Genomic DNA, 57,551 nt, shown 5'->3' with positions numbered 1-57,551 from the left:
CACCGATTGCGACGGTCAGTTCGGGACGCGGTCCGGCGACCACGGGTGCACGCAGTTCGGACGACATCAGCTCGGCGACCAGTGGTATGGCCGAGCTGCCACCGACGAGGACCACCTGGTCGATGTCGGTGACGTCGAGGCCGGCGGCCGTGACGGCGTCGCGTACCACCCCGATCGACCCGAGCAGCGATGCGCGCACCAGTTCTTCGAGCTCGGAGCGCACCAGGCGAACCTCGGTGTGCAGGCCCGGCAGGTCGACCGTCAGGGACGTCGAGGTGTCGTAGGAGAGTTGTTCCTTCGCTTCACCGCAGCGTGCCCGCAGTTCCACCAGCGCGCCGACGGTATCGGGATCGAAGGGATCGAATTCGAAGGACTGGCTGCCCGAGACGGTGTCGAGCACGTACTGCATGATCGCGTGATCGAACTGCGCGCCGCCGTACTCCTGCGAGTGAACCCCGGTGCCGACGGTGCCTGCCTCGGAGCCGGTGCGCATCAGAGTGACGTCGAGTGCGGTCGCGCCGAGGTCGTAGACCACGGCCAGGCCATCGGACTGCGTTCCTCGGGTGACTTCGAGCCAGCGCATCGTTGCGACGGACTCCGGGACCAGCGTGACGTCGGTGAGCCCCGCGCGGTCCAGCGCGTCACCGAGAACCTCCGCGGTGTACGCGGTCCAGCGAGTGGGGTGGGTGACGACGACGGTAGGAGCGGACTCGGTTCCGGCGGAGGCCTCGGCAACGAGCGCGCGAGCAGCGGTGGCGTACAGGTCCTCGGCGTGATGGCTGCGGCCGTCGTCGTCGATCAGTTCCACCGGATCGCCGACCCGGTCGGCGAAGCCGCTGATCAGATTCCGAGTGGACCGGTCCCACAGCTCTGCCAGACGCGGGGCTTCGCCCGGGCGGAGGTCGAGTGCCGAACGCTTGACCACCGAGGTGACGGGATCGGTGTCCAGTGCGGCCGCCGCCGTCACCGAACCGATACGTATGCCGAGCCCTGCGTTCATCGTCGTGTCGCCGCCTTCGTCTCGCCCTGCCGTCGGTGCTACTGCCGTTACTCGCACTGTCGGCAGAAGCTACCTATTCGTTACGTCTCACAGCAGGTTAGAGCGTGAAACGAGTGAAATCCCCTAAAGCGCCGAGATCCCCTAATCGAAGTCCCCTGGCAACCCCCGGGGGAGTAGGGGGATCGGCCCCGTTGGGCGGGGGCTCTGCGGTGCATAGCTTTGTGATCAACCACGAAGCACCCCTCGTCAAGGAGACCCACGATGGCTACCAACGCCGTACTCGATTTCATCCTCAGCCTGCTGCGCGACGACCAGGCCGCAGCCGCCTACTGCGCCAATCCCGAGACGACGCTGGCCGCCGCGGGACTCGGCGACGTCACTCACGCCGACATCGTCGCGGTCGCACCTCTGGTCGCGGAGTCGGGACTGTTCGCCGGTGCGGGCAGCCAGCTCTCGGCCATCCTGGGTGCAGGCGGGTCGGCGGGACTCGACGGCGCACTCGCCGGAGGCGCGAGCCTCGGTGGCGGACTGTCGGCCGGACTCGGATTGGCAGCGGGCGCAGTCGCAGGCGGCGGACTCGCAGCGGGCGGCAGCCTGACCGGCGGAATCGACGTCACCGGTGAGATCGCTGCTTCCCTGCAGGCAGCACTCGCTGCAGCGTTGGCCGTCGGAGGCCAGATCGGTCTCGAGCTCGGCACTGCCTTCGGCGGCGCACTCGACGCTCTGATCGGTGCAGGCGCAGGTATCGGCGGCGGGCTCGGCGGCGGCGTGGATCTGGACCTCGACGGTCTGCTCGGCGGAACCGTCGGACTCGGCGCGGCACTGACCGGACTGATCGGAGCAGGCGCAGGCATCGGCGGCGAGATCGGCGGAGACATCGCCGCACAGCTGCAGGCAGCACTCGATGCCGCCATCGGCGCGACCGGTGCCGTCGATCTCGGCGCACTGGCCGACATCCAGGGCGGCCTGGCCGGCGCACTCGGTGCGGTCTTCGGAGTCGGCGGAACCATCGGCGCAGAGCTCGGCGCTGCCCTCGGAGGAGTCTTCGACGCCGCACTCGGTGCCGGAGCCGGACTGGACATCGCCGGCGACCTCGGTGCCGCTCTGACCGCGGGAATCGGCGGCGCACTCGGTGGGCTGGGAACCATCGGAGCAGATCTGACCACCGACATCGGTGCCGCATTGGACGGAGCGCTCGGCGCAGGCGGCGCACTGGTCGGCGACCTCGCAGGCGGAGTCGGCGCGAGCCTGGGCGGTCTCTTCGCCGCAGACGGTGCCATCGCAGGATCCATCGGATCCGCGCTCGGAGCAGTCCTCGACGCAGGTGCCCTCGCAGACCTCGATGTCGACGCCCTGCTGGCCGCGGGCGGCAACCTCGGCGCAGTGGTCGGCGGCGCACTGGGAACCGCACTCGATCTCGACACCAGCGCAGTCGGCAGCCTCACCGCCGCACTCGACGCTGCACTCGACGGCACGATCGGAGCGGGCGCAAACATCGGCGGCGGACTTGTCGGCGGCCTCGAAGGCGGAGTTGCCGGCGGCCTCGAAGGCATCCTCGGAACGGCATTCGGCGTCGGCGGAGCAGCCGGAGCCCAGCTCGGCACCGCCCTCGAATCGGTACTCGACACCAGCGCAGCACTCGACCTCGGAGCCGCACTCGGAGCCGGAGCCGACGTCAGCGCAGGACTCGTCGGAGCGATCGACGCAGCGGTTGCCGCCGGAGCAGACCTCTCGGGAACCGTCGAAGGAGCACTCGCCGGAGTCGGCGGACTCGGCGCAGACCTGTCGGGCGGCCTGGCCGGACTCGGCGGACTGGGCGCGGGCCTCACGGGAGGACTCGCAGGCCTCGGAAACGTCGGTGCAGATCTGGCCGGTGGCTTGGCCGGCGTCGGGAACGTCGGTGGCGATCTGGCCGGTGGTCTGGCCGGCGTCGGGAACGTGGGTGCTGATCTGGCCGGTGGTCTGGCCGGCGTCGGGAACGTGGGTGGCGATCTGGCCGGTGGCCTGGCCGGCGTCGGAAACGTCGGTGCAGATCTGGCCGGTGGCTTGGCCGGCGTCGGGAACGTCGGTGGCGATCTGGCCGGTGGCCTGGCCGGCGTCGGGAACGTCGGTGCAGGTGTGGCCGGTGGTCTGGCCGGAGTGGGTGATGCAGGTGCGGGTCTGACCGGCGGCCTGGCCGGACTCGGCAGCCTCGGCGGCGGTATCGCGGGCGGAGTGGCAGGCGGAGTCGCAGGCGGCGTGGATGCTGCGGCCTCGGCCGGTGCCGGACTCGAAGGAGCCGTCACCGGTGCGGTGAGCGGTGGAATCGATGCAGCGGCGTCGGCAGGTGCGGGCCTCGAAGGTGCCGCGGGAGCTGCAGGCTCGGTTGCCGGTGGCCTCGAAGGTGCCGCGGGCGGAGTCGTCGACGCCGGAACCTCGGTGGGCGGCGAGATCGCGTCCAACGTCGGCGCAGGACTGGACACCGGTGCCTCGATCGGAGGCGACTTCGCGTCCACCGTGGGTGCGGGTTTGGATGCTGGTGCGGACGCTGCGGCTTCCGCGGGCGGCGGGTTTGATTCCGCTGCCGACCTCGGTGGCCAGGCCGCGGGCGGCCTCACCGGTGGCCTGCAGTCGGGTGTCGAGGGACTGGCGGACGCCGGCGGCAGCCTTTCCTCCGCGGCATCGGGATCGTTCGATCACTCCAGCTCGTTCGATTCCTCGGCTTCTGCGAACGGCTCCGGCTGGTCGAGCGTCGACTCGGACGTCTTCGGTCAGGGCGAGACCGATTCGAGCCTGTTCAGCGACTCGAGCCTGCACGGTTCGGTGGACTCGGCAGCGGACTCCCTGGGACATGTGACCGTCGATCACGACTTCGACCCGACGCAGCCCTGATCCCCTCGCCTGCGGGTAGGCAATGACATGACTCGGCCCCGAGTGTTCCCCGGCACTCGGGGCCGAGTCGTAGCTAGAGTTCGTTCCTGGGCGTCAGTGGAGCCCGGGTACCGCGGAAGTCGACGAGAACGGTTGTGAGCACGAGCGTATGGACGGGCAATCTACGGAGCTGGCAGAGCTGCTGAGCCGAACCGCGGCGGTGGCGACATCGGCGGGAAGATCCGACCTGGTGGATCGAGTCGAGGCGGCGCGCTCGCGAGTGCTGGATCCACGTCGACGCATCATCGTGGTCGGACCGCTCAAGCAGGGCAAGAGTCAGTTCGTGAACTCGCTGCTCAATCTGACGGTGTGCTCGGTGGGAGACGACGAGACCACCGCCATCCCGACCGTGGTGTCCAATGCCGAGAGCCTGTCCGCGCAGCTCGTACTCGCCGATCCGGGCAACGAACCGATTCGAGTCGACGTTCCGCCCGAGCAGATCACGACGGTCACCCCGTCGAGTCCGCTGGCCCAGGGCCGTGAGGTGTTGCGCCTGGACATCGGGGTGGCGAGCCCGTTGCTCGCCGACGGGTTGGTACTGGTCGACACTCCCGGAGTCGGTGGGCACACGAATCCGCACGCGGCAGGCACATTGGGTCTCATTCCGTCGGCCGACGCGGTGCTCGTCGTGTCCGATGCCTCGCGCGAATTCACCGAGCCGGAACTGTCCTTTCTCCGGCAGGTGCAGGGACTGTGCCCGGCCGTGGCGGTGCTGATCACCAAGATCGACCTGTATCCGCACTGGCGGCAGATCGTCGAGGCCAATCGTGGACACCTGGATCGCGCAGGCATCGACGTGCAGATGTTGCCGGTCTCGTCTCTGTTGCGTTCGCACGCACTGCGTTTGAACGACGAGGAACTCAACGCCGAGTCCGGTTTCCAGCAGCTCTACGCGTTTCTGCGGGACGACGTGGTGGCCCGGGCGGATGTGCTGGCGCGCTCCTCGGTCTCGCTCGATGTCCGTTCCGTCACCGAACATCTGACGCTCTCGTTCGGTAGTGAGCTTGCGGCACTGAAGGATCCGGAGCGGGCCGCCGCGGCCGTCGCCGGGCTGCAGCGCGCCAAGGCCGCCGCCGAGGAGCTGCACAAGCGGTCGTCGCAATGGCAGCAGACCCTCGGTGACGGTATCGCCGATCTCGCCTCCGACATCGATCACGATCTGCGCGACCGGTTGCGGCGCGTCACCCGGGAAGCGGAAGAGACCGTCGACGAGGGAGATCCGGGCAAGGATTGGCCGCAGCTCGGCGAGTGGCTCGAGGAGCAGATCGCCGCGTCGGTGGGCGACAACTTCGTCTGGGCTCACGAACGGGCACTGTGGCTTTCGGAGTTGGTGGCCGAACACTTCGCCTCGTCCGGAGCGGCAGCGTTGCCCGATCTGGATCTCGGTGATCTCGACAACGTCCTCGATCCCGTCTCGTCCCTGGCCGATCTGGAATCCGGTCGTATCGGAATCACCCAGAAGGTCCTGGTGGGAATGCGCGGGTCTTACGGCGGTGTGCTGATGTTCGGCCTGATCACCACGTTCGTCGGATTGAGTCTGCTCAACCCTATTTCGATCGGTGCGGGCGTACTGCTGGGCACCAAGGCGTACAAGGAGGACAAGGAGAACCGCGTCAAAGCGCGGCGGTCCGAGGCCAAGATCGCGATCAGGCGATTCACCGATGACGTCAGCTTCCAGGTGGGCAAGGAGTCCAAGGACCGGCTGCGGCAGATTCAGCGAGTCCTGCGTGATCACTTCACCTCGATCGCCGAGCAGACGCTGCGCTCGCTCAACGAGTCGTTGCGCTCGGCGCAGGAGGCCGCCGCTGCCGACAACACCGACCGTGCCGCTCGCATCGCCGCGCTGGAGAAGGACATGCGGGTGGTGGCCGAACTGAATTCTCGGGCAGTATCTCTGGTCGAGGACGCTGCCGTATGAGCGTGGCGGCTCTCGCCCGGGCCCGCGACCTCATCTCTGCGGCACGATCGACGTACTCCGGTGATGCCGAAGCGTCCTGGATGCTCGACGAATGCCTGTACCGCCTGGACGAGCCGCTGCGGGTGGCCCTCGCGGGATCACTCAAGGCAGGTAAGTCGACGCTGCTGAATTCTCTCGTCGGGCAGGATATCGCCCCGACCGACGCCACCGAGTGCACGAAGGTCGTCACGTGGTACCGCAACGGCGTCACTCCCGCCGTCACGGCCTGGTACGACGGTGACCGAGCCGCGAACGTGCCGGTGCAACGGCGCGACGGGCGATTGACCTTCGACCTCGGGTCGTTGACGGCCGCGCAGGTCGACCGACTCGACGTCGAATGGCCTGCAAGCGCTTTGGCACAGACGACGATCATCGACACCCCCGGTACCTCGTCTCTGTCGCGAGACGTGTCGGCACGCACGTTGGCGATGCTCACGCCCGAGAACTCGTCGTCGGGTGCGGACGCCGTCGTGTATCTGCTGCGCACTCTCAATGCGACCGACGTGTCGTTTCTCGGTCAGATCGGCGCGCACGTGGGCGGCGATTCGGGACCGCTCGGTGTGATCGGCGTCGTCTCGCGAGCCGACGAGGTGGGTTCGGGGCGGATGGACGCGATGATGTCGGCCAAGGAGGTCGCTGCACGATTCGCGTCCGAACTCGAGGCCACCGGCCTGTGTCAGGCGGTGGTTCCGGTTGCAGGACTGCTCGCGCTCGGCGCGGAAACCCTGCGGCAGAACGAGTTCGCTGCCTTCGAGATGCTGGCGACGGTGCCCACCGAGGATCTGCAGTTGGCGATGCTCTCGGCCGACCGTTTCGTGCGCGCGGAGAGCACGCTCCCGGTCGATGCAGCGCTGCGGGCCAGCATCGTCGACCGGTTCGGGCTGTTCGGTATTCGGATGGCTGTGACGTTGATTCGGCTCGGGGTGCGCGATTCGCCGACGCTGGCTGCCGATCTGGTCGAGCGCAGTGGGCTCACCGAACTTCGGTCGGTGATCGACGTGCAGTTCGGTCAACGTGCCGACCAGCTGAAGTTGCATTCGGCTCTGGTTGCGCTGCAACGGATCCTGGAGTTCAGGCCGGAGTCTCACGCGCTTCGCACCGAGGCCGGCCGAATGCTCGCCGACGTGCACGGATTCGCCGAACTGCGTCTGCTCGGTCGATTGCGTTCCACCACACCGAAACTGCCCGACGGCGGACTGCTCGAGCTGCAGCGCATCATCGGTGGCTTCGGTATCGCTGCCACCGAGCGTCTCGATCTGCCTCCCGATGCCGGACGAGCTCAGCAGCGCGACACCGCGCTGGCGGCCGTGCACAAGTGGCGCGCATTGTCCGAGCATCCACTGCTGGACCGGTTCACCTCGACCTCGTGCGCCACGGCGGCCCGCAGCGCCGAAGGAATACTCGCGTCTCTGGCCTGATCTATCGGGCCGAATCGGCCGCGTCGATCCAGTCGATCGCCTGGCGTAGCGGCATCGGTCGGGCAATGTGATATCCCTGCGCCATGTCCACGCCCAGTGTGCACACGTAGTCCCACATCTGTTGGCTCTCCACGCCTTCGACGACGGTTCGTGCATCGAGCGCTTTCGCCAGTCGCACAGCGGCATCGAGAATGGCTCGGCCGCGCGGGTGGCTCGATGCTCGCTGAAGCAGAGATCGGTCGATCTTGATGACGTCCGGTTCGAGTCTGTCGAGCAGCTCGAGGTTCGAGTATCCGGTGCCGAAGTCGTCGATGCTGATCTTTGCGCCGAATCGTTTCAGTATGCCCAGGGTGTCTCGGGCTCGACCGTGCTCGTCGAGCAATGCGGATTCGGTGACCTCGATGACGAGCTTGTCGAACCCTCCTGGTGGTGCCCAGGTGATGAGACGGTCGATCACGTCGCGTTCGTCGAGTTCGATTCCGGAGAAATTCGCGGCCACCTGTGGGCGGGTCTCACCGAGCTCGCCTTCGAGTAGGTTCAGATCCGCATCGAGCAACGTGAGAACGATCTTTCCCAACGCCCGGAGATGGCCTGTCTGAGTGGCGTGGTCGATGAACTCCTGAGCGGGAACGACGGCCCCGTTCCGCCGCCATCGGACCAGTGCCTCCAGCATCGTCACCCGGCCGGTGCTCACATCGACGATCGGCTGGTAGTGCAACTCGAAATCCTTGTTGCGGAACGCTTCTCCCAGCTCGTGGCGGATCGATGCCCGGTCGTCTGCGATCGCGTTCATGCTTGGAGCGAAGTACATGTGACGGTCACGGCCGCACTTCTTCGCTTCGTACATGGCCGTGTCGGCGTTGTGCAGCAGTGCGTCCGCAGTTGTGCCGTCGTCCGGACTCAGGGCGATACCGATCGATGCCGAGACGTACACCGTCGCGTCGACGAGGGTGATCGGGTTCCGTAAGTCCAGAAGAATTCTGTGCGTCAGGATCTCGAGGCTGTCCAGGTCCTCGCTTCGGGTCACGAGAACGGCGAATTCGTCGCCGCCGAGACGACCGACGATGTCGTGTCGGCGTGCGGCCTGCTGCAGTCGTGCAGCAACCGTGCGCAGTACGACATCACCTGCACGATGCCCGAAGCGATCGTTGATCTCCTTGAAGTCGTCCAGGTCGATCCACAGTGCAGCGACTCTCGTGGTCCCGGAATCCAGGAGTTCGGCGAGGCGTGATCGAAAGAACTGTCTGGTGAGCAGACCGGTGTGTCGGTCGAACTGTTCCCGAGCGGCCAGGTCGGCGCTGATTTCGCGTATCCGTGAGGTGTCGTGAACGATTGCAACCGAATGCGGTCCGGCGGGCGAGTCGGATTTCACCGGTACGGCACGGAATTCGATACTGATCGGATGCGACGATCCATGTGCGTCGACGACCGTCCAGCTGTCGAACGCACCGTTGTTCGCCGGACCCGGTTCGATCTCGGGTGAAGGGGCCACGGCTCCGGCCCTTCGATCGATGAGCATCGACAGGCTCGTTCCGATCAATTCGTGTGGCTCGAATCGGGTGATGGCCGTGAAACCGGTGCTGATGGACAGTATCCGGTTCTCGCGATCGAGCACGACGATTCCGGCGGTGACCGTGCCGAAGAGTGCGTCGAGTACGGCGCTCCGCTCCGCTGCCTGGTCCTCGAAGACGCGGCGGTCGGTGACATCGACGGCGCTGCCGATGACCAGTCGGTCGGCGGGGTCGGTCGTACGGACCGTGTGGGCAACTTCTTCGATCCAACGAATCGATCCGTCCGGACGGACGATGCGATACTCGCATGTCCAATCTTGTTCGGCAGCAGCAGAAACAGTGGCGACTCGGTCTCGGTCCTCCGGGTGCACGGTCGACAGAAGTAGCCGCGGCTCTGCCATGACCCTGTCGCGGTCGAGACCGTAGATGTCCTCGACGCGTGAGTTGACGAACGTCAGCGTGCCGGTGGCGTCGCGCTGCCAGACTATCTCGCGGATGGAGTCGGCAACGAGGTGAAAATTGCTCAGTGCGGCATCGCGAGCCCGCCTCGTGGCGCTGATCTCTCCGACATCGGTCACCACCACGATGACACCCCGCACGTCGCCGTCGGAACCCAGATAAGGCTGGGTCTGCAGCAGGTAATCGGCGTTGGCGCTGCTGATTTCGCGTATGCGCGACTGGCGATGTTCGAGTGTCGCGTTGAGGTCCTCTTCGAGGCCGGGGATCTCGACCGTGGAGGGAATGGCTGTGAGCGGTCGGCCTCGGTCCGCGTCGATCAACGAGAACAAGCGAACGGCGAGGGGAGTGAAGCGGGTGACGCGCAGTTCGCGGTCGATGATGATCAGTCCGCTGGTGAGCGACGACTGAATGTTGGTGAGATCGGAGTTGGCCTGTTGCGCCTCGTTGGTGCGCGCTTGGAGTTCTTGGTTGAGGGTCGTCAGCTCCTCGTTGGTCGCTTCGAGTTCCTCGTTGGCGGCCTGGGCTTCTTCGGTGGTGGCCTGTAATTCCTCCGAGGATGCCTGCAGTTCTTCGTTCATCGCCTGCAGTTCTTCGTTCGAAGATCCGAGGTCGGCGACGATGGCCTCCAGCGCCCGCTGCGTGGAGTCGAGTTGTGCATTCATGTCCAGGACGGGTGTGGACGAATCCACCGTTCCGTGCGTGGGCGCAGACTCCTCGGCGCGGAACGACACGACCGTCCGGGTCGTGAACTCCGTCGATACCCGAGCGCCCGTGATGCGCACGCGATGTGCCTCGCCGGCCACCAATTCCACTGTTGTGGAATCGGTTTGACGCAGTCGACTGAGTAGCGTCCGCACCTTGAGGCGATAGGGTTCCCGGATGATCTCGGCCACCGCCCCGGTCTGTCTACCCTCGCCGACCGTGCACCATCGTGAGACGTCGCCGATCACCTCGATCAGTACATCGCGGTCGTCGACGATCAGCATCGGAGCCGAGGTGATCTGGAGTATGCGGCGGTATGGGAGTTCGGTGTCGGCGCGAGTCGGGCCTGTGCCGCTCGGGAAATTGGCCCCGCCGGCCGGTGGAGCTTGAAGGCGTCGAGTCATGGCGATGGACGGCAGGCGGCTCGAGTCGCCCCGCCGGTAGATTCGGTGTGTGTAGTCGACCGCGGTGAAGACGGCATCGACATTGGAGATTCGCTCCGACAAGCCGAGGACGACGAGCCCGTCCGGCACCAGGGCGTAGTGGCACAGATCCATCACCCGTGCCTGGAGGCGCGGCTCGAAATAGATGAGTGTGTTGCGGAGCGAGATCAGGTGCACCCGAGGAAACGGCGGGTCGTACGCCACATTGTGGCGAGCGATGATCATGCACTCGCGCAGTTCCGGGACGACGGCCCATCCGGCGGTGGACTGATACATCCATCGGTCACGAAGCCGTTGTGGAACGGCCTCGACCTCGGTGGCGCGGTACTGGCCTCGCCGCGCGACGGTCAGCGCAGAGTCGTCGAGGTCGGTGGCGAACACCTTCAATCTGCTGCTCAGCCCACTCCTGTTCTCGGCACCATCGAGAGCATCGGCAGCCAACATCGCAATCGTGTAAGCCTCTTCTCCCGTTGCACATCCGGGTATCCACAGGCGGAGGGGTTCGTGAGCCGCCAGCGAACGGACCACGGTCTTCAACCGCAGTCCCACGGTCTCCCACACTGCTCCGTCGCGGAAGAACGAGGTGACACTGACGAGAACCGCTCGTGCGAGTGCACCGGCTTCGGCGGTGTCGTCCGCCAGCGAGGCGGCATACTCGGCCACCGAGATCCCTTTATAGTGTCGACGACGCTCGATCTGTCGACTCAACGTGGAACGCTTGTAGCCCGAGTAGTCGATACCGGTGGCCAGGCGCAGGCACTCGACGATCGTCGCCAGATATGCCGCGTCCGGATCCGGGGTGTCGGTCGAGACCTCCGACCGGGGTCGGTCCTCCGCCGCTGCCCCGTCCGTTGTGGGACCGGTCTGCTCGTCCGCAGGGCGCGCCGATCGTCCGAACAACAGGTCGTGCAGTTCGGTGCCGATGGACTCGGCAGGAGCGGTCAGATTCACCGACCCGGTGTCGAGGGTGGAGGTGGGCATCTGCTCGAATGCCGCGGTCGTCGGGTCCTGGACTGCAACGACCCCGCCGCCGTCGCGGATCGCGGTCGCCCCGGCGGCACCGTCACCGCCGCTGCCGGACAGGACCACGCCCACGGCGTCGGGGCCGAATTCCGAGGCCAACGACTGCAGCAACCGATCGATGTTCGGCCATGGTCGCTTGTGTGGACTGGGTTGCGGAAGTCGTATCGAGTCCTTCGCGACCACGATGTCCGAGCCGGGAGGCCCCACGTAGACGACCCCAGGTTCGAGTTTCGCTCCCTCCACGGCGGCCACCACTGCCATCGTCGTGTGGTGCGAGAGAAGTTCCACCAGGGCACTGTCCTGATTCGGAGCTCGGTGCTGAGCTACGACGAAACACCAGGGAGCGGCGGCCGGAGCTCCGGAGAGGAACCTGGCGACCGCGTCCAGTCCACCGGCCGAACTGCCGACTCCGACCACCCGCAATCTGGGATGGCCATCGTTTCCGTCAACCATCGGCAGGCACCTTCCTGGACGTCGGCACTCACTCAACCACACGATGACCGGTACCGTATGTTCTTCGGACGCGCGGACGCGACTCGTCAGCGCCGGGGTGCGAGCGCGACGAGGGTCGTGGCCGCGGAGGTACCCGCGACGACGAACGGCCCCCAGTGCAGGACGCCACCGAGCAACGCGGGAGCGTCGGAGACGAAGGTCGAGAACGTGATCGATGCACCGACGGTCAGGATTCCGACCGCGCCCATCAGGACCTTCGACGACGTCGCTGCATTGCGCAGTAGATTCAGTGCGACGAAACCGAGCAGCACGAGCACAGCCGCGGCGGCCCCGCTGGACAGCAGCGTGGCCGAGGCAGTGTTGCGGACGTCGGCCGCACTTGCTGTCGAATCTTGTTGCGCTACTGTATTTTCGACGCCGGAGAGCACAGGCTCCCAGTTCAGGGCGGCCGCGGCGGCCAATGCGAGAATCAGTGCCGCTGTCAGTGCCCACAGCGCATTCGCGACCTTCGGCAGTACCGAGGAAGTGGGCTCCTGCCGTGGCCGCAGCGGTTCGACGGCGACATCGGGCCGCGGTGGTTGCGGACGGGGAGGGCGGGGCCTCCGCGATGTCGGGTCGTTCTGTTCATCGGCCACGCGCAGGAGTCTATCCGTCGGCGGTGACGGGCCGCTGTCTCAGCGCAGCACCACCGGCACACCCTCGTACGGACGCAGGGTCATCGGGAAGCTGTTCAGCTCGTCAACGGTGGCGATCTCGTTGTCGTCGAAGACATCGACGGCGCATGTACCGGGAACCAGGTGCTTGGACTGGATGGTGGCACTGATCTCCTCGGACGAGAAGTTGAGTACCGTCGCCTGGATTGTTCCCTGGCTGAGCTCGTGCACCATGACCAGCAGGCCCTTGTGCGAGACCGTCGGAATATCGATCTGCTGAGCGGTTGCAATTCCGAACCGCTTGCGCAACTCGATGATTCGCGCCAACTGGCGGGCGAACGACTGTGGGTCGGCCAGCTGCTCGGGGAGCGAGCCGTACAGGCTGCGCCCGCGGGGAATCCCCGACTCCGAGCGCACGGCTTCGGGGAAGTACCCCATCAGATCGTGTGCACCACGGTTGAGCCACCGAGTGTCACCTTCGCGGATGAGGTCGTCGACCTCCTCGGCGTCGATGGGCAGAATGCCGAGCAGATCCCAGCCCGACAGGGCGAACACGCCCGGCTGCAAGGCGTTGTACATCGCCAACAGCAGGTGGGCCCGCTTGACGGTGTCGATGTCTCGCTCGTCCATGCGGTCCAGATCGCGGATGCCCAGCGATGCGGTGATCACGCTCGCTGTGGTGCAGGCGATTCCGTTGGTGGTGAACGTTCGGTTGTACGGTGCCCACCGTCCGGTGAGTCGGTCGGTCAGCTCACCGCGAATACGGTCGCCCAGATCGCTGCCCTTGACCGCCTCGCCGCCGTAGGTGAACTCGTCCTCGGCGTGCAGGGTGGCGAAATGGATGAGCTCGAACGTCATCTCGTCGTGGTTCTGCAACGCGTGCACCAGAGACGCCGTGTCGACGCCGTGATCGCGGGCCAAAGTCATGGTGAGCCTGAGGAATTCGGTGTTCCCCATCACGAGGGCATGCTGATACGCCGGGCGGTTGATGAAGTCGTAGGACAGATCGGCTCCGTTGGCACCCATGGCCTTGATGTCGTCGATGGTCAGGTTCAGCTCCTGGAAGGTGAACCCGCCCATCTTGCGCACCACGCTGGCGATCAGGTGGTTCGCCGCCTCGGACAGTGGATGGCCCTCGGACCAGCCCGGTCCCTCGGCTCGACGCTCCACACCGAGAAAACCGTTGGCGTCCAACCGCAATGCGCCTGCACCCAGATCGGCGATGGAATGGCATGCGTCGCCGATCACCAGTCGCATTCCGGCGAAGGAGGGATCGAGCCAGTTGATCGACGGCTGACCGGCCTTGAAGTAGTGCAGGTACACCCAGCGACGTTCGACGCCGTCGATACCGACGACGGGAGGTGTTGCGCTCCAGTTGGTTTCCTTCACGCCGAGCTCGTAGAAGATGACGCGCTGCAGCTGACCGATGATGTATCCGGCGCGGGCGAGATTGGCCTCGGCCTCGGCGTCGATGTTCTGAGAATCGGCACCGGCCCGCACTCGCGGCAGCAGATGCCAGTCCTGCGGTTCGATCTCGACCATGTGGTAGATGCCGGGGTAGTCGGCTACGGCCATCTCGGCAAGTCTGAAGTCCGCGCCCTTGCCGGTATGGCCGGGAACGATGTCGTCGATCACGATGCCGTCGTACGCCGAGGCCACCACGCACAGGCGTCGGAACTCTTCTTCCGATCCGAATGCGGGGTCGATCTGCATGCCGATCCGGTCGAAGTGACCGTCGACCGAGGGGGTCGGACGCCAACCGTGGATACCGCCTGCCACCTTCACCGGGCCGGTATGCACTGCGGTGACACCGATTTCGGAGAACGCCTGCCACAGCTTCTCGTCGCCGAGAGTGCTCAGGAAACTCGTCTGTGGGGCGTTGATCACCGAGATGGGATACGCGGTGAACCACACCGGTGCGCGCTCGACGGCGGCGCGCGGATCGGGGTCGGCATACGGGTTCTGCCACATGCTGCCCTTGCCCGAGAGTTGCTCGGCGATCAACTTGGCATCGCGCAGCATCGACTGTTCGGTGAGCCAGTCCACGTACTCGGGGTTCGACGCCACCGGTTCGCTGTCGGGAGTGGGGCTGTTGCTTCGGTTGGCGCGACGCACCGAGGGTCGAAGTGGTTTCGGCCGAGCCGGATAGAACTTCTCGTCGTAGGTGATCTCGCTCGGTTCGTGCTGCACTTCGGGATCCATGTGCCTCCGTAGCCTCGCTTTTCCTCAACCCTACGTAGGGCGCGGCCGATCCGCAGGGTTGTGGTTCCCCTGATCGGTGAGCGGTGAAACCTGGCTCGCCGACCGGTGAAACCTACGCCGAACTACACGGATGTGATTCGCCAGGGGCCCTTTCCTTCGATATGCGAACGTCATCGAATCGAGACCGCCTGGTGTGGAATGTCTGATTCGGATAGGCCATAGTGAGTCAGGTACCAACTGACCCATCTGTCACATCAGACTCATGAGTCACATCCCCCTCAGCTACAGGAGTTGTTCATGCGACGTCTTGCCCGCACATCGATCCTGGCCTCGACGGCCGCTCTGGCCGCCGCCATCGGTGCGGTCGCCCTCGCACCGGCAGCATCGGCCGAACCGGCACCCGAACCCGTCGGCCCGCTCGGCTCGGTGGTGCTCGAAAGCCCGGACCTGGTGGTGACCATGGCCGCCGTCTGCGACACCACGGTCGAGGACGCACCCGAGGGCGGTGTCGTCGCACTGCAGGTCAAGGTCGACAACGTCGGCGCGGACGACGCCTCGAACGTCAACGTCAACTACGGCGCACTGCCGGGCGTGCAGGGTCAGAACACCGAGGCGACCATCGAGGCAGGCGAAGCGGCCACGTACACGGTGCCCTCGGTCGATCGTGAATGGATCGCTCGTCCCGCCGGTGCCGCGGCATTCGCCAGTGCACTCGATGCGAACTTCCTCGACAACATCACCGGTGGCCTGCTCAGCCACAGCTGCATTCCCGCACCGGCCGAGGAGCCTGCCGAGTAATTCCTTCCGCAACAGCTTTCTCCCCGCTGCGCCGCGACGATCCTTGCTGATCGTCGCGGCGTACTGCTGTGGAGGGGCTTCGCCCCATGTGAGTAGAAGTTCGTAGCAGGCACCGAATTTCCGTGCACGTGCGGCGCAGCCGCTCCCTCGGGAACAAATTCGCCACACCCTCCGTTGTGCAGGTCAGCAGCCTTGAGTGGATGAGGCTCAAGTTGGAAGTTGACGCGACAGATCGCGTTATGCAAACTTGAGTGGAGTTCGCTCACCCAGGGACTGAATCCACGCAACAACAGGAGGAAACATTATGGCTCGTGCGGTCGGTATCGACCTCGGGACCACCAACTCGGTCGTGTCCGTCCTCGAGGGCGGCGAACCGGTTGTCGTCGCCAACTCCGAGGGATCACGCACCACCCCGTCGATCGTCGCTTTCGCCAAGAACGGTGAAGTGCTGGTCGGCCAGCCCGCGAAGAACCAGGCGGTCACCAACGTCGACCGCACGATTCGTTCCGTGAAGCGCCACGTCGGCACGGACTGGACCGTGGAGATCGACGGCAAGAAGTACACCCCTCAGGAGATCTCCGCGCGCACGCTGCAGAAGCTCAAGCGCGACGCCGAGGCCTACCTGGGTGAGGAAATCACCGACGCGGTCATCACCGTTCCCGCCTACTTCGAGGACGCACAGCGTCAGGCCACCAAGGAAGCCGGCCAGATCGCCGGCCTCAACGTCCTGCGCATCGTCAACGAGCCCACCGCGGCAGCTCTCGCATACGGCCTGGACAAGGGCGACAGCGAGCAGACCATCCTCGTGTTCGACCTCGGTGGCGGCACGTTCGACGTCTCGCTCCTGGAAATCGGCGACGGCGTCGTCGAGGTCCGTGCGACGTCCGGCGACAACCACCTCGGTGGCGACGACTGGGACGAGCGCATCGTGACCTGGCTCGTCGACAAGTTCAAGGCTCAGAACGGCATCGATCTGACCAAGGACAAGATGGCTCTGCAGCGTCTGCGTGAGGCCGCCGAGAAGGCGAAGATCGAACTGTCCTCCGGGCAGAGCACCTCGATCAACCTCCCGTACATCACGGTCGACGGCGACAAGAACCCGCTCTTCCTCGACGAGCAGCTCAGCCGCTCGGAGTTCCAGAAGATCACCTCCGACCTGCTCGACCGCACCCGTGCGCCGTTCCAGGCAGTGGTCAAGGACTCCGGCATCGCCGTCAAGGACATCGACCACGTCGTGCTCGTCGGTGGTTCGACGCGTATGCCCGCAGTCTCCGAGCTGGTCAAGGAACTCTCCGGCGGACGCGAGCCCAACAAGGGCGTCAACCCGGACGAGGTCGTGGCCGTCGGTGCTGCACTGCAGGCCGGTGTGCTCAAGGGTGAGGTCAAGGACGTTCTGCTCCTCGACGTCACGCCGCTGTCCCTCGGCATCGAAACCAAGGGTGGCGTGATGACCAAGCTCATCGAGCGCAACACCACCATCCCGACGAAGCGTTCCGAGACCTTCACCACCGCTGACGACAATCAGCCCTCGGTGCAGATCCAGGTCTTCCAGGGTGAGCGCGAGATCGCCTCGCACAACAAGCTCCTCGGCTCCTTCGAGCTGACCGAGCTGCCCCCGGCTCCTCGCGGCGTCCCGCAGATCGAGGTCACCTTCGACATCGACGCCAACGGCATCGTGCACGTCACGGCCAAGGACAAGGGCACCGGCAAGGAGAACACGATCAAGATCCAGGACGGCTCCGGCCTGTCCAAGGAAGAGATCGACCGCATGGTCGCCGACGCGGAAGCTCACGCAGACGAGGACAAGGCTCGTCGTGAAGAGGCCGAGGTCCGCAACCAGGCCGAGTCCCTCGTTCACCAGACGGAGAAGTTCGTCAAGGACAACGAGGACAAGGTCGACGCCGAGCTCAAGGGACGCGTCGAAACCGCCATCGCCGACGCCAAGACGGCTCTCGCGGGCAGCGACATCTCGGCAGTCAAGACCGCCGTGGAGAAGCTCTCGACCGAGTCGCAGGCTCTCGGCACCGCCATCTACGAGGCTCAGGCCAAGGAGCAGGGCGGCGCAGAGGGTGGCGCGCAGGCCGCTGACGACGGTGTCGTCGACGCAGAGGTTGTCGACGAGCCCGCCGACGACACGGACAAGAAGTGACGTCGGAGAACACCGAGCAAGAACCGGTCACTTTCGTGGACAAGCGAAAGATCGATCCCGAGACCGGTGAAGTACGGGAAGGTGACGCAGTTCCGGAGCCCCTGGTGGGCACCGGGGCTGCGCCCAAGCCCGACTCGGTGGACGAAGGGACCGTCGACGGTGACGTCGTGGAAGACCCGCGTGACACTCAGGTCGCAGAACTCACCGCAGATCTGCAGCGCGTGTCGGCCGAATACGCCAACTACCGGCGTCGTACCGACCGCGAGAAGCAGACCGGAGCGGAGAACGCGAAGGCGTCCGTCGTCTCGCAGCTCCTTCCGGTTCTCGACGACCTCGAGCGAGCTCGCCAGCACGGCGATCTCGAAACCGGACCGCTCAAGGCTGTGGCAGACAAGTTGGCAGGGGTGTTCTCGAACATCGGCCTGACCACCTTCGGAGCCGAGGGCGACGCCTTCGACCCGGCCATCCACGAGGCGGTCTCCCACGAGGGCGACGGCAGCAGTCCGGTCGTCGGGACGCTGATGCGTCCGGGCTACAAGCTCGGCGAGCGCGTCCTGCGGACCGCGATGGTCGGCGTCGTGGACAGTGCAGCGCAAGAATCGGATGCACCTGCGTCCGACGAGCAGTAGACAGAAAACAGCGAGAGGAGGAAACGCCCGGTGAGCCAGCGGGAGTGGATCGAGAAGGACTTCTACAAGGAGCTGGGCGTTTCCTCCAGCGCGACTGCAGAAGAGATCAAGAAGGCGTACCGAAAGCTGGCCAGGGACAACCATCCCGACGCCAATCCCGGCAACGCCTCGGCCGAGAACAAGTTCAAGGCGGTCAGCGAGGCGCATGCCGTCCTCGCCGACCCGGCCAAGCGCAAGGAATACGACGAAGCACGACGACTGTTCGCCTCGGGCGGATTCGGTAGCCGCGGTGGCGGTGGATTCTCGCCCGGTGCAGGCGGATTCGGCGGTGGAGGCCAGACCTTCGACGTCGGCGACATATTCGGTCAGGGCGGCGGCGACGGCGGAATCGGCGACCTGTTCGGCGGCCTGTTCAATCGCGGCGGCGCGCAGCAGCGCACCCAGAGCAACCGGCCCCGACGCGGCAGCGACGTCGAGACCGAGACCTCACTGCAGTTCCGTGAAGCGGCACAGGGCGTCACGGTCCCTTTGAAGCTGACCAGCCCGTCCTCGTGCACCACCTGCCACGGCAGCGGCGCGAAGCCCGGGACCAGCCCGCGGGTGTGCCCCCGATGCAACGGCCAAGGCGTCGTCAACAGAAACCAAGGCGCGTTCGGCTTCAGTGAGCCGTGCGACGACTGCCGCGGAAGCGGATCCATCATCGACGACCCGTGCGCCGACTGCCGCGGAACCGGAGTGCAGAACCGCACCCGGACCATTACCGTGCGCGTCCCGGCCGGCATCAGTGACGGCCAGAAGGTGCGACTCGCCGGTCAGGGCGAAGCAGGCCTGCGCGGCGCGCCGTCGGGCGACCTGTTCGTGACCGTACGGGTCAAGCCCGACAAGGTGTTCGGCCGCACGGGCGACGACCTGACGGTGACCGTTCCGGTGAGCTACGGCGAACTGGTGCTGGGTACCACGTTGTCGGTGCCCACCCTCGACGGTCGCGTGGGAGTGAAGGTTCCACCCGGCACCGTCGACGGCCGAGTGTTGCGTGTGCGCGGTCGCGGTGTGCCGAAGAAGTCCGGTACCGGCGATCTGATGGTGACCGTCAAAGTTGCCGTCCCGCAAAAACTGGACGATGCTGCCACCGAAGCTCTGAAGACTTATCTGGAAGCCGAGAAGGCCAGCGGATTCGACCCGCGGGCCGGGTGGGCAGGTGTGTGATGTCGGTCCCTCCCGAGGGTGGATCCGCGAAAGCCGGTGGCGGCCAAGCTGATCCCGACGCCCAGGTCTTCGTGATCTCGGTGGCGGCACAGCTGGCCGGCATGCATGCGCAGACGCTGCGCACCTACGATCGACTCGGTTTGGTCACCCCCCACCGCACCACCGGCGGTGGGCGCCGCTACTCGCCGCGTGATGTCGCGCTGCTCCGTGAAGTACAGCGACTCTCGCAGGACGAAGGCGTCAACCTCGCCGGTATCAAGCGCATCATCGAGCTGACCAATCAGGTCGAGGCATTGCAGGCACGGGTTTCGGAGTTGGCTCAGGATTTGGCCAACGTGCACGCCAGTTATCGCCGCGACCTGGTGCCGATCCAGCGCAACGCCCTGGTGGTCTGGAAGCCACGCCACCAGCGTTAGATTCGCTTCACGTTTCTCCCGCGTCTGTTCGCAAAAGCGCGCGCCTTTGTCAGGTGCGCGCAGTTTCGGCCCCGTTGGTCCGCAAACGCGCGCGCCTTTGTCAGGTGCGCGCAGTTATGCCGGTGATTCGGCACCATTTCGCGCGCGTTCAGCGAATGCGCGCGCGTTTGCGGTGGCGAGTGGTGCTGAGGGGCGAACCTGGGCGGGGCTGGGCTGTGCGGGACGGGATCGGTTCACGGGGGCTGCGTTGTGGGTGTCTCGGGCGCACCTCCTCGCAAACGCGCGCGCCTTTGTCGGGTGCGCGCATTTTCGTCGGTGATTCGGTCGACATTTCGCGCGCGTTCAGCGAATGCGCGCGCGTTTGCGACCCCAACGCGCGCCCGACCCCGACGCGCGACCCCGACCTCGACGCCGACGCGCGCCGACCCCGACCTCGACCCCGACGCGCGCCCACCTCGACCTCGACCCCAACGCGCGCGCGTTTGCTAGACACCCGGCGTCGACCCCTATTCTGGTCGGCATGCAGGCGTGGAGTTCGACGGTCGTTCAGTATCACCGTCTTCGGAACGATCTCGCCGTGATCAGACTCGAGGGCGACGCGGTGCCGTTTCGGGCGGGCCAGTCGGTGTCGGTCACGGTTCCTCAGAACACTGCTCTGACGCGGCGGTACTCACCTGCGTTGCCGCCTTCTCGAGACGGCAAGCTGGAATTCCATGTTCGAGCCGTGCCTGCCGGTTGGGTGAGCGGATCGATCGTCAACGAGACGCGGCCCGGTCATGTATGGCAGATCAGCGATCCGCAGGGTGGTCTCCATGTCGACGATTCAGGGCGCGATGTGGTCATGATTGCGGGTGGCACCGGTCTCGCCCCGTTGCGGGCGATTCTGCTCGACCTCACACGTCGAGAGCAGCCGCCGAACGTGACGCTCTTCGTCGGCGGTAAGTCGCCTCGTGATCTGTATGCGGGCGACATGCTGTGGCTGATGGCGGCGGAGTTCCGGTGGTTGACAGTGGTACCCGTGGTCGATCAGTTGCACGAGCCGTGGGCGTCGGATCGATGGAACGACCGAATTCATGCCGAGATCGGTTCCAGCGCATCGTTCTTCGAGCCGGAGCATTGCTGGGAGGGCAGTGTGGCCGACGTCGTCGCGACGCAGGGGCCGTTCCCGGATCGCCAGATCCTGGTTTGCGGCTCACCGGGTATGGAAGCAGCGACCGTGCGCGCGCTGGTCGAAATCGGCACCCCACTCGACACCATCCGCCGCTCGAGCACTGTCCTCTGAAAATCAGAGCAGTTGCAGAATCCGACGTAGGTGCGCCAGGTCTTCGGCGGAAACTGTCGTGAATTCCGGCGGCGGGGCGTCGGCGATTGCTCGGGCCTTCTCGGCGAGGAGACGTCCGGTGTCGGTGAGCCCGATGATGCGGCGTCGGCGATCCTTGGGATCTTCGGTACGCAGAACCAGCTCGCGTTTCTCGAGTTCGCGGACGTTGAGCGAGATGTACGGCGCGTCGGAGGCGAGGATCTCGGCCAGCTCGGTGATCGTCCGATCGCCGGTGAGCAACTTGGTCAGCAGCCTTGCTCGCAGGAAACTCATCCCGGTGGCGTCGGCGACGGCTCGTCGGGTGTCGTGCTTCTCGAGCATCAGTGCGCGCATCTCGCGCCAGACGTGTGCTGCATCGCCGGTCATACGAGCACCGGTTGGTCGATTCGATCGGCGGTTGCGCGTGCCCATCGGCCGGTGGTGACCACTGCGAGCGCGGTGACGATCACGCCTGCGCCTGCGATGACGAACCAGGCAGGGACCGCGGCGGCGGTGAAGCCGTCGGAGATCTCGCCGACGATGCTCGCTGTGACGATGGATCCGACGACGGCCACGCCCAGCGATTGACCCACCTGCCTGCTCGTCGATGCGATGGCCGATGCCACTCCGGCCTGGCTACGTGGCATTCCGGACACGGCGGTGTTGGTGATCGGGGCGTTGACCATGCCGAAGGATACTCCGAAGATCACGTACGCGACGGCCAGCCAAGCGAACGACGTCGTCGGAGTCAGTCGAGTGAGCATCAGTGCCGAGGCCACGAAGCCGACTCCGGCGACGAGCAGCGGAATGCGCGCTCCGAGGGTGCCGACGATGCGACCGGAGATCGGCGCGAAGATCAAGGTCATCAACGCCATCGGCAGGGTGTAGAGACCGGCGTGCAGTGGTGAGTATCCGCGCACGTCCTGCAGGTAGAGGGTGTTGAGGAACAGGAATCCGCCGAGGGATGCGAACGCGCACACGGCGATCACCGTCGCTCCGCTGAAGGGTGCGCTCCTGAAGAACTTCAGTTGGATGAGCGGTTCCTCGATCCGCGACTCGACCACCAGCAGTCCGACGAGAGAGCCGACGGCGACGGCGCCGGTGAACACGATCAGCGGGGATCCCCAACCCTTCGCGGGACCTTCGATGATGGTGAACACGAGGGACGCGAGGAACGCGAAGATGAGGAACTGGCCTGCAGGGTCGAATTTGCGTGAGTGTTCGGCTTTGGATTCCGGGACGAACTTCAGTGTCATCGCCAGCGCGAAGATTCCGATCGGAACGTTGATCCAGAAGATCGACTGCCAACCGGCACCGGTGACGAGGACTCCGCCGAGGGCGGGGCCGGCCGACATCGAGATGCCGACGACGGCACCCCACATGCCGATCGCTCCTGCGCGTTCTTTCGGATCGGTGAAGGTGTTGGTGATGATCGACATCGCGACGGGGTTCATCATCGAGCCACCGATTGCCTGGAGCATGCGGAAGGCGACGAGCCAGCCGAGCGACGGTGCGATGCTGCACAGTAGGGAGCCGAGGACGAACGTTCCGGTGCCGATCAGGAAGAAGCGCTTGCGGCCGTACTTGTCGGCCATCGAGCCGCCGAGCATCAACAGTGATGCCACGACCAGCGTGTATGCGTCGATGATCCATTGCAGACCCGAGACCGATGCGTTCAGATCCGCGCGCATCGACGGCAGCGCGACGTTGACGATCGTGTTGTCGGTGCTGACGAGGAACAGGCTCAGGCAGCAGATGCCGAGCACGAGATACCGGTGTCGTCGAGTCAACTCGGCCACGTTCACCTCCACGATAATGCTTGTATATCTACAACTATTACATGAGTACTCCTAAATTGTTCGACGAGCAAGTGAGATGCGGGCCGGGCAGGCCCGATAGGGTGTGTGTCACAGACTTGCTCGAACCCGATTGCTCGCTGAATGGAGAACAACAGTGGCTTCCGAGATCGCACCAGGCGACCTGGTTCAGGCGTCCGGGCATGCCGGCCCGTGGAAGGTGCTCGAGATCCGTCAGGGTCTGGCGTTGCTCGAGCATCACGACGGTCATCGGTTGTCGGTACGCACTACCACGGTCGAGGTGGTGCGGAAGGCGTCGAACAGTGAAGGTTCGGCTCGGCAGGCCGAGACGGAGACCGACAGCCCCTCACTGTTCGACGAGAGCTGACCTACCGCCCTCTACCGTCGACTGCGTACTTCTGGCGCAGCGACTTCGAGATCTGCTTGTACTCACGCAGCTTCTCGCTGCGTGCTCGTGCATCGTGCCTGGAGGTGGCCCAGGCGTTCTCCCGCAACAGCTTTCGGTAGTTGCCTAACCGTCTCTCGGTGAGCTCGCCCGCGTCGACGGCGGCGAGTACCGCGCACCCGGGTTCGCGTTCGTGCGCGCAGTCAGCGAATCGACACGACGCGGCGAGTTCGTCGATGTCGGAGAAGGCACTCGCCACAGCGTCTTCCGATCCTTGGACGCCCACCGAACGTAGTCCAGGCGTGTCGAGCAGCACCAGTTCTCTCTCCGCGATGGGCACCAATTCCCGATGCACCGTCGTGTGCCTGCCTTTGCCGTCGCCCTCGCGGGTCGCCCCGGTGGCGAGAACCGCACCGCCCAACAGAGCGTTGCCGAGTGTCGACTTGCCCGATCCCGACGGGCCGATCAGGGCGACCGTGCCGCGCAGATGTGCTGCCAGCGAATCGATTCCGCCGTCCGATACTGCACTGGTGCTGCACACGGTGACGCCCGGCGCGGCGGACGACAACACTTCTTCGGCGACGCTTCCGCTGTCGGTCTTGGTTATCGCGAGGACGGGAACAGCGCCGCTGCCCCAGGCGAGGGTGATGTAGCGCTCGACGCGACCGAGGTCGAGGTCGGTGTCCGACGCGACCGTGACGACGACGGTATCGACGTTGGCTGCGAGAACCTGTGTGTCGGATGTGGTTCCGGCGGAGGCGCGTTCGACGGCCGTCCGGCGGGGCAGGATGGCGATCAGCCGGAACAATTCTGCGTCGAGTGCCACCCAATCCCCGGTGCAGACGGCACCGCCCGTACATCGAGCGATTCCGTTCTCGGTGGCGGCGTCGAATCCGCCGCGGTCGACGCGAACTACGCGGGCGAGAACTGCGTCCTGAGAATGCTTTTCGAACTCATCGAGCCAGTGCCGATCGAGGCCGTAGTGAAGTAGAGAGGACATGCGAGGGTTCCTTCGGAGAGGAGTGACGTGGGCTCGGGTGTGCGCTCGTCCAGGTGGCCACGATGCCCACCTCCTCACTGTTGGAATACACAAAAAGAAACCGTCGACGGCAAAGTTACAGCCGTCGACGGTTCGAAGGAAAGCGAATTTATCGGGTGAGGTTGGTGCCCTCCGCCGGCGCTGCGAGCGCGGTGAGGAACGAGCGCGCCCAGCGATCGACGTCGTGGGCGAGAACCTGCCTGCGCATGGCGCGCATGTGACGCTTGCCCGACTCCGGGTCCTGCTCGAGGGCTCCGATGATCGCGTCCTTCACGCTGTCGAGGTCGTGCGGGTTGCACAGGTATGCCTGTCGCAATTCGGCTGCAGCACCGGTGAATTCACTGAGCACCAGTGCGCCACCGAGATCGCTGCGGCAGGCCACGTACTCCTTGGCGACCAGGTTCATGCCGTCGCGCAATGGGGTGACCAGCATGACGTCGGCGGCGACGAAGTAGGCCAGCAGGTCGTCGCGGGGGATGGGCCGGTGCAGGTAGTGCACCACGGGATGGCCCACCTGGCCGTACTCGCCGTTGATGCGGCCCACCTGCTGCTCGATCTCACCGCGCATGGCGACGTAGCTCTCGACGCGCTCACGGCTGGGCGTCGCCAACTGCACGATGACGTTCTCGGCCGGATCGACGCGGCCCTCTTCGAGCAGTTCACGGAACGCGTTGAGCCGAACGTCGATTCCCTTGGTGTAGTCGAGGCGATCGACGCCGAGCATGATGCGCTTGGGGTTGCCCAGGTCCTTGCGCAGTTGCTTGGCCCGATCACGGACGGCCTTGGAGCGAGACTTGGTGTCGAGGTCACCGGAATCGATGGAGATCGGAAACGCGCCGACTCGCACGGTCCGGAAGCCGACCTGCACGACGCCCAACTTCGACCGCACTCCGACGGTTCCGCGGGACGTGGTTCCCCCGGCGAGGCGTCGGGCAAGGTAGAGGAAGTTCTGGGCACCGCCGGACAGGTGGAACCCGATCAGATCTGCACCGAGCAGTCCTTCGACAATCTCGGTGCGCCACGGCATCTGCATGAACAGCTCGATCGGCGGGAACGGGATGTGCAGAAAGAATCCGATGGTCAGGTCGGGGCGCAGCATCCGCAGCATCTTCGGGACGAGCTGGAGCTGGTAGTCCTGAATCCAGACCGTCGCGCCCTGTGCCGCGGCCTCGGATGTCTTCTCGGCGAAGCGACGGTTCACCTCGACGTAGGCGTTCCACCAGTCGCGGTCGTACTCCGGCTTGACGATGACGTCGTGGTAGAGCGGCCACAGTGTCGCGTTGGAGAAGCCCTCGTAATACTGGGTGTACTCCTTCTCGCTGATCGGCACCGGCCGCAGCTGCAGGTCGTCCTCGACGAACGGCTCGACGTCGACGTCCGAGACGCCGACCCACCCCACCCACGCGCCCTTGTTGGCACGCAGAATCGGTTCGAGAGCGGTGACCAACCCGCCAGGGCTTCGCTTCCATCGTGTGCTCCCGTCCGGGAGCTTTTCCAGATCGACCGGCAACCGGTTGGCTACGACGACAAAATCCGAACCCTGCGAGGCGTCAGCCACAACTGTCCAATCCGCTTGTAGATCCTTGGGTAAACAGTCCTGCGAAGAGCGTCAGTCGGTCTTCGCTACGGGATCTATACCCAACATCGACAGCAACATGCGGCACTCGTCGGCATCGGTCGCGTAGGCCGCGACGACGCGCTGAGCCTGGCTGGCCGTCTCGTATTCGAGTGGGACGATGTCTTCGTCGGCGATGTCGTTGTCGGTGGAGGTCTTGGCAGGCATGGTGTTCTCCGTACTCTCTGCTGGGCTTACATGGTGTTCGTTGGTCCCGACTCTATGTAAATGTGGCACCCCATCGCCAGTTCCCGATGCCCTAGGCTGCAGCAAATGACCGTTTCTGTGCCGCTCCGCCGTGCTCGGACAGTGGTGGAGGTGCCCTCTCCGGCCACCGGCTCCGCAATTCTGCGTCGCACCGTTCGACGGCATCGCACCCGCCTGATCGTCTCGTCGCTGCTGTTCGGGGTACATCAACTGTGCGAAACGATGGTCCCGGTGGCGATCGGACTGATCGTCTCGCGGGCCATCGACACCGGTGATGTGACCGCGATGGTGCTCTCGTTGGTCGGTCTGGCGGCCTTGTTCGTCACCCTGTCGTACGCGTGGCGGATCGGTGCCCGCATCATCGTGGTCGCCATCGAGCGGGAGGCGCACCTGGTGCGCGTGGAGGTCGCCGGTCGCGTCCTCGATCCGCGGGGTGTGCGTACCGAGTTGTCGGCGGGCGAGTTGCTGACGGTCTCGACGTCCGACGCCGAGAAGGAGTCCTGGATTCTCGATCTGATCGCACGGGTCTTCGCGTCCGCGGTGGCGGTCGTCGCGTCCGCCGTCGCGCTGATCGTGATCGACGTTCCGCTCGGTCTCGCCGTGGTCATCGGGACACCGGTCATCCTCATCGCGCTGCAACGACTCGCTCCGTTGCTCACCCGTGCTGCCACTGCGCAGCAGGCCGAGGTGGCCGGGGTGTCGGGTATGGCAACCGATCTGGTCAGCGGTGTCCGGCCGCTTCGCGGAATCGGTGCCGAGGATGCCGCGACGCAGCGATTCGTGACATCGAGTCGAACAGCGTTGGCTGCGACTCTGAAGCTCGCTCGCGCGAACAACGTCTATCAGGGCCTGTCCGCAACGGTCAACGCGTTGCTGGCCGTCGGAATCGCCGGTACCGCCGGGTGGTTCGCGCTGCAGGGCCGGATCTCGGTCGGCGAGTTGATCACCGTCATCGGCCTCGCGCAGTTCGTCATCGAACCTCTCACCGGATTGTCGAAGATCCCCGGCGTGGTGGCGATGGTGCGCGGATCCGCCGATCGGCTCGCCCTCGTACTCGGTGCGGAACACGTTCTACCGCAGTCCGAGTCAACGGTTCCGGTAGACACAGATCTTGCCGTCGACGACGTTCGGTTCCGATCGCTCGACGGTCTCACGTTCCACACAGAACCGGGCGAGATGCTCGGCGTGGTCACATACCGGCCGCAGGACGGGGAAGCGCTCGCTACGCTGCTGTCCGGTCAGATCTCCGACGCCGACTACACCGGATCGGTTCGTATCGGCGGTATTTCGGCGGGAGAGATCGATCTTCGACGCGCCCGAGAGACCGTGCTCGTCGAACCCCACATCACCGACCTGTTCGCGGGAACCGTCCGCAGCAACGTCACCGCAGGCCGGGAGCGGCCCGACGCCGAACTCGACGTCGTGCTGCACGCCTCCGCGGCCACCGACGTCGTCGAATTGCACGAGGCCGGTCTCGATCACGCCGTCACCGACCGCGGAGCCAGCCTGTCCGGTGGCCAACGCCAGCGAGTGGCGTTGGCGCGCGCACTGTCGGTCGACGCCCCGGTCCTGGTGCTGCACGACCCCACCACGGCCGTCGACGCCGTCACCGAGCACGCCATCGCCCGCGGCATCGCCGAACTTCGACATACCGAACGAGGCTCGCAGACAACGATCCTCATCACCACGAGCCCCGCGTTGCTGTCGGTGACCCATCGCGTTCTCGTCGTCGACGACGGTCGCGTCGTCGCCGAGGGCACGCACCACCATCTCGCGTCCTCGGACGCGCAGTACAAGGACGCGGTGCTGCGATGACCACCCCCGAACTTCTTCCCATCGCCACCGGTGCTCGCTCAGGTCGGTGGCTGCTCGAACAGCTGCGTCTGCGGAAAGTTCGCACCGCGGTGACGCTGCTGCTGGGCGCAATTGCCGCGGCCATGTCACTGGTACCCGTCTACGTGCTGGGTGTTCTGGTCGACCGTGTCCGCGACGGCGCCGACACGTCGACGATCATCGGGGTAGTCGTCGTGATCTCGGTGGCCGCGGTGATCGGCGGCATCGTCACCGGTTTCAGCGGCTATCTCATCAGCACTCTCGGTGAGGGCATTCTGGCGTCGCTGCGCGAGGCCGTCGTGCGCCGCGCGCTGCATCTGCCCGTTGCCACCTTGGAGCGAGTGGGCAAGGGCGACTTGCTCTCCCGGGTCGGCGACGACGTCGCTGTGATGGCCAAGTCGATCGGTGAGGTGATCCCGCAGCTGGTCGGTGCGATCCTGCTCGTGTGTCTGAGCATGATCACGATGCTCGGCATCGATTGGCGGCTCGGCCTGGCGGGGCTCGTCGCGCTGCCGATGTACGTCCTCGCGCTGCGGTGGTATCTGCCGCGCTCGGCGCCGAAGTACGCGGCCGAACGCGTCGCGATGGGGGAGCGAGCACAGTCGTTCGTCAGCAGCATGCAGGGCGCGAAAACCGTTCGTGCGTACGGACTCGAGTCGGCGCACCTGAGCGAGATCGACCGAGCGTCGGCGAAGGCCCGAGACATCGGAGTCGACGTGTTCCGCCTGTTCACCCGCTTCGGATCTCGGAGCAACCGCGCCGAGTGCGTCGGACTGTCGGTGATCCTGCTGGCCGGATTCCTGCTCGTACGAGGCGATTACGTGACCGTCGGCGAGACGACGGCTGCAGCGCTGCTATTCCATCGCCTGTTCAATCCGATCGGCACCCTGCTGTTCACGTTCGACGACATCCAGTCCGCCGGTGCGTCGTTGGCGCGTCTGGTCGGCGTCATCGACATCCCCGACGAGCGACCCGTCGGCGACGGTTCCGTGCCCGCCGACGCCACCTTGGACGTCACCGATCTGCGGCACGAGTACGAGTCCGGGCACGAGGTGCTGCACGGGGTGAACCTGAAGGTCGGTGACGGCGAGACCGTCGCACTCGTCGGATCCACCGGTGCAGGCAAATCCACGATCGCAGCGATCGCGGCCGGTTCCATGGCGTCGACGGCAGGGACGGTTCGTGTCGGCGGAGCATCACTGGATGCGCTGGGCAGCGACGGGTTACGACGACACGTGGCGATCGTCAGCCAGGAGGTCCACGTGTTCGCCGGCCGATTGATCGACGACGTGCGGCTCGCCGCCCCGGCTGCCGGTCGCGACGACGTCGAAGCCGCGCTGCGTACCGTCGGAGCGTGGGGGTGGGTCGAGGCGCTCGATAACGGACTCGACACCTCCGTCGGTGAGGGCGGGCACCAGTTGACCGCGGCACAATCGCAGCAATTGGCCTTGGCACGTTTGGTTCTCGCCGATCCCGCCGTCGCGGTGCTGGACGAGGCCACCGCGGAAGCCGGCAGTTCCGGTGCTCGCGATCTCGAGGCCGCCGCCGAGGCGGCCACGAAGGGACGCAGCACGTTGATCGTCGCGCATCGCCTGACGCAGGCCGCTGCGGCCGACCGCGTGGTTGTGTTGGAGCACGGCCGGATTCTGGAGCAGGGTCCGCACGAGGAGCTGGTCGCGGCCGGTGGACGATACGCACAGTTGTGGGAGGCGTGGCAAGGCCGCTGATCGATATAGGGATTTGCCTAAGGCTATTAGTTTTGGTTACGGTGTCCTCGAATCGACGAGGAGGCCGGCATGGCACGCGCAGGATTGACCGCGCAGCGCATCGTGGAGGCAGGAGCGGATCTGGCCGATGAGGTCGGCTTCGATCGCGTGACTGCCAGCGAGATAGCCAGACGCTTCGACGTGAAGGTTGCGAGCCTGTACTCGCATCTGAAGAACTCGCACGAGTTGAACGTCGGGATCGCGCTGCTGGCGTTGGAGGAACTGGCCGATCGGGTGTCCGAGGCCCTGGCAGGCCGAGCGGGCAAGGACGCGTTGGTAGCCGTCGCCAACGCGTATCTCGACTATTCGCGCGAACATCCAGGTCGCTATGCAGCGACGCAGTTTCCACTCGATCACGAGACCGCTCTCGCGAGTGCGGGAGTGCGTCACTCGGCGATGATGAAGGCGATTCTCCGCGGGTACGACCTCGGCGAAGAGGATCAGGTACACGCAGTTCGATTGCTCGGCAGTGTCTTTCACGGCTACGCGAGCCTCGATGCGGCCGGCTCGTTCGCTCACAGTGCCCCCGACTCGCAGCAGTCCTGGGTCCGCATCCTCGACGGAATCGACACACTCTTACAGCACTGGAGGCAGTGACATGGAACCGATCTCCGAACGCGACATCAGGTCGTCGTTCGTCAACTCTTCCAAGGGCGACGCCGGTCGGCTCTCCCTTCCCGACATGTTCGACGCTGTGCCGTGGGACGATCTCGACTTCTTCGGTTGGGTCGATCCCAAGCTCGCCGGGAGGAGCTACATCGTCGTTCCTTCGGAGGATCGCCTGCGCGGAATCGCGTTGCGCTACAAAGTCGGTGGGCCGCGCACAGCGCAGATGTGCAGCATCTGCCTCACCACGCACGCCAACGGCGGAGTGTCGTTGATGGCTGCCGCCAAGGCAGGCGAATCCGGCAGGCGCGGCAACACGGTGGGCACCTACATCTGCTCGGACCTCGCCTGCTCGCTCTACGCACGTAAGAAGAAAACCCCGGCGCTGGGCCGTCAGTTCAAAGAGGACTTCGACGTCCCGACACGAACCGCGGCAGTCGAAGACAACATCGCCGCGTTTCTCGCTCGCGTCCTCGATTGATCAACTGATGGTGGGACCGCGCGCCCCGATCGACGACTGCGCGCCCCTACTCTGATGTGAGTAGGGGCGCGCAGTCGGCAAAAAGGGTGTGAGGTCCTGTCGGAGATAGGACCGGTCGACGTCATTCGCCGACAAGACCGAAGTCAGTCCTTGTTCTTCTCCGCGATGAACAGCTTCTCGATGCGCTCCGCCTCGTCCTTCTTGGCTGCAGCTTCGTCGGAACGCTCGGCGGCCTCGGCCAATTCGGCCTCGGACGGCGCAGCGGCCAGCTTCTCCTGCTTGTCGACCTGGGCCTGCTGAGCCTTCTTGCGATCCTCGGCTGCCTTCGCGGTGGCAGCGGCCTGCTCGTCGGCCTTCTTCTTGTCCGCAGCGGCCTTGCGCTCGGCGTCCTGAGCGGCCTCGCGCTTGCGTTGCTCGGCCTCCTGGCGGGCGTCACGTGCGGCTTCCTGAGCGGCGGCGTCGGCTGCGCGGCGATCCTTCTCGGCCGTCTCGCGGGCGACCTTCAGTTCGTCGTCGGCCGCGGCCTTCTTGGCCCGAGCCTCGGCGTCGAGACGGGCTGCCTCGGCGCGGTTCTCGGTGCTGTCGACGAGGGTCTCGCCGCGGTCGGCGAGGCTCTTGTCTCCCAACAGGTTTCCGACGGCGCGGTCCAGCGATCCGAGCGTGTGCTCGTACACCAGTCGCGCGGGTGCTTCTGCATTCATCTTCTCGACGACGTTGGTTTCGATGAGCTGCAACGGAATTCGGGCGATCTTGTACTGGATGCGGAGGATGGTCAGTGGTATGGCTAAAACGCTCATGAAGCGAAACTCCTGGTATGAGGTAGTGGTTCAGGCCTGGTTGCGGAGCTCTTCGGCCTTCTTGCGATCGGCTTCGGCCTGACGAAGTGCTTCCTGGTGCTTCTGTGCGGCCACCATCTCGTCGGAATCGGCCGCGGCCTGCTCGATGCGACGATCCTCGTCGGCCTCGATCTGTTCGGCGGTCGCGTCGACCTCGGCAGCAGCGCGCTCCTGCGCCACTGCCTCACGCTTCTCCTGTTCGGCGGCGGCGAGCTGGGTCTGGCGAACCCGATCGGCGTTGGCTTCGGTGACCGCGGCGTTCTCTTCTGCGGCTTCCCGACGGCTCTCCGCTGCGGTGCGCACATCGGCCAGCTCCTCGGCGGCCTCGGTGGCCTGCGCCTCGGCGACCCGCTCCGTGGCGTTGGCCTCCTTGCGCTCGCGGGCCTGCGCGGCCTGCAACTGGCCCTCGGCTGTCAACGAGTCGTTGCCGGTCACCGCACCCGCGACCTCTTTGGCCTTGCCCTTGATTCCGTCGAGCAGTCCCTTGCGTGCTTCGCCCGCTACGTTCTCGTCAGTCATGTAACACCAGGTACCCATTGGCTGTTCGAGTAACCCCACGTCGGTATCGGACGATACGATCCCCGACGGACGAATCAGCAGTAAGGAGACGTATGCCAATCGCCAAGATCAACGGCATCGACATCAATTACCAGGTCAAGGGCAGTGGAGACCTGGTCGTTCTCGTCATGGGCACCGGCAGCCCCGGTCGCGTGTGGGAGCTGCATCAGGTGCCGGCGCTCACAGCAGCGGGTTACCGGGTGTGCACGTTCGACAATCGCGGCATCGCTCCCTCGTCGGAGAGCACACACGGCATCACCATGAAGGACATGGTCGCCGACACCGCCGGTCTGATCGAGCTCGTCCGCAATGGTGACGAGAAGGCCTACGTCGTCGGAACGTCGATGGGGTCACGCGTCGCGCAGGAGCTCGCGCTGAGCAGGCCCGACCTGGTTCGCAAAGCGGTGTTCCTCGCCGGCCACGCGCGGGTCGACGAGTTCCAGAAAACACTTGCACAGGGTGAACGAGCCCTCTACGACAAGCGCGTGGAGCTTCCCGGCACCTACTCGGCCGCGGTGACCGCGGTGATGAACCTGTCGCCTGCGACGTTGCGCGATTCTCGCGGGGCGCGTGACTGGCTGGACCTGTTCGAGTTCTCTGCCTCCTCACCGTCCGCCGGAGTGCGCGCTCAGCTGGGAATGGACGACGATTTCGATCGAACTGCCGCCTATCGCGGGGTGGCAGTGCCGTGTCTGTCGGTCGGATTCGCCGACGATCGGATGATCCCGCCCTACTTGGGCAAGGAGTTGGCCGACGCCATCCCCGGTGCCCGGTACGTGGAGATCGCGGACGCCGGGCACTACGGATATCTCGAGCGTCCCGAGGCCGTCAACGCCGAACTGCTCGGCTTCTTGAAGGCCTGACGGCACCACGGCCCGACCTGCGTTGCTAGGGTCGTGTGGCACCTCACGGTGCAGACTTACCAACCAAACGTTCGCGACGAGTGAGGCGAGATGAGTACCAACCCGTTCGATGACGAAGACGGACGCTTCTTCGTGCTGGTCAACGACGAAGACCAGCATTCGCTGTGGCCGACGTTCTCCGAGGTCCCTCAGGGATGGCGTGTCGTCTTCGGTGAAGACACCCGCGCCGCGTGCCTGGAGTACGTCGAGAAGAACTGGACCGACATGCGTCCGCGCAGCCTGCGTGAGGCCATGGAGGCCGACGCTGCTGCACGCGCATCCGCTGAGGGAACCCCTAGCACCGAGGCCTGAGTTCCGCCTTCTACGAAGGACTCGTACCGCGCCGCCGACGAACTGTCGGTCGGCGCGGTTCTTCTGTGCGGCGAAGCGTCGGGCGCAGTAGTTCCTCGGTGCGCGCGAGAATGCGTGGTCGACGCAGGGTTCGGGCACCCCACTCACCGAGTGTCACACCCGCGGCCAAACCGCAGCCGACGCCGAACGCCGCGAACAACGAGCTGATACCGAGCAGTAGCTGGTCGTTGAGGATCGCGTACAGACCGCGATACAACGCCAGGCCGGGGAGCAGCGGAGTGATGCCCGCGACGGCGACGATCAGCGGCGGAATCAGCGCACGACGTGCCAACAGACCACCTGCGAATCCGACGACGGTAGCGGCGATGGCCGAGGCGATGATCGGTCCCACATTGAGAGTCTGCGAGAGCAGATACACCAGCGAGCCCGCGAAGCCGCCCATGAATGCAGCCGTCAGCGCACGACGTTCGGCGTAGCAGGCCAATGCATAGAACAGTGACGCTGCCGCGCCGGCGATCACCTTGGTGGGGACCTGCAGGATGTCCGGTGGGGCCAGATTGCTGATCTGCGGTAGATCGCTGCCGATCAGCGCAGCCAACCGCAGAGATGTCGCGACGCCGGCGATGATGCCGCCGGTCATCATCAGTACCTCGAAGAATCTGGACACCGCGGTGATCGGGGCGCCGGTGATCGCGTCCTGCACCGAGCCGACGAGCGAGAGACCCGAGAGCAGCACGATCACACCGGCCGCGATGATCTGCGACGGCGAGATGTCGATGTTCAGTTGGTCCTGGAAGTTGTAGAGGGTGATCGCCGGTGTCGCAGCCACGAAGCCTCCGACGACCTGCTGGAAGAAGAACGGCAGGCCCGCGCGGTTGAGTACGCGTCCGATGCGGTCGATCACCATCGTCGTCAGGAAGCTGACCACAGCAACCAGCGCGCCACCGCCGAGCAGCACACTGATGGCCGCGGCCATCCCAGACCACGCCAGAGTCGCAATCCACCGGTTGTACGGGTGCGGAGCCTTGGTGATCTCGTCGAGCCGCTCGAGCGCCGCACTAGGCGGCACCATCTTCACGCGCACGGCGCGGATGAGACGGTCGACCTCGGCCAGCCGCGTGAAATCCATCGACCGGTAATGCACGATGCGCATCGTCGACGCCGGGGGACGCGTCGGGCCGCGGTGCGCACTGAGGGTGATCGAGTTGTACGTGACGTCCACATCGCACCGAGCGAGGCCGTACGTCGCGGCGATGAACTGCACCTGAGTCGCCGTATCCATCGCTGCCGTGCCCGAGGCCAACAGAACTTCGCCGACGCGAACCGCGAGATCGAGGACCTCCGCAACCGACGCATCGTCGGTCAGATCGATCGGACGAAGGGGCGACGGTGCTGCGGTCGGTGTATCGATGGTGGCCCGACGCTCACCGGTGAGACGGCTCAGCGAAGCCGTCAGGTCTTGCAGGAAAGTCATGACCGTCTTTACACGTTGCTGGGGTGATCCACCGACAAGGTACCTGTTGACACTGAGCGTCCGATGAACGGATATGATTGCCTCGCTTCACTGCCTCCTTAGCTCAGCGGTAGAGCACTCGCCTTGTAAGCGAGCGGTCAACGGTTCAATCCCGTTAGGAGGCTCCATTGAAAATTGGGTCTGAACTGGCCTTTTGTGCTACCTCTAATGAAATTCATCGCCAATTAGGCGAGCTCGGTGTCACAGAATGTCACAAGTGCTTCAAAACTCACCGGAACAGCGCCTGGTGAGACCGCCTGCTCCTATGTGGACGGTTGCGGACGAACGCCGGTCAACGCTCATCGTCGGATGGCTCGTCGCGACGCCGGACGAGTGACTGCAACGTATCGGCCGCGCCCAGTAGCGCATGGTTCTGAGAATGGACGTAGGTGCGCATTGTGAATGCGTTGTCCGAGTGCCCGAGCCATGCCGAGATCACGGCAATCGGCACACCTTGAAGGTGCAGCAGAGTCCCACACGTGTGGCGCGCGTCGTGGAGGCGGATGTCGGACACCTCGCTGTTGGTGCATAGCCTGCGCCAATAGTCGCTGACCGTATCGGGATGAAAAGGTCGCCCTACAGCGTCGGACACGACGTAGGTGCCTGGACCGACGTAGGTCGAACTCTTTCGTTCCGCACCCTGCAAGCGGTGTGCAGTTTCGAGTGCGGATTTGAGGGCCGGCGTGAGGGGCAGCGTGCGCTTGGACTTCTCTGTTTTCGGCGGGCCCTCTACGACGCGTCCATTGACCGAGACTCGCGTGTTGTTGATTGCCAGGCTGCCGGCGTCAAGATCGACATCGTTCCATCGAAGCCCGCACAGCTCACCGCGTCTGAGGCCGCTCAGAGCAAGTAACCAGGCGTGGCCGTTCCGGTCTGACGTCGATGCTTCCAGGAGGCGTTGCACTTCGTCCTCCGTGAATGTCTGCATCTCGACGTGCACACGGGGCGCGCGGTCGACGAGTGCGGCGACGTCTCGCACCAAACGCCCTTCTCGCATCAGCCCGGTGAGGACCGCGCTTACAAGGTTGAGCATCGGATTGATCGAAGTGGCCTTCCATGGACGTCGCAGTTGGCCATCGGGTTTGACCGAGCGGCCGGCCAGCAGATCGTTCACCAGAGCGTCCAAGTGACCTTTGGTCAACTTCTGCACCGCTAGCCCGCCGTGAGTATCGCGCAGCGGTTGAAGGGCATGGGTATACGCGGCTTTTGTGGACTCTCGTACGCGTCGTCCGGCAAGCCACTCAGCGCAAGCCTCCTCGACCGTGGTGGTCGAGGAGGGAACGAATGTCCCCTTCGAGACTTCCTCGAGCACCTTGGATAGGGCTGCGCGAGCATCCTTCTCCGTAAGAAATCGACGACGCAACTGCGTTCGCTTCGACGCCCGGGTGCCGGGGGCGTCGGCACCACCAGCGTCGACGGTCATTTGATACCGCAACTCGGTACTGCCTGTAGACCGATTGGTGACGTAGATCTTCTTGATCTGTGGCGGCAGTTGCTGCCTAGCCATCCTCTTCGTCCTGCGTGTTCATGCCCAGTTCGGTCATTCGTCTAAAGAGCTCTTCCGAACGCCGTCGAGCATCCTCGTACAGATATTGCATCGACTCGATGTGCTCAGCTGATTCATTCTTGGAAAGGCCGTTTCGGAGCTGCACCCGAGCACGCCGCATCGCCTTCAACGCATCAAGCCATTCACGAGTGATCCCAACGCGATCGTTCTTCGGGTCGAAGGTGTCACGTACCCACATTTCGAAAGGACCGTCGGATTCCTCCTCGGTCCACTCGGAGCTCGGCCGCATCAGCCCAGCCTCCCCGCTGAACCAGCGAAGGGCATCGTGAGACTCCTGCTGGAGCCCTGGGAGTACTTCGACTCTTCCCTTGGGGAGATCGGGATAGACCAGTTGTGCTGGTGAAACTCCCAGTGCCGCAGCCAAGATCAAGAGTTCCGAGACGTCCAAGCTCTTCTTACGTCCGGTTTCCAAGTCCGCGACTACAGAGCGCGAGATCCCCCACCCGAAGTCAACCGTCCTGTCGGCAAGCTTTGCTGCGGACAGAGCGGAGTGGTCTTTACCCCGGAGTCGGCGCACTTCCGAGGCGACCCGGGCAACGATCGATTCCGCCCACGACTGCGTCATGGTTACGCAGTCTAGCGGAGAATGTCTCCCCGTTGTGGGCTGGCTACGTACTTGCTACTCTGTGGTGGAACCACGTGGACTGACCAGAAATGTCCCGCAGAATGTGGCTCTACTACACAATTCAGTGGAGGTGCTGAAGATGCCCAGACGGTTGTTGTCTGTCCCGGAGGCTATGGCTTGCACGGGACTTGGACGTTCCAACTTCTTCAACAAGATCGCGTCCGGAGAAATCCGGAGCGTGAAGGTCGGCAAGCGCCGGCTGATCCCGGATACGGCCATCGATGAGTACATCGAAGGTCTCGAGGCACAATCCGACGCCAGCTCAGGCGTCGCGTGAGGCCGAGAGCCAATTGTCCCTCAGGAAACTGAAACGCCCCCGGAGGATCTCAGTGTTACCAGCACCGAGGCCGAGGGCGTCGAAACCACATCCCGTGAGGAAGGAGTTCCGCCACCGAGCATAGAGCGTCTTGATAAGTCATTCAAGACATTTCGCCGAGTTGCCGTTCTCCGCCCTCGATTTACGTCAGGGGCCGAGCGGGCGGTGACGCATGTTTTGACCCGCGACAGCGCGGTCGAGTTCTTCTGCTCGCGCCGCACAGGCCTTGTCTACGGAACTTCCTAGCGAGGCCTGATGTGCCGCAGCAGCGTCGTTTTCTGGCAGAGCCCGACGTAACACCAGCCTGCAGCCGGCCTGTGCACCCTTTGTAAATCCTCGGAAACCGGCCCCGAGGCACCACCAGCTCGACTGATCATCGAACCGGTGGCGATACCGATTAGCCGCGCGCCCACCGAGGCGCGGGGCTATCGGGCGTGGAGCGGACAACGTGGGTGCGGAAATTGGCTCAGGGGCCATGGGGGGTCCGGAGGGAACGAACGAAGTCCCTTGTCTTTCATACGTCACCACTATGGAGGTACCAGTTGAGCTCTCGACCCATCTGCAATGCAGACATGACCAAGTTGTCCGGCATGACGAACCGTCATTCAGGCCTCGATCTTTCAGTCCACGCCGCTCGCTTACTCATATCCGTTGTGCACGTCGATTCCGTGAAGATCCAAACAGAGCAACATATTTGGCTACTTCAGCTCAAGCGCGGCAGTTCGCCGGTGCAGGCCGCTCCCGCTAGCGGTGCGGCGGCGTTCCGCAAAACTGACGTACCTGAATTACCCGCAAAGAGTGCCTCAGATGACTCGCTGGCGACGGGCGTCATACATCCCGCAGTGGCCATACCTCCAATGCCTGCAAAGGTAGAGAGTCAAGCTCGGGATGTGTTGGTGGTAAATGCTTCTCATGCCACTATGGCGCGTCCTTCGCCTATGGCACGCGACTCACGCATCGCGCCCCTCACCTGTAATTCACCCGACACTTTTACAGGGTGCGACTCATCCCTCGGTTCCAAGGCGTGCATGACGTCCCATACCCGCAATACCGCCAGTTCGTCCCATTCATCCATGGAAAGTGAGACCCACCATGCCCGCTGACATCTTTGCGTTCTGCAACCAGAAGGGCGGCGTGGGTAAGACCACCACCGTCTTTCACCTCGCCTACGCCGTTGCCCAAGCGGGGAAGCGAGCACTCGTTATCGACGTGGATCCGCAAGGCAACGCCAGCACAGTCCTGACCAGGACCGAGCTAGAGAGCGACGATGTCGGTGTTGCCGACGTACTCGCCGAGTCGTCGAACGCGACCATCGCCGATGCTGTTGTCCCCACCATCTGGCCTGGCGTAGACCTGGTACCCACGTCGCCGGGAAACGAGTCCCTGGCCTATGTCCGCGATCAATTGGTCGTCGCCGGTGCCGGCCGAGAACGGCGGCTTCGCGACGCAATCGACGTCGTGCGAGGCGTCTACGACGTGGTCCTGATCGATTGCCCACCTAGCCTCGATCTGCTGACCATCAACGCCCTTGTGGCAGCGCGCGCAGCCGTCGTCGTGACTCAGTCCGCGCTGTTCTCAGCGAATGGACTCGCGCGGCTACTGCGCACCATCGACGCAGTCAAGCGCAGCTACAACCCGGACCTCGACATGCTCGGGGCGATCGTCAACCTTCACGAGATCGCGACAATCAGCGGTCGAGAACAACTGATCGAGATCGCCGCGAGCATCAACGTTCTCGGCGATGCCGTACCCAAACGTGTTGTCATCAAGGACTCGATGGAGGCCCAAACCAGCCTGATCGACTGGGGGACAACACAATCTCGCAGCCTGTCGACGATCTACCGCGGCACACTTTCGCTGCTCACGAGGGGACACCTGTGATGGGCCGCCCCGAACGTATGAAGAGCGCACTCGCCGGGTCGAGCCCGGTCGACCCGCCGGAGCACACGCAGCACGCACCCGACACCGTTTCGGCGGCCGAGACCGGTGCGCAACCGTCACCGGACAACGCAAAACAGAAGCGTTCGTACTACCTCTACCAGTCCACCGTCGACGATCTTCTCAACGCAGCCGAAGCACTGTCCGCAACACCCGGCGCGCCGCGGGGCCCGTCGGATCTCGTCAATGCGGCGATCGAAGAGTATTTGGAGTTGTTGCGCAACAGATTCAACGACGGTGCGCCCTTCCCGCAACGAACCGGCCCTCTCGCACGAGGACCGAGAATCCGATGAGCCGATCATATTCAGCGGCAATCCCGTTGACAACGAAGCCGTCGGATGTCGTTGCGCTGCATCCAGCGATTTTGCAGTGGGCCCTGGCAACAGCCATTGCGTTGACAGTTGGCATCGCCGGGGCGTCCTTCTGGCTCAGTTTCGCTGTGTTGCGGGATCTCGCGGTGAGGGCTGGGATAGGTCCCGGCGAAGCGTGGGTGATTCCAGTCGTGTTGGACGGGGCGATCGTCTCGACAACCGTGACAGCCATAGCGCTGTCCAACCACACGGACAACCGCACGATCAAGGGCCGTCGCTTCGTCGTCACGATCTTGCGTGTTGCCGCATCGGCGTCGATTGCGGGTAACTCGTACCACGCAGTGTTGAGTGCGACCTTGCTTCCGGCCGTCGTCTCGGCGGGTATTGCCACCATCGCACCTATTGCGCTCCTTGCGATGACCGAAGTGCTGGCCGTCATACTTCGTGCGCCTCGCGGAGCCGTCAGAGTGGAATTCGCTCCAAGTGCTGCCACAGCGGAGCGGGACTGGACAGACACCGACTTCAGCCACGAAGGCCCCAGCCCAAGCCGGGATCACTCAGAGGGCGAAGACGGCACGTGGGGAGAACACGTCGACACGGCGGACTCGCCTCGACTGCAAGTAGACGACCTCACACCGGAAGTTGCGGAAACAGCGCGGCTCCGACACGCACACCGCGAATGGTCGTGGGCACGAATCGGTAAAGAAACGGACGGCTCCGTTGCATCGACCGCGATGCGCCGATATCGGAAGTGGGAAGAAGTCACCGCGGGGATCCGCGAGGGCCACCCGGATGGGCAAGCCGAATTCGATGACACGCCAGCCAGCGAGCGTGACCGCATGTCCGCAGAATAGAAGGGCTGCCGCGATATCGAGCTTTGTTGCTCTCCGTCGCTCCCGCGCAGTCGCCCCAGGCTGTCGATGGCTGGGAGGTGGTCGCCTCGGGTGGCTCAGTCTGCGTCGAAACGTGTGCTGCCCCGGGACCACCTCCGGCGGTCTCCGGATAGAGCTCCGCTGCGCTTCGCACTGCGAAAGAACAATTTCCTTCGCACATCTGGCTCCGGTCGAGCATGCAACACCCTGACCCGTCTTACCTAATCCTGACTCCGCCTTGCTCCGGCCCGATGGGCTCCGAAAACTTTTCAAAGCGCCTGCGGCTGAAAACTTTCCGGATCAGGGCCAGGACGCCGGTCCAGTGCGCCGCCTTCTCTTCTTCGAGCCAGATGACGGCAAAAGAAATTGGCAGAGCGAAAGGGCCGGGGGAGCCGGTCCCGCAACAGAAAGAGAGCCCGACATGCCGCAGAGTACTTCCAGCACAGGACGACGGACCACCGCCGCACACAACGCCCGAACCACCGGAATTGTCACCCACACAACCGTCCTGGTCACAGGACCCCAACAGGCCACTATCACCGCCACCTCCGCAGCAACCGACGAAGCGCAGATGATCGTCGCACTAGGTCACGTCATGATGACCTTCCGCAGCGCCGAAACAGTATCCGCAGTCATCACCGGATTTGCCACCGTCCGGGCCGCACTTGCCGGAGCCGATGGACAAGCCCCCCACCCCGCCCAACCAGGCGCAGAATTCGGGGCCGCTGCGATCTCCGTCCTGTGGCTCGACAGCCCCGAACACACAGCAGTGCCGCACCACCGCTACAGCTCCGAACAACGTCGCACCATCCACTGGGTAGACCTGCACATGGGACCTGTCACGTGGCGCATCACCGACCGCATCGGGTACGACACCCTGATGGCCGAACTCCGACGCGTTCACCGTGCTGCCGTCGGAGTATTTCTCGACGGCAGCCGCTACCGTCGCGACCCCGCCAAACTCCTCGATGTCTTCGACGACGTCTAGTACCACACGTTCGGCCCAAACCCGGGGCCGAACGTCGTTTATCCACAGGCTGACTCGACACCACAGTTATCCACACCCTCGCCTGATCTGCCTCCGCAGCGAACGCTTTGTTACGGACCTCGTGTGACGCTCGATTAGAAGCAGCTGGCCGGCACGAGCGACAAGGAACCAAACGATGATCACCTGGACCGTCACCACACACCCCGAGGACAACCCCGAAATTCTTACCGCAACCGGAGCAGAACCCAATCTCCAAGGTGCGAAACGCGCCGCCGCCGATGCCGTCCGTATCGCCCTCCTCGACGCACGCGAGCACGCATCGTCCGACAACGGAACGCCGCCGTCCTACCTCGTCACACTCGACGGCACCTGTGCCCTCATCATCGGACTCGGAAGCTGCAGGCCCGAGAACTACAACGCCGTCCTCGACAGCCTCGAGCAGTTCGACGGCACCGCACCACCGAACCTTCTCTACATCTGACCCACACCTCCGCAATGACGACCAACGCGGCATAACCAAGCACAGCGCCACCGGAGTACCGAATCCAGTTCTCCCGCAACAGACCCGCAAAGAGAAACGAGGCGAACAGATGACCCCGTTGAGAGCAGTCGAACCCACCGACGACGATCACGCTGATCTGACGGACCATCCGGAGACGGCATCGGAAGCACTGGTCATCTGCGCACTGATGTGGTTGCAGGACACCGACGAGGCCGCCCGCATTGCAGCGTCATTGCAGGCCAACGATTTCCACGATCCCGTTTATCGCGAGCTGTATGGCATCGTGCAGGGGCTGATCATCGACAACCTCCCACACGACCCCGCGAGTGTTCTGGGCGTTCTTGTCCGGTCAGGTGCCAGTGGACACCGCGGTGCACGGCTGCGTCGAACACTGACCGACGTCACCGCAGCGAACGCATGCGGAGCATCGGCAACCGACTACGCCGGCATGGTCCTGTCGGAAAGTTACCGACGCAGCTTCTTCGAGGCAGGGATCAGAATTCAGCAGATCGCCGAGGAAGCGCCGGAAGAATTCCTCTTCGACCAGCTCGTCGAAATCGGAAGGGCGCAACGTGAAGCGACAAACCGCCTGAACGCCTTCCGCAGCGGTAGCACACTGTGACGGCGCGGGAAGAGACAGAGCCGGGCCGTGAGCGGCGTCGAGCTGCCCTCGCTTCTGTCCGGTTGGCCGCCGCAGACGTCGCGCATCTAGATACGGACGAAGTCGAAAACCTCGCTGCCGGGCGTGAGATAGATGAAGCCCTGGCCGCCGGCAACACACTGAACGAAGTTGCGCGGTCCATCTGTTACACCGAGGCAGTCGCCTCAGACCTTCTAAGCAAGTTCCAAGAGTTCCGCGACAGTCTCGCGGCGCGCAACCAAATTCCCCTGTTCTGAGCAACTTTCCACGCACACCTCGCATTGCCGCTATGACTCGAAGAGGCCGAAGCCATGAATTTCATCCGCATCGACACCGACCGAGGGACCCTCTACGGGCCATCCTTCGCCGAGACGCTGACACACTTCTTCGGACAGAACCAGCACGTCGAGTGGGAATTCCACCAGCTCACCGCCGGATACTCTGATGGGCGGTGCACCGTGTCGACCGCGATCCGAGTGCATCACCGCGGACAGTGGATCGTCGCTGCTCGATCCTTCGGCTCCCGCACCGTCGACGCGATCCCCGACTGCGTAGTTCGCGGCGAATCGAATTTCGCCGCCGCACCGTTCGACGCACCTGCGTTACCTCGCTGGGTGTACGAGTGGGCGTATGACCTGCTGGTCTAATTCACGGTATAGGTCGACTGGTACAGATCGAAAGCGAAGAACTTCTCGAGTTCGTAGATGCAGAAATGCCGGGGTGCGACCAATAGTTTTCAGCGCGCGACGATCCCAAGAGGGTCACCCCGCAGAAGCGACTTCCCATTGTGAATGAGTCAGCAAACATCGCACCGAACGACGACCGGGTTTGTGTCGAAAGTTCGCACGCGGCTTCACGGTCTCTTGGTACGGGGTGGTCGTGTCGCTGGTCCTCGTCTTGTGGTGCGCTTCCGATCCACTGCATCGATGTCTTCGTTGATGGTTCGGCGAAGTTTCCTGAGGGTCAGTGCCGACAGCGGCAGGCTTGCTGCGAGTGCGATGAGAAGAACCAACACGAAGGGGATGTCGAGACTGGTCAGCGCGTCGACGGCCAAAAGCACTCCTGCGGCCACGCACACGAGGAGCAGGCGCACGACGTTGTAAGCCAGCACATGTAGGGCAAGCCGTCCTCGAGCAGTTGAGGGTGTGCGGATCAGTGGCATCTGCTGTCCTGTCGTGCGTCGTGGCTCATCGTGCTTTCCATTCAGGCCGCTAAGAGTGTCTGGCGTCATCGTCCGGTGCGGGACCGGGTTTCGGTGCCGATCTGTTTGAGGAAGTCGTTGTAAGCGTTCAGTTCGCTGTATCCGTCCTCTTCGGCTTGGCGATCCGCGACGGCCGATTCCTCTTTTTCGTCCCGGTTCCATTGAATGCAGAAGATGAGCACGACCAGTAGGGCGACCGGTTCGCCGTAGGACCACGCCAACGCTCCGGCGAGCTTTTGATCGGATACCGGATCGATGCCCCATTCCGGGGATGGGAAGGCGAAGGTCGCCAGCATTGGGGTGCTCGACATCATCAAGATGACACCGAAGAACACGTGCAGCGGCATCTCGACGAACAGGTCGAACAACCGGCCCAGATTGCTCTGCCGAACGGGGAGGGGGCCGACGGCGAGCACAGGGATGATGAACAGCAGCCCGCTGGCGAAGAAGAAGATCTCCATCGATACGTGCCCGATGACTTTGATGGCGAGAACATCGAAGATCGACGACAGATACAGCCCGTAATAGCTGAAAAGGAACAACGGGATCGTCAGCCCGGGATGGAGAGCGATGCGTCCGGCGCGGCTACGCAACCCCGTCAGCGCCGCGATCAGTACCCACCTACCGGCTCCGTGATGCGCGGTGGCTCGCAGGAGAAGTCGTCCGGGCGAACCCACCACCAACAACGGTGGGATGGTCATCGACAACGTCAGATGCTGGAACATGAAGACGCTGAACAGGCTGTAGCCGTAGCGTTCGATCTGCAGTCCGGTCACCAGGACCAGCGCCGCGCAACCGAGCAGAAAACTCGCACTCCGCCACCGCGACCATGCGATACCTCGACCGCGGACCCGGTAGAGCCCCCAGCAGTACAGCCCGGCCATGACGACACCGGCGATCGGCAGGATCGGTAGGGGAGGAAGATCCCAGCTCAGCAACGCTGCCAGCGTCGGCGGCCCTTCCGGGGGAGCAACGGCAGCGATGATCATCGGCACCCTGTCATTGCTTGTTCTTGCCTCGGATCACCAGGGTCAGGGCGATGGCACCGAGACCGAGCACAGCCAGGCCCACGATCGAGAGCAGCATCATGGTGTTCTGTTTCGGTGGCCGGTCTTCGCTGGCGGACGGATTGTTGGGATCGTAGGGCTGCGTTGCCGTGGTAGCAGGAGTCGGCGAGGTCGAGGTCGCACCGCTCTGCGACTGCTGTGCAGCGGCGTCCTGAGGGGTGGCGGTCGCCGCAACGTCGACGGAGAAACCGTACGATCCGGTGATCGGGTGCCCGTCCGCGGAGGTGACACGGTAGCCGACGGTGTACTCCCCGTTGGGGAGTCCGTCCTCGAGCAGGACCGATACGTCGGGGCCCTCGACCGTGGCCGTTCCCTGTGTCCACTGAGTGTCGCCAGGACCCACGACGCTGATGGTCGCGAACGATTCGTTGATGTCCTGGTTGAACACCAGACCGACACCGATCGGCGCGAAGTCGAGTGTGGCATCGGCGGGCGGGTCGGAGCTGACCAGTTCGCTGTGCGCCGACGCCGGCGCCGCAGCGAACAATGCTGTCCCGCAGATCATCACGGCAATCAGCATCAGACGTTTCACGCGGGGTACTCCTCTGTATCGAGCCCGACCCAACAACTATGGGACATAGTAGTAGGGAGGGCGGTTTAGCGGTGGGTCACTTCTGCGGCGATGGTTATTTCACCGGGTCCGGCGGATCGGATCGTTCACGGCCGGCGATGGCTTCGGTGATCACTTCCGAGGGCGCGATCGAATCCGAGTGCGGGCCACCGACGTGCTGCTCGGCGCGGATGCGTTCGACCATGTGCGGATAGTGAAGCTCGAATGCCGGCCGCTCGGAGCGGATTCGGGGCATCTCGGTGAAGTTGTGCCGCGGTGGTGGGCAACTGGTCGCCCACTCGAGGGAGTTACCGAACCCCCAGGGGTCGTCGACGGTGACCACTTCGCCGTAGCGGTAGCTCTTGAAGACGTTCCAGATGAACGGCAGCGTCGAGGCTCCGAGAACGAACGATCCCACGGTCGAGACCTGGTTGAGGGTGGTGAACCCGTCGGACGGGAGATAGTCGGCGTAGCGGCGCGGCATTCCTTGCGCTCCGAGCCAGTGCTGAACGAGGAAGGTGGCGTGGAATCCGAGGAACGTCATCCAGAAGTGCCATTTGCCCAGTCGTTCGTCGAGCATGCGGCCGGTCATCTTCGGGAACCAGAAGTAGATGCCCGCATAGGTCGCGAACACGACCGTTCCGAACACGACGTAGTGGAAGTGCGCGACGACGAAATAGGTGTCGGTGACGTTGAAGTCGATGGGCGGGCTCGCCAGGAGCACTCCGGACAGCCCGCCGAAGACGAACGTGACGAGGAATCCGATGGAGAAGAGCATGGGGGACTCGAGGGTGACCTGGCCGCGCCACATGGTGCCGATCCAGTTGAAGATCTTCACTCCGGTCGGCACGGCGATGAGGAAGGTCATGAACGAGAAGAACGGCAGCAGCACGGCGCCGGTGGCATACATGTGGTGCGCCCACACCGCGATGGACAGAGCTGCGATGCCGACGGTGGCGTAGATCAGACCCTTGTACCCGAAGATGGGTTTGCGGGAGAAGACCGGGAAGATCTCCGAGACGATTCCGAAGAACGGTAGCGCGATGATGTAGACCTCGGGGTGACCGAAGAACCAGAACAGGTGCTGCCAGAGCAACGCCCCGCCGTTGGCGGGATCGAAGATGTGGGTGCCGAGTTTACGGTCGGCGAGCAGGCCCATCAGCGCCGCGGTCAGCAGTGGGAACGCCAGCAGGATCAGGATCGAGGTCACCAGGATGTTCCAGGTGAAGATCGGCATGCGGAACATCGTCATTCCCGGTGCGCGCAGGCACACCACGGTGGTGACCATGTTGACCCCGCCCAGGATGGTGCCCAGGCCTGCGATGAGCAGGCCCACGATCCACAGGTCGGATCCGATACCGGGGGAGTAGACGGCGCTGCTCAACGGGGTGTACGCGGTCCAGCCGAAGTCGGCGGCACCGCCGGGGCTGATGAACCCGGCGGTGGTGACCAGTGCGCCGAACAGGTAGAGCCAGTAGGAGAAGGCATTGAGCCTGGGGAAGGCGACATCGGGTGCGCCGATCTGCAGCGGCAGGATGTAGTTGCCGAAGCCGAAGACGATCGGGGTGGCGTAGAGCAGCAGCATGATCGTGCCGTGCATGGTGAAGAGCTGGTTGTACTGCTCGTTGGAGAGGAACTGCATTCCCGGGACGGCGAGTTCGGAGCGCATGATCAAGGCCATGAGGCCGCCGACGAGGAAGAATCCGAACGAGGTCACCAGGTACATCAGTCCGATGACCTTCGGATCGGTGGTGGTGACCATCGTGTGCAGGAACGACCCCTTGCGGGCCCCGCGGGGTGGATAGGGGCGAACCGCCGGCTCAGCCGGAGGAGATGTCAGCGCCGTCATGGAACCACCTTCGAATCGCACGCGAATTACAGGACGCGTACGACAGCCTAACTCAAATACTATGCTGCATAGTATTTGGGTGGGTCAGGTCAGTACGGCCGCACACGCCGCGGCGGAGATCGCACTGAGGGTGAGGATTGCCATGGCGGCCGGCACCACGAGCGGCAGTACGGCGGCGGCAGCGTATGCGCCGGGCACTGTCCGGGTCGGCATCTGCGCGCTCGTATCGAGGTGGCGGAGTCGTTCGGTGGTCGATTCGCCGATCAGGCCCAGTGCCCACAGTGGACGTGCAGAATGTGCCTGCGAGACCGTCGACAGTGCCGAACGTACAGTGTCGGCGCTGGTGACCGCGGCCGCGGACCGGTCGGCTGCGACCTCGACCAGAACCCGCACCGCTGCAGGTGCTGCGGCGAACAGGGGAACGCGAGGGAACGCCGCGGCCAGGATCTCGCAGATGTTGACGATGCGGTGGTGGCGCCCGCGCAGGTGGGCGCGTTCGTGTGCGATCACAGCTCGCTGTTGATCGGGATCGAGATGGGCGAGCAGGCCTTCGGTGGCCACGACGTATCCGGGGCGACCGTCGATGCTGTAGGCCAGCGGGAGCGGGTGGTCGAGCCACATGATCGGTTCGGGTCCGGGGTCCGTGCGCGCGACGACGGCGATGACATCGCGGTGATAGTCGCGGACTTTGGACCGGGCTCGAAGCTGACGGCGAGTCGAGCGCAGGACGCGCGCCGACGCCGACGCAGCGAGGACGACCGATGCTCCGGCGACCGCTTCGCCGATCCACGGCTGGGCCGCGTGTTGCAGTGAGCCCAGACAGCGGACGGCGAGTTCGACCATGCCCTCGGCGGGCGCATGGCCGGGCCAGAGCAACACGGTCACCGCGGATCCCACGAGAAAGAACACCCCGGCGATGCTGCCGATCCATGCGGTCAAGGCGAGAGTGGGGTTCACGGTGCGGGTGAGAGAGGTCAGCGGCCGCGGCAGGGCGACGGCCGCGATGATCGCCGCGAGGAGCAACACCAGCGCGACGATCACCGGTTCACGTCCGGCAGGTTCCCCCGCAGGGCGTCGAGCTCGTCGTCGGTGACGGTTTTCGCGAAATGCATCAGGACGGCGGCCGAGTCGGTACTGGTGTCGAGGATTTCGCGCAGCGCTTGCGAGGTGGCCTCCGCGCGCGACTGCACCGGGGAGTACAGGTACGCGCGTGACTGCTTGGTCCGCTCGACCCACCCCTTCTCGTGGAGATGGGTCACGACGGTCAGGATCGTGGTGTAGGCGGGGTTTCGGTCGGCCATGAGTTCACGCAGGTCATGGACCGACTGCGGTCGATCGCATTCCCAGAGCACGTTCATCACCTCCGCTTCGAGATCACCGAGCCTTTTCATCGCCAGTTCTTCTTTCCTCGTCGTGTCAGGTGATATCGACTCCGCGTGCCGACAGCCACGCCGTCGGGTCGGACTTGGCACCGTCGGGTTGCCACACTTCGTAATGCAGGTGGGGTCCGGTGGATTGGCCTCGGTTGCCTACCGTAGCAATGAGCTCGCCGGCTTTCACACGTTGACCGGCGGTGACGAGCGCCTGGTCTATGTGCCCGTACACCCCGATCGTGCCGTCGTCCTGACGAATACGCACCCACAGGCCGAACCCTTGCGCCGGCCCTGATTCGATGACCTCACCGTCGGTCACCGATACGATCGGCGTCCCGATCGTATTGGCGATGTCGAGTCCGTAATGCGTTGTCCCCCAACGTGGACCAGCACTGGAGGTCAATGTGCCCGACACCGGCACCGCCGAGAGCGGGCGCCGCGCCTCGGCATCGCGTGCAGCGCGCTCCGCCGCCCGAACTCCCCCCTCGGCGAGTTGCTCGGTCATGCGCTGCGCGACCCGGCCGACGTCGAGATCGGGTAACTGCAATACCTGCGGGGGTGAGGCAACGACCGGGCTCGGCGGCAGGACGCCGGCGGGAGGTCGATCGATACTCGCGGCGCTGAGCGCCACACTGTCCTGCGACCCGGTGTTCGGAGCCGTCGCTGCCGCGGAAAGAAAGGCACCGACCGCGACCGACGCAGCGATGGCGCGGCCACCTGGTTTCGGCACCCGGCGGCGATGAAGTCCGCGGCGAGTAGTTCGCGACACGGCCTGGACTACATCGCGGTCGACCTCGCAGTGCGTCGTCTCGTGCGGACCGGCCACGTGCGCCGCCCACATCGACGCGGTAGCGCCCGCGCCCGCGGTGTCCCAGGCGTCGCTGACCGCGTGAACGGTTCCATCCGGTGCGGGCGTCTGCGCCGAGGGCGTGTGCTCGTCCTCCGACAGAGTGTCGGAGTACCCGGCATCGGCGGGCGACTCGATCGCGAAACGTGAGGGTGCGAACTCGGCCCGTCGATGACGGGGGCGATCGGTGAGCGCCGTCGGCCTGGTGCCGACGGGCATCGAGATCACGCCGCCGCGCGCCGGAGCTGCGCAGTCGTCGTCGATCGGATCGGGTGTGCGGTGTCGGGCCAAGATCACAATCCTTGGTGGCTACGAGGCCGAGGCCTCGCTCGAGATAACGAAATGGTGACGGTCAGGCCACAGGTTACTACTATCGAGCATAGTTTTTCCACCCCTCTCGACCCGGATTCGCCCGTACCGCTGGTCACGGTCCTCGGAGGACATCCCGCGGGCTGCGGCGACCCTGACCGAGAACGGATCCTTCGGGTATCAGGGGTGATCCCGCCGAGAGGACAGGCCACCGAGCATGGTGTTGTACGCCTCGAGTTCGGTATCACCTTGATCGTCGACTCGGCGATCTCGTTGCCGTGCAGCGCTCTCGTCGGCCGCCGACCACCGGACCGCGGCGAGAACTGCGGCAGCGAGCAACGGCAACTCGCCGATGCCCCATGCCAGAGTGCCGCCGCGCCGCTGGTCGGCCAGCAGGTCTGCGTTCCAATCCAGACGCAGTCCGCTGTAGAAGCTCGCTCCGAGCGCGGTCTCGAGATCGATCGTCACGACGAGGAAGAATGCGAACCCGGCCAACGCGGTGATACTCGCGAGCAACTTCGTCAGTCCCGCGATCGGTCTCGGTACCGGGTCTTCGCCGACCGTGCCCCAGAACATCACCATCCCGACGGTCAGGAACCAGCCCTTCATCACCATGTGTGCCACATGAGAGTCGGCGACGGTGTCGAACACTCCGCCGGGGTAGAGCAGGTAGAAGCTGACCAGGAACACCGTGGTGCTGACCCACGGGTGAATCGCGATCCGGGCTGCTCGGCTGTGCCATGCAGCCCGGAGCCATTCGCGCGAGCCCGGTGCGTCGGCTGCCGGAGCGGTCGGCAGGACCGAGGCGAACAAGGTGGCCGGTCGGCCGAGGACCAACAGAAACGGCACGGCGATGGCGACTGCGGTCAGTCCCGCCATGTGCACGCTGAACATCGCCGGGCTGTAGAGCCCGACCCCGGACGAGGTCGCCACGAGCAGCACCGCAGTGCCCATCAACCAGCTCGCTGTCCACCGCCTCTGCCATGGCAGGCCTACCCGCCGGCGGCGCCGCACGGCCACCAGGTACAGGACGGCCGCGATCACCGCAGCGGAGCCGAACACCAGGTCGAAACGCCACTCGAACGCCAACCGCGCAGCGGTGGGCGGGCCGTCCAACACGTAGCCCAAGGCCTCTTCGTGCGCCTGAGGTAGCGAGGCGTCCTGCGGCGGGGGCGGGGGAGTGCGACCGAGTGCAACCGCCAGGCCCACTGTGGTGACGAGAACGAGGGTCTCGATCATCGACAACGTGATCAGGGATCTGCGGTTCTCGGGATCGTGAGCCAGAGCGCTGACCGTTCGTCGTCGCTGTATCCACCCGAGGGTCCCCACGATCGCCAGGGCTGCGATCTTCGCCAGTATCAGAGCGCCGTACGTCGAATCCCACAGCGACGTCACGGGTACACGCACGGCAGCGTTGACCACTCCGGAGACCGCCATGATCACGAACGCAACCAGAGCGAGCGTCGAATAGCGGCGGGTCGCGACGGCAAGGTGTCCACCCCCGCGCAGCGCATGAGCGAGAAGTGCGAGGAGTCCGCCAACCCACAGAGCGGCAGCGAGGATGTGCAGAATCAACGAGTTCGTCGCGATGTCGTGATTGCCGCCGGTCGAGGAGTGGCCGGTGACCGCGCGCGGGATCAACGCGAGCATCGACAGGGCGAACAAGGCGGGGGTCCACCGATGCCGCAACACCGCCGCGCATGCTGCGGCGGTGATCGCCGCGACCGCAGAGGTGATGGCCCATGCAGTGGAGGCCTCGACATCGCCGATCGCACCGAGGAACTGCACCGGTTGCGCCGCAACGGATCCGACAGGTTGACCCGACGCGTCCGAGAGCGTCAGCGGCACCAACGCCGCCGCGCACACCGCCCACACTGCGGAGGCCTTCGCCGCGGTGCGGACGGCGATGTACCCGTCGATGGCGAGCACACCCGACATTTGGGGAGGAACGAGGAACGCTGCGAGAAGCAACGACCCCACCGCCACGACCGCGGCCACCTCTCCGAGCGCGGTCAGCGCCGGAATACCGTAGGTCGTGATCGGTCCCGGATCGGGAAGCCCGAGCAGAATCAGCGCCTGCGACGTCGACAACGCCGCGAGCACAGCGGCCACCACTGCCGCGATCGCGGCCCACAGCAGCATCACCTGCGAACCGGAGCGTCGATTCACCGGACCGCGGGTCGAGAGTGCGGCTTCGGTGGCCATGTCGTCGGTGGCCATGATGCGGCACCCCTTACGTGGATGATGTGTGGCGGGAAAACTGTCGGCCGGCAATATCGGCACGGCTGCGCGACCGAGTCGCGCAGCCGAGATCGAACTACTACGAATCATAGTTCTGCGCCGACGTAGTGCGGCCGCGGGCAGCAGCTTCCGGCGAACACAACACTTGCATATATGCGCATATCGCAATATGTTGTGTTCCTGTTATCGAACCACGCCGAGAAGGGGTACCCACGATGGGACACGGACATGGCCACGGGATAGAGCCGGGATCGCCGGCGAGCGCATCCGGTAAGCACCTCGGGCGACTGTGGATCGCTGTCGGTCTCGGGGCGGTTACGTTGGTGACGCAGGTGGTAGTGGGTCTGTCCACCTCGTCGCTGGCGTTGTTGTCCGATTCCGCACACGTGTTCACCGACGTGTTCGGGGTCTTGATGGCGATCGTGGCGATCACACTCGCACAGCGGCAGTCTCGCAAGACCGGCCGCACGTTCGGACTGTATCGAGCCGAAGTGTTCGCGGCTCTGTTCAATGCAGTGCTGCTCTTCGGTGTCGCTGGGTGGATTCTCTACGAAGCCGCGCAACGCATCACGAACCCACCGGAGGTGCCCGGGATTCCGGTCATGTTGGTGGCACTGCTCGGTCTGGCCATGAACCTCATCGCGTTCCTCCTTCTGCGTAGTGGTGCGAAAGAGAGCCTCAATGTTCGGGGTGCGTATCTGGAGGTGATGGCGGACATGCTCGGCTCGATCGGAGTGCTCGTCAGCGGACTGGTCACCGTCGTGTTCGGGTGGCGGTACGCCGACCCGGTCATCGCGGTCGCCATCGGGTTGTTCGTTTTGCCGCGTGCATTCACTCTGGGGCGTCATGCCGTACGAATTCTGCTGCAACACGCTCCGTCGGGCATCGATGTCGCCGCCGTGGAAAAGGCCCTGACCGGTGTCGACGATGTCGAAGAGGTACACGATCTGCACATCTGGACACTGACGTCGGGGATGGAGGTCGCTTCGGCGCATCTGACGGTCGCCCCGGAGGCCGAGACACCCCGGGTGCTCGCTGCAGCGCAGCAGGTTCTCCGCGACGAGTTCGGTCTCGAACACGCCACTGTGCAGGTCGAACCCCAGGAAGGCGAAGGCCGTTGCCGAGAGGTCAATTGGTAGGCAGGTCTCGACCCGGTGCGAGATCGGCACGCCGTGCTGTCGTCGAGACGGCAGCGATGTACCGGAACCGTCACCAGTGGGGTGGGGGCACAGAGAGGGTCCTCGATTGCCGCACATCGGCCCGGTCGAGACCGTTCACCCCGAACCCGTCCGCCTCGCATGTTCGGTCGCCCGGTGATGGATCAGTCGACTGTGAGGGTATCTACCGTTCTGGTCACGGCGCGGTTCGGCAGTGGCTCGGTAGCGGGGCTGCGCATGACCGCCCCGTCGGTGATCGAGAAGGCACTGTTGTGGCAGGGGCACTCGATCGTGCCGTTGCGAACTCGGTTCACTGTGCACCCTTGGTGAGAACAGATAGCCGAGAAGGCCCGGAAGGTACCGGGTTCCGGTTGGGTGACGACGACCTGCCGGTCGGCGAGCACGATTCCACCGCCGACAGGAACATCGTTCACCGACAAGGTGATGGGACCGTCGGAAGCGGTGTCCTCACCGGACGGGGCTTCGCCGACGCTGCATCCGGCGGCAGCCAGGCACGCTGTAGCGCAGCTCGTAGCGAGAAAAATACGGCGCGGTAGCGCCGGGATGTTGTCGCTCATGCAGCAGGTTCCCCTCGGTGCGCCTCGGTGCGCCTCGGTGCGCCTCGGTGCGCCTCGGTGAGCGAGAGGCGACGATCTCTTGTCGGTGGTTGTGGTCGAATATGTTTCGAGCCGTTCCGGTGTCGATCACTCTCACTGTTCGAGCGAATCAGCATGATTGTCCTGTCGCGAATGTGTGTGCACTGCAGGGCATTCGATTTGAGCACCGAGGTATCTCATGCACGTTCACGATTCGGCGCTGTCGGGCACTGCGGGCCGAGGGGTAATCTTCGTGGCCTCTCGCGTGAACAGTGCCGCCCCGATCACCAGCACCACCCCGCAGGTGATGTAGATGTCGGCGAGGTTGAATGTCGGCCACCAACCGGTGTGAAAGTAATCGGTGACCGCGCCGTCGAGGAGCCGGTCGAGGACATTCGAGAGTGCACCGGCGAGGACCAACGACAGCGCTGCCGTGGTGACCGGACCCGCGTGAGGCGCGGTACGCCACCCGTAGATCGCCAACCCGGTGGTGATCGACGCCGTCACGGCGACGACGACCCACACGGGCAGAGAATCACCCAGGCTGAACGCCATTCCGCGATTGAAGGCCAGTCGCAGCTCGAGTATCCGCAGCGGAATCGTCGAGCCGGGCAACGCCGCCTGCGCCCAGTAGTCGACCAGTAGGGCGGCAGCGACCAGAGTCAGGACAAGGGCGGTTGCGGCGGCGCGGAGCCGAGCGGCGGCGATGGGGGAGCGGGTCACTGGTCCTCGTTCTCGGGTGTACACCGTGCGTACGTCCGGGTGCGCCGCAGACGGTGCCGGTGACCCCGGATTTGCCAACACTTGAAATACTATGCACCATAGTAGTTGATGAATACCGTCGATTTCTCCGCCACCCGATGCGTCGTGTCGCCGTGAGGGCGGCGGCACCCTCGTCATGAGGGCGATGCCCGATGCCGGACCCGGACCCCGATCGTCCTGCGTAGACCGAGGTCGAGTGTGGCGGCTGTATCGGACAAGTCGAGGTGAAGGGCCCCGAACCTGGGCACGTCTGACCGCAGCGGCAACTTCGGGGCTGGCGATGTACGCCACGTTCCCTCCCGTCGATCTGTGGTTTCTCGCTCCGGTAGCAATTGCAATGCTGCTGTTGGCGGTCCGCGGGCGAGGGGCGCGTGCGGGGGCCGGCTACGGCTTCGTCGCCGGCTCGGCGTTCTTCGTGCCTCTGCTGCCGTGGGTGGGGGAGTACGTCGGATCGGTGCCGTGGCTGGCCCTGGCCGTCGTCCAAGCCCTCTTCGTGGCGCTGTTCGGCGCAGTAGCGGATCGGATGTCCCGACTGGCGTGGGGGCCGGTCTGGGTGGCGAGTGCATGGGTGGCGATGGAAGCGGCACGATCTCGGATCCCGTTCGGCGGCTTCCCTTGGGGCCGCATCGCATTCGGCCAATCCGACGGGCCGCTGCTGCCTCTGGCTGCGGTGATCGGCGCGCCGGGGTTGTCGTTCGTCGTGGTGCTGATCGGGTCCGCCCTGGCCGGTGCTGTTGCCTCCGATCGCATCACCCGCAGAACTGCAGCAGCGTCGTTCGTCGGTGCGGCCACTGCTGTGGGGGCGCTCACGGTGGTGGCTCCACTGTTCGCTCCACCGCCGCAGAACACGGTCACCGTCGCCTTCGTGCAGGGCAACGTCCCGCGTCTCGGTCTCGACTTCAACGCCCAACGACGCGCGGTTCTCGACAACCACGTTCAGCGCACCATCGAGCTCGCCGCCGACATCGACTCCGGCCGCGTGAGCGCACCTGATCTGGTCATCTGGCCGGAGAACTCCTCCGACATCGATCCACTGCGCAACCCCGATGCCGCTGCACGTATCGACGCCGCAGCCCGCGCCGTCGGAGTCCCCGTTCTGGTCGGCGCGGTACTGCGACGAGACGACGGCACCACCACAAACACCTCGATCGTGTGGGATCCCGTCACCGGGCCCGGGCAGATGCACGACAAACGTCAGCTGGTGCCGTTCGGGGAGTACCTGCCGATGCGCACGATCGTCACCGCCCTGTCCCCGTATGCCGCGCAGGCAGGAAACTTCACCCCGGGACAGGGCAACGGTGTCCTCGACCTCGCCGGAGTGCCCGTCGCGGTGGCCACCTGCTACGAGGTCGCCTTCGACGCATTGCTCACCGACTCCGTTCGCGCCGGCGCCGAGCTGATCGCAGTGCCGACCAACAACGCCACCTTTGGTCGGACGAACATGACCTATCAACAACTCGCCATGTCGCGGGTACGTGCGGTCGAACACGGGCGCAGCGTCGTCGTCTCCGCCACCAGTGGCGTGAGCGCCGTCATCGGCGCGCGCGGGGAGGTCGTCGAGCGCACGGAGCTCTTCACTCCCGCAGCTGTCGTCGCCGAGGTGGCACTGAGCACCACCCTCACCCCGGCGACCATCGTCGGCAGCGCTTCGGAATGGGCTGTCACCACCGGTACCATTGCTGCACTTGGCATTTCGATAACTCGTCGGTCGCGCAGATCTGCACCGTACCCGCCAACTACTATGGTGCGTAGTATTCGATGGGCGGGCCAGTGAAGAGTGCGAGGAGATGACAATCGACGAACACCCCAGTGTGCGCTCGCCGGGACTGGTGCGCGGAACAGTGGCGATGCTGCGCAACCGGTGGCGACAACTGACGTCGATGCGCACAGCGCTGGTGCTGCTGTTCCTCCTCGCCGCCGCAGCTGTCCCCGGCGCTTTGCTGCCGCAGCGCAATCTCAACACCCAGGCCGTCGATTCCTTCATTGCCGCGCGTCCGGTTCTCGGGCCGGTGATGGACACGCTGGAAATGTTCGACGTGTTCGCGAGTTCCTGGTTCACCGCGATCTACGTCCTGTTGTTCGTGTCGCTGATCGGCTGTCTGACTCCCCGGTTGATCGAGCACGGCAAAGCTCTTCGCGCACAACCTGTTCGAGTACCGCGAAACCTCACTCGACTACCGTTGCATCATTCGGGCACCCTCGCCGGTGACCCCGAGAAGGTGATCGCCGACATCGCGCGGCACTTGAAAGGGTGGCGTACCGCCGTTCGACCCGAGCCCGATGGGGCACTGACTCTCTCGGCGGAGAAGGGCTACACCCGCGAGGCCGGGAACCTGCTGTTTCACTTCTCGCTGATCGGTCTGCTCGCGGCCATCGCGATCGGCAAACTGTTCGGCTACGAAGGCTCGGTCATCGTCATCGCCGACAACGGGCCCGGTTTCTGCAACACCTCGCCCGCGATCTACGACTCCTTTCGCGCCGGCAACAGCACCGACGGCACCGGACTCGAGCCGTTCTGTATCAGGGTCAGAGATTTCACCGCCGACTACCTCGAGAACGGTCAGGCCGAGATGTTCACCTCGAACATCTCCTACCAATCCGCCGACGACATCGCCGCCGACACCTGGCGCGAGTATCAACTCAAAGTCAACGAACCCCTCCGGCTCGGCGACGAACGCATCTACCTCACCGGACACGGCTATGCCCCCGAGTTCACCGTCACCTTCCCCGACGGCCAGACC

51 protein-coding genes and 1 tRNA gene (2 of these 52 cut by a window edge) are annotated in these 57,551 nt (G+C 64.7%); 28 read left to right on the top strand and 24 right to left on the bottom strand.

Annotation, left to right across the window (positions count from 1 at the left end):
• Nucleotides 1-1,000 carry the 5' portion of an Hsp70 family protein gene (locus CH296_RS05940; RefSeq protein WP_094684234.1) on the bottom strand. It extends 770 nt beyond the left edge of the window, so the window shows 1,000 of its 1,770 coding nt (coding positions 1-1,000); it begins with the start codon at nt 998-1,000; its stop codon lies beyond the left edge, outside the window.
• Between the two features lie 261 nt (nt 1,001-1,261).
• On the opposite strand from CH296_RS05940, the gene CH296_RS05935 reads away from it, so the two are divergent.
• From CH296_RS05935 to CH296_RS05925, 3 genes are all read left to right on the top strand, one after another.
• Nucleotides 1,262-3,871 (top strand): IniB N-terminal domain-containing protein, encoded by a 2,610-nt coding sequence (locus CH296_RS05935; protein WP_094684233.1) that lies wholly within the window; start codon nt 1,262-1,264, stop codon nt 3,869-3,871.
• 148 nt (nt 3,872-4,019) lie between these two features.
• Nucleotides 4,020-5,828: a dynamin family protein gene (locus CH296_RS05930; RefSeq protein WP_032396078.1), complete on the top strand. Its 1,809-nt coding sequence runs from the start codon at nt 4,020-4,022 to the stop codon at nt 5,826-5,828.
• Entirely contained in the window at nt 5,825-7,285 is a 1,461-nt protein-coding gene (locus tag CH296_RS05925; RefSeq protein ID WP_032396077.1) for a dynamin family protein, read from the top strand. Before CH296_RS05930 ends, CH296_RS05925 begins: the two co-directional genes overlap by 4 nt.
• A 1-nt stretch (nt 7,286) precedes the next feature.
• Here CH296_RS05925 and CH296_RS05920 read toward each other — a convergent pair whose 3' ends face one another.
• The 3 genes from CH296_RS05920 to treS form a co-directional block, all read right to left on the bottom strand.
• A complete protein-coding gene (locus tag CH296_RS05920; RefSeq protein ID WP_094684232.1) occupies nt 7,287-11,876 on the bottom strand; it encodes an EAL domain-containing protein in 4,590 nt (1,529 codons plus the stop codon).
• 86 nt (nt 11,877-11,962) lie between these two features.
• The gene (locus tag CH296_RS05915; protein WP_094684231.1) at nt 11,963-12,511 is read right to left on the bottom strand and encodes a hypothetical protein; all 549 of its coding nucleotides are present in this window, start codon (nt 12,509-12,511) and stop codon (nt 11,963-11,965) included.
• Nucleotides 12,512-12,550: 39 nt separating this feature from the next.
• Nucleotides 12,551-14,731, bottom strand: coding sequence for a maltose alpha-D-glucosyltransferase (treS, locus tag CH296_RS05910; protein WP_032396074.1), 2,181 nt, complete (start codon nt 14,729-14,731; stop codon nt 12,551-12,553).
• Nucleotides 14,732-15,028: 297 nt separating this feature from the next.
• Between treS and CH296_RS05905 the strand changes: the two genes are divergently transcribed.
• From CH296_RS05905 to CH296_RS05880, 6 genes are all read left to right on the top strand, one after another.
• Nucleotides 15,029-15,529 (top strand): hypothetical protein, encoded by a 501-nt coding sequence (locus tag CH296_RS05905; protein ID WP_045196877.1) that lies wholly within the window; start codon nt 15,029-15,031, stop codon nt 15,527-15,529.
• A 304-nt stretch (nt 15,530-15,833) separates the two neighbouring features.
• The gene (dnaK, locus tag CH296_RS05900) at nt 15,834-17,678 is read left to right on the top strand and encodes a molecular chaperone DnaK (RefSeq protein ID WP_032376212.1); all 1,845 of its coding nucleotides are present in this window, start codon (nt 15,834-15,836) and stop codon (nt 17,676-17,678) included.
• Entirely contained in the window at nt 17,675-18,307 is a 633-nt protein-coding gene (gene grpE, locus CH296_RS05895; RefSeq protein WP_094684230.1) for a nucleotide exchange factor GrpE, read from the top strand. Before dnaK ends, grpE begins: the two co-directional genes overlap by 4 nt.
• A 30-nt stretch (nt 18,308-18,337) precedes the next feature.
• Nucleotides 18,338-19,513 (top strand): molecular chaperone DnaJ, encoded by a 1,176-nt coding sequence (dnaJ, locus tag CH296_RS05890; RefSeq protein ID WP_094645850.1) that lies wholly within the window; start codon nt 18,338-18,340, stop codon nt 19,511-19,513.
• A complete protein-coding gene (locus CH296_RS05885) occupies nt 19,513-19,929 on the top strand; it encodes a heat shock protein transcriptional repressor HspR (RefSeq protein ID WP_045196872.1) in 417 nt (138 codons plus the stop codon). Before dnaJ ends, CH296_RS05885 begins: the two co-directional genes overlap by 1 nt.
• A gap of 520 nt (nt 19,930-20,449) precedes the next feature.
• On the top strand, nt 20,450-21,211 hold the full coding sequence (locus CH296_RS05880; RefSeq protein WP_045200378.1) for an FAD-binding oxidoreductase: 762 nt from the start codon (nt 20,450-20,452) through the stop codon (nt 21,209-21,211).
• Between the two features lie 3 nt (nt 21,212-21,214).
• Here CH296_RS05880 and CH296_RS05875 read toward each other — a convergent pair whose 3' ends face one another.
• Together CH296_RS05875 and CH296_RS05870 are read right to left on the bottom strand one after the other, a co-directional pair.
• A complete protein-coding gene (locus CH296_RS05875) occupies nt 21,215-21,616 on the bottom strand; it encodes a MarR family winged helix-turn-helix transcriptional regulator (protein WP_179277637.1) in 402 nt (133 codons plus the stop codon).
• Nucleotides 21,613-23,028, bottom strand: a complete 1,416-nt coding sequence (locus CH296_RS05870; RefSeq protein ID WP_094684327.1) for an MFS transporter — start codon at nt 23,026-23,028, stop codon at nt 21,613-21,615. The genes CH296_RS05875 and CH296_RS05870 overlap by 4 nt, the downstream gene beginning before the upstream one ends.
• 154 nt (nt 23,029-23,182) lie before the next feature.
• Here CH296_RS05870 and CH296_RS05865 point away from each other — a divergent pair, with 154 nt between their 5' ends.
• Nucleotides 23,183-23,413, top strand: coding sequence for a hypothetical protein (locus CH296_RS05865; protein WP_032396068.1), 231 nt, complete (start codon nt 23,183-23,185; stop codon nt 23,411-23,413).
• Between the two features lies 1 nt (nt 23,414).
• On the opposite strand, the gene rsgA is transcribed toward CH296_RS05865, so the two are convergent.
• From rsgA to CH296_RS28830, 3 genes are all read right to left on the bottom strand, one after another.
• Nucleotides 23,415-24,431, bottom strand: a complete 1,017-nt coding sequence (gene rsgA, locus CH296_RS05860) for a ribosome small subunit-dependent GTPase A (protein WP_094684228.1) — start codon at nt 24,429-24,431, stop codon at nt 23,415-23,417.
• Nucleotides 24,432-24,579: 148 nt separating this feature from the next.
• Nucleotides 24,580-26,028 carry a trehalose-6-phosphate synthase gene (locus CH296_RS05855; RefSeq protein WP_032396066.1) on the bottom strand — a complete coding sequence of 483 codons (1,449 nt, stop codon included), beginning with the start codon at nt 26,026-26,028 and terminating at the stop codon, nt 24,580-24,582.
• A 51-nt stretch (nt 26,029-26,079) separates the two neighbouring features.
• Nucleotides 26,080-26,253, bottom strand: coding sequence for a hypothetical protein (locus CH296_RS28830; RefSeq protein WP_008710019.1), 174 nt, complete (start codon nt 26,251-26,253; stop codon nt 26,080-26,082).
• 105 nt (nt 26,254-26,358) lie between these two features.
• Here CH296_RS28830 and CH296_RS05850 point away from each other — a divergent pair, with 105 nt between their 5' ends.
• From CH296_RS05850 to CH296_RS05835, 4 genes are all read left to right on the top strand, one after another.
• Nucleotides 26,359-28,107 (top strand): ABC transporter ATP-binding protein, encoded by a 1,749-nt coding sequence (locus tag CH296_RS05850; RefSeq protein WP_179272994.1) that lies wholly within the window; start codon nt 26,359-26,361, stop codon nt 28,105-28,107.
• Entirely contained in the window at nt 28,104-29,852 is a 1,749-nt protein-coding gene (locus CH296_RS05845; protein WP_094684227.1) for an ABC transporter ATP-binding protein, read from the top strand. Before CH296_RS05850 ends, CH296_RS05845 begins: the two co-directional genes overlap by 4 nt.
• A 69-nt stretch (nt 29,853-29,921) precedes the next feature.
• Nucleotides 29,922-30,488: a TetR/AcrR family transcriptional regulator gene (locus tag CH296_RS05840; protein ID WP_094630302.1), complete on the top strand. Its 567-nt coding sequence runs from the start codon at nt 29,922-29,924 to the stop codon at nt 30,486-30,488.
• Nucleotide 30,489: 1 nt separating this feature from the next.
• Complete coding sequence (locus CH296_RS05835; RefSeq protein ID WP_094684226.1) at nt 30,490-30,978, top strand: FBP domain-containing protein; 489 nt, start codon at nt 30,490-30,492, stop codon at nt 30,976-30,978.
• Nucleotides 30,979-31,121: 143 nt separating this feature from the next.
• Here CH296_RS05835 and CH296_RS05830 read toward each other — a convergent pair whose 3' ends face one another.
• Nucleotides 31,122-31,775, bottom strand: coding sequence for a hypothetical protein (locus CH296_RS05830; protein WP_094648517.1), 654 nt, complete (start codon nt 31,773-31,775; stop codon nt 31,122-31,124).
• Between the two features lie 30 nt (nt 31,776-31,805).
• On the bottom strand, nt 31,806-32,333 hold the full coding sequence (locus CH296_RS05825; protein ID WP_045196860.1) for a hypothetical protein: 528 nt from the start codon (nt 32,331-32,333) through the stop codon (nt 31,806-31,808).
• A 92-nt stretch (nt 32,334-32,425) separates the two neighbouring features.
• On the opposite strand from CH296_RS05825, the gene CH296_RS05820 reads away from it, so the two are divergent.
• Together CH296_RS05820 and CH296_RS05815 are read left to right on the top strand one after the other, a co-directional pair.
• Complete coding sequence (locus CH296_RS05820) at nt 32,426-33,235, top strand: alpha/beta fold hydrolase (RefSeq protein ID WP_094648515.1); 810 nt, start codon at nt 32,426-32,428, stop codon at nt 33,233-33,235.
• A 90-nt stretch (nt 33,236-33,325) separates the two neighbouring features.
• Nucleotides 33,326-33,586: an MbtH family protein gene (locus CH296_RS05815; RefSeq protein WP_008710007.1), complete on the top strand. Its 261-nt coding sequence runs from the start codon at nt 33,326-33,328 to the stop codon at nt 33,584-33,586.
• A 10-nt stretch (nt 33,587-33,596) separates the two neighbouring features.
• Here the strand turns inward: CH296_RS05815 and CH296_RS05810 are convergent, their stop codons facing one another.
• A complete protein-coding gene (locus CH296_RS05810) occupies nt 33,597-35,060 on the bottom strand; it encodes a threonine/serine exporter ThrE family protein (protein WP_032396059.1) in 1,464 nt (487 codons plus the stop codon).
• A 92-nt stretch (nt 35,061-35,152) separates the two neighbouring features.
• On the opposite strand from CH296_RS05810, the gene CH296_RS05805 reads away from it, so the two are divergent.
• Nucleotides 35,153-35,227: transfer RNA gene (locus CH296_RS05805), tRNA-Thr, on the top strand.
• 164 nt (nt 35,228-35,391) lie between these two features.
• Here CH296_RS05805 and CH296_RS05800 read toward each other — a convergent pair.
• Both CH296_RS05800 and CH296_RS05795 read right to left on the bottom strand, forming a co-directional pair.
• Nucleotides 35,392-36,606, bottom strand: coding sequence for a site-specific integrase (locus tag CH296_RS05800; protein ID WP_037107067.1), 1,215 nt, complete (start codon nt 36,604-36,606; stop codon nt 35,392-35,394).
• On the bottom strand, nt 36,599-37,231 hold the full coding sequence (locus CH296_RS05795; RefSeq protein ID WP_037107065.1) for a helix-turn-helix transcriptional regulator: 633 nt from the start codon (nt 37,229-37,231) through the stop codon (nt 36,599-36,601). The genes CH296_RS05800 and CH296_RS05795 overlap by 8 nt, the downstream gene beginning before the upstream one ends.
• A 124-nt stretch (nt 37,232-37,355) precedes the next feature.
• Between CH296_RS05795 and CH296_RS05790 the strand changes: the two genes are divergently transcribed.
• The 8 genes from CH296_RS05790 (at nt 37,356) to CH296_RS05750 (ending at nt 43,505) form a co-directional block, all read left to right on the top strand.
• Nucleotides 37,356-37,568, top strand: a complete 213-nt coding sequence (locus tag CH296_RS05790; RefSeq protein ID WP_230074464.1) for an AlpA family transcriptional regulator — start codon at nt 37,356-37,358, stop codon at nt 37,566-37,568.
• Nucleotides 37,569-38,699: 1,131 nt separating this feature from the next.
• Entirely contained in the window at nt 38,700-39,488 is a 789-nt protein-coding gene (locus CH296_RS05785; protein ID WP_037107062.1) for a ParA family protein, read from the top strand.
• Complete coding sequence (locus tag CH296_RS05780; RefSeq protein WP_037107059.1) at nt 39,488-39,838, top strand: hypothetical protein; 351 nt, start codon at nt 39,488-39,490, stop codon at nt 39,836-39,838. Before CH296_RS05785 ends, CH296_RS05780 begins: the two co-directional genes overlap by 1 nt.
• Complete coding sequence (locus CH296_RS05775) at nt 39,835-40,710, top strand: DUF2637 domain-containing protein (RefSeq protein WP_052059186.1); 876 nt, start codon at nt 39,835-39,837, stop codon at nt 40,708-40,710. The genes CH296_RS05780 and CH296_RS05775 overlap by 4 nt, the downstream gene beginning before the upstream one ends.
• Before the next feature lie 439 nt (nt 40,711-41,149).
• A complete protein-coding gene (locus CH296_RS05770) occupies nt 41,150-41,716 on the top strand; it encodes a hypothetical protein (RefSeq protein WP_094650936.1) in 567 nt (188 codons plus the stop codon).
• A gap of 175 nt (nt 41,717-41,891) precedes the next feature.
• The gene (locus CH296_RS05765) at nt 41,892-42,197 is read left to right on the top strand and encodes a hypothetical protein (protein WP_037107053.1); all 306 of its coding nucleotides are present in this window, start codon (nt 41,892-41,894) and stop codon (nt 42,195-42,197) included.
• A 109-nt stretch (nt 42,198-42,306) separates the two neighbouring features.
• Nucleotides 42,307-42,840 (top strand): DnaB-like helicase N-terminal domain-containing protein, encoded by a 534-nt coding sequence (locus CH296_RS05760; RefSeq protein WP_037107051.1) that lies wholly within the window; start codon nt 42,307-42,309, stop codon nt 42,838-42,840.
• A 329-nt stretch (nt 42,841-43,169) separates the two neighbouring features.
• On the top strand, nt 43,170-43,505 hold the full coding sequence (locus tag CH296_RS05750; protein WP_037107045.1) for a hypothetical protein: 336 nt from the start codon (nt 43,170-43,172) through the stop codon (nt 43,503-43,505).
• A gap of 206 nt (nt 43,506-43,711) precedes the next feature.
• Here the strand turns inward: CH296_RS05750 and CH296_RS05745 are convergent, their stop codons facing one another.
• From CH296_RS05745 to CH296_RS05710, 8 genes are all read right to left on the bottom strand, one after another.
• Nucleotides 43,712-43,969 (bottom strand): DUF4229 domain-containing protein, encoded by a 258-nt coding sequence (locus tag CH296_RS05745; RefSeq protein ID WP_052057734.1) that lies wholly within the window; start codon nt 43,967-43,969, stop codon nt 43,712-43,714.
• A 116-nt stretch (nt 43,970-44,085) separates the two neighbouring features.
• On the bottom strand, nt 44,086-45,048 hold the full coding sequence (locus tag CH296_RS05740; protein ID WP_037107043.1) for a cytochrome c oxidase assembly protein: 963 nt from the start codon (nt 45,046-45,048) through the stop codon (nt 44,086-44,088).
• 10 nt (nt 45,049-45,058) lie between these two features.
• On the bottom strand, nt 45,059-45,658 hold the full coding sequence (locus tag CH296_RS05735; protein ID WP_094684225.1) for a copper resistance CopC family protein: 600 nt from the start codon (nt 45,656-45,658) through the stop codon (nt 45,059-45,061).
• Nucleotides 45,659-45,752: 94 nt separating this feature from the next.
• Nucleotides 45,753-47,525 carry a cytochrome c oxidase subunit I gene (gene ctaD, locus CH296_RS05730; RefSeq protein ID WP_052057733.1) on the bottom strand — a complete coding sequence of 591 codons (1,773 nt, stop codon included), beginning with the start codon at nt 47,523-47,525 and terminating at the stop codon, nt 45,753-45,755.
• Nucleotides 47,526-47,609: 84 nt separating this feature from the next.
• Nucleotides 47,610-48,566: a M56 family metallopeptidase gene (locus CH296_RS05725; RefSeq protein ID WP_037107036.1), complete on the bottom strand. Its 957-nt coding sequence runs from the start codon at nt 48,564-48,566 to the stop codon at nt 47,610-47,612.
• Entirely contained in the window at nt 48,563-48,916 is a 354-nt protein-coding gene (locus CH296_RS05720) for a BlaI/MecI/CopY family transcriptional regulator (RefSeq protein ID WP_032382574.1), read from the bottom strand. The genes CH296_RS05725 and CH296_RS05720 overlap by 4 nt, the downstream gene beginning before the upstream one ends.
• Before the next feature lie 25 nt (nt 48,917-48,941).
• The gene (locus CH296_RS29765) at nt 48,942-49,739 is read right to left on the bottom strand and encodes a M23 family metallopeptidase (protein ID WP_080732897.1); all 798 of its coding nucleotides are present in this window, start codon (nt 49,737-49,739) and stop codon (nt 48,942-48,944) included.
• A 495-nt stretch (nt 49,740-50,234) separates the two neighbouring features.
• Nucleotides 50,235-52,274, bottom strand: a complete 2,040-nt coding sequence (locus CH296_RS05710; RefSeq protein WP_037147434.1) for a cytochrome c oxidase assembly protein — start codon at nt 52,272-52,274, stop codon at nt 50,235-50,237.
• Nucleotides 52,275-52,510: 236 nt separating this feature from the next.
• Between CH296_RS05710 and CH296_RS05705 the strand changes: the two genes are divergently transcribed.
• Nucleotides 52,511-53,434, top strand: coding sequence for a cation diffusion facilitator family transporter (locus CH296_RS05705; RefSeq protein WP_032370892.1), 924 nt, complete (start codon nt 52,511-52,513; stop codon nt 53,432-53,434).
• Between the two features lie 182 nt (nt 53,435-53,616).
• Here the strand turns inward: CH296_RS05705 and CH296_RS05700 are convergent, their stop codons facing one another.
• Together CH296_RS05700 and lspA are read right to left on the bottom strand one after the other, a co-directional pair.
• Nucleotides 53,617-54,030 (bottom strand): Rieske (2Fe-2S) protein, encoded by a 414-nt coding sequence (locus tag CH296_RS05700; RefSeq protein WP_032370893.1) that lies wholly within the window; start codon nt 54,028-54,030, stop codon nt 53,617-53,619.
• A 225-nt stretch (nt 54,031-54,255) separates the two neighbouring features.
• Nucleotides 54,256-54,771, bottom strand: coding sequence for a signal peptidase II (gene lspA / locus CH296_RS05695; protein WP_052057732.1), 516 nt, complete (start codon nt 54,769-54,771; stop codon nt 54,256-54,258).
• Nucleotides 54,772-55,090: 319 nt separating this feature from the next.
• Between lspA and lnt the strand changes: the two genes are divergently transcribed.
• On the top strand, nt 55,091-56,584 hold the full coding sequence (lnt, locus tag CH296_RS05690; RefSeq protein ID WP_241483656.1) for an apolipoprotein N-acyltransferase: 1,494 nt from the start codon (nt 55,091-55,093) through the stop codon (nt 56,582-56,584).
• 13 nt (nt 56,585-56,597) lie between these two features.
• Nucleotides 56,598-57,551, top strand: partial view of a cytochrome c biogenesis protein ResB gene (locus CH296_RS05685; RefSeq protein WP_037106701.1) — the 5' portion only. 672 nt of this gene lie beyond the right edge of the window; the window shows 954 of its 1,626 coding nt (coding positions 1-954); the start codon lies at nt 56,598-56,600; its stop codon lies beyond the right edge, outside the window.

The organism is Rhodococcus sp. 14-2496-1d (assembly GCF_002259365.1).
Taxonomy (GTDB): Bacteria; Actinomycetota; Actinomycetes; order Mycobacteriales; family Mycobacteriaceae; genus Rhodococcoides.
Note: the sequence above shows the minus strand (reverse complement) of the source record. Positions and strands in the feature narration are given on the sequence as shown.

Excerpts from the sequence above, each read along its gene's own strand:
- CH296_RS05720 (WP_032382574.1), bottom strand. The coding sequence starts at position 48,916 with ATGAAAAGGCTCGGTGATCTCGAAGCGGAGGTGATGAACGTGCTCTGG.
- CH296_RS05825 (WP_045196860.1), bottom strand. The coding sequence starts at position 32,333 with ATGACTGACGAGAACGTAGCGGGCGAAGCACGCAAGGGACTGCTCGAC.
- CH296_RS05905 (WP_045196877.1), top strand. The coding sequence starts at position 15,029 with ATGCGACGTCTTGCCCGCACATCGATCCTGGCCTCGACGGCCGCTCTG.
- CH296_RS05705 (WP_032370892.1), top strand. The coding sequence starts at position 52,511 with ATGGGACACGGACATGGCCACGGGATAGAGCCGGGATCGCCGGCGAGC.
- CH296_RS05845 (WP_094684227.1), top strand. The coding sequence starts at position 28,104 with ATGACCACCCCCGAACTTCTTCCCATCGCCACCGGTGCTCGCTCAGGT.
- CH296_RS05935 (WP_094684233.1), top strand. The coding sequence starts at position 1,262 with ATGGCTACCAACGCCGTACTCGATTTCATCCTCAGCCTGCTGCGCGAC.
- ctaD (WP_052057733.1), bottom strand. The coding sequence starts at position 47,525 with ATGACGGCGCTGACATCTCCTCCGGCTGAGCCGGCGGTTCGCCCCTAT.
- CH296_RS29765 (WP_080732897.1), bottom strand. The coding sequence starts at position 49,739 with ATGTGGGCGGCGCACGTGGCCGGTCCGCACGAGACGACGCACTGCGAG.
- CH296_RS05885 (WP_045196872.1), top strand. The coding sequence starts at position 19,513 with ATGTCGGTCCCTCCCGAGGGTGGATCCGCGAAAGCCGGTGGCGGCCAA.
- CH296_RS05810 (WP_032396059.1), bottom strand. The coding sequence starts at position 35,060 with ATGACTTTCCTGCAAGACCTGACGGCTTCGCTGAGCCGTCTCACCGGT.
- CH296_RS05830 (WP_094648517.1), bottom strand. The coding sequence starts at position 31,775 with ATGAGCGTTTTAGCCATACCACTGACCATCCTCCGCATCCAGTACAAG.
- CH296_RS05700 (WP_032370893.1), bottom strand. The coding sequence starts at position 54,030 with ATGAGCGACAACATCCCGGCGCTACCGCGCCGTATTTTTCTCGCTACG.
- CH296_RS05740 (WP_037107043.1), bottom strand. The coding sequence starts at position 45,048 with ATGATCATCGCTGCCGTTGCTCCCCCGGAAGGGCCGCCGACGCTGGCA.
- CH296_RS28830 (WP_008710019.1), bottom strand. The coding sequence starts at position 26,253 with ATGCCTGCCAAGACCTCCACCGACAACGACATCGCCGACGAAGACATC.
- CH296_RS05780 (WP_037107059.1), top strand. The coding sequence starts at position 39,488 with ATGGGCCGCCCCGAACGTATGAAGAGCGCACTCGCCGGGTCGAGCCCG.
- lnt (WP_241483656.1), top strand. The coding sequence starts at position 55,091 with ATGTACGCCACGTTCCCTCCCGTCGATCTGTGGTTTCTCGCTCCGGTA.
- CH296_RS05880 (WP_045200378.1), top strand. The coding sequence starts at position 20,450 with ATGCAGGCGTGGAGTTCGACGGTCGTTCAGTATCACCGTCTTCGGAAC.
- CH296_RS05835 (WP_094684226.1), top strand. The coding sequence starts at position 30,490 with ATGGAACCGATCTCCGAACGCGACATCAGGTCGTCGTTCGTCAACTCT.
- CH296_RS05710 (WP_037147434.1), bottom strand. The coding sequence starts at position 52,274 with ATGGCCACCGACGACATGGCCACCGAAGCCGCACTCTCGACCCGCGGT.
- CH296_RS05815 (WP_008710007.1), top strand. The coding sequence starts at position 33,326 with ATGAGTACCAACCCGTTCGATGACGAAGACGGACGCTTCTTCGTGCTG.
- CH296_RS05920 (WP_094684232.1), bottom strand. The coding sequence starts at position 11,876 with ATGGTTGACGGAAACGATGGCCATCCCAGATTGCGGGTGGTCGGAGTC.
- CH296_RS05840 (WP_094630302.1), top strand. The coding sequence starts at position 29,922 with ATGGCACGCGCAGGATTGACCGCGCAGCGCATCGTGGAGGCAGGAGCG.
- CH296_RS05820 (WP_094648515.1), top strand. The coding sequence starts at position 32,426 with ATGCCAATCGCCAAGATCAACGGCATCGACATCAATTACCAGGTCAAG.
- CH296_RS05765 (WP_037107053.1), top strand. The coding sequence starts at position 41,892 with ATGATCACCTGGACCGTCACCACACACCCCGAGGACAACCCCGAAATT.
- CH296_RS05930 (WP_032396078.1), top strand. The coding sequence starts at position 4,020 with ATGGACGGGCAATCTACGGAGCTGGCAGAGCTGCTGAGCCGAACCGCG.
- CH296_RS05925 (WP_032396077.1), top strand. The coding sequence starts at position 5,825 with ATGAGCGTGGCGGCTCTCGCCCGGGCCCGCGACCTCATCTCTGCGGCA.
- rsgA (WP_094684228.1), bottom strand. The coding sequence starts at position 24,431 with ATGTCCTCTCTACTTCACTACGGCCTCGATCGGCACTGGCTCGATGAG.
- CH296_RS05795 (WP_037107065.1), bottom strand. The coding sequence starts at position 37,231 with ATGACGCAGTCGTGGGCGGAATCGATCGTTGCCCGGGTCGCCTCGGAA.
- CH296_RS05785 (WP_037107062.1), top strand. The coding sequence starts at position 38,700 with ATGCCCGCTGACATCTTTGCGTTCTGCAACCAGAAGGGCGGCGTGGGT.
- CH296_RS05875 (WP_179277637.1), bottom strand. The coding sequence starts at position 21,616 with ATGACCGGCGATGCAGCACACGTCTGGCGCGAGATGCGCGCACTGATG.
- CH296_RS05750 (WP_037107045.1), top strand. The coding sequence starts at position 43,170 with ATGAATTTCATCCGCATCGACACCGACCGAGGGACCCTCTACGGGCCA.
- CH296_RS05850 (WP_179272994.1), top strand. The coding sequence starts at position 26,359 with ATGACCGTTTCTGTGCCGCTCCGCCGTGCTCGGACAGTGGTGGAGGTG.
- dnaK (WP_032376212.1), top strand. The coding sequence starts at position 15,834 with ATGGCTCGTGCGGTCGGTATCGACCTCGGGACCACCAACTCGGTCGTG.
- CH296_RS05775 (WP_052059186.1), top strand. The coding sequence starts at position 39,835 with ATGAGCCGATCATATTCAGCGGCAATCCCGTTGACAACGAAGCCGTCG.
- CH296_RS05800 (WP_037107067.1), bottom strand. The coding sequence starts at position 36,606 with ATGGCTAGGCAGCAACTGCCGCCACAGATCAAGAAGATCTACGTCACC.
- CH296_RS05770 (WP_094650936.1), top strand. The coding sequence starts at position 41,150 with ATGCCGCAGAGTACTTCCAGCACAGGACGACGGACCACCGCCGCACAC.
- treS (WP_032396074.1), bottom strand. The coding sequence starts at position 14,731 with ATGGATCCCGAAGTGCAGCACGAACCGAGCGAGATCACCTACGACGAG.
- CH296_RS05760 (WP_037107051.1), top strand. The coding sequence starts at position 42,307 with ATGACCCCGTTGAGAGCAGTCGAACCCACCGACGACGATCACGCTGAT.